Source organism: Pseudoalteromonas sp. NEC-BIFX-2020_015, from assembly GCF_012952265.1.
Classification (GTDB): domain Bacteria; phylum Pseudomonadota; class Gammaproteobacteria; order Enterobacterales; family Alteromonadaceae; genus Pseudoalteromonas; species Pseudoalteromonas neustonica.
In genome coordinates, this window is the sequence record NZ_JABCJL010000014.1 from 1 (window position 1) to 57279 (window position 57279).

The 57279-nt window shown below is 40.5% G+C and carries 57 protein-coding genes, 4 tRNA genes, 1 rRNA gene, 1 pseudogene and 1 riboswitch (1 of these 64 only partly in view); of the genes and pseudogenes, 41 read left to right on the forward strand and 22 right to left on the reverse strand.

Going from position 1 to position 57279, the window contains the following annotated elements; translation table 11 throughout:
- Window positions 1-103, forward strand: a 5S ribosomal RNA gene (gene rrf, locus HH219_RS11750); the annotation flags it as partial.
- A gap of 325 nt (window positions 104-428) precedes the next feature.
- Here the strand turns inward: rrf and galE are convergent.
- Window positions 429-1442 (reverse strand): UDP-glucose 4-epimerase GalE, encoded by a 1014-nt coding sequence (gene galE, locus HH219_RS11755; protein WP_169327565.1) that lies wholly within the window; start codon window positions 1440-1442, stop codon window positions 429-431.
- A gap of 245 nt (window positions 1443-1687) precedes the next feature.
- Here galE and HH219_RS11760 point away from each other — a divergent pair, with 245 nt between their 5' ends.
- Complete coding sequence (locus HH219_RS11760) at window positions 1688-2185, forward strand: DUF3016 domain-containing protein (protein WP_169327566.1); 498 nt, start codon at window positions 1688-1690, stop codon at window positions 2183-2185.
- Window positions 2186-2231: 46 nt separating this feature from the next.
- On the opposite strand, the gene HH219_RS11765 is transcribed toward HH219_RS11760, so the two are convergent.
- Window positions 2232-2522: a prephenate dehydrogenase gene (locus tag HH219_RS11765; RefSeq protein WP_169327567.1), complete on the reverse strand. Its 291-nt coding sequence runs from the start codon at window positions 2520-2522 to the stop codon at window positions 2232-2234.
- A 72-nt stretch (window positions 2523-2594) separates the two neighbouring features.
- Between HH219_RS11765 and HH219_RS11770 the strand changes: the two genes are divergently transcribed.
- Window positions 2595-2804 (forward strand): hypothetical protein, encoded by a 210-nt coding sequence (locus HH219_RS11770; protein WP_169327568.1) that lies wholly within the window; start codon window positions 2595-2597, stop codon window positions 2802-2804.
- 9 nt (window positions 2805-2813) lie between these two features.
- On the opposite strand, the gene epmB is transcribed toward HH219_RS11770, so the two are convergent.
- Entirely contained in the window at window positions 2814-3827 is a 1014-nt protein-coding gene (epmB, locus tag HH219_RS11775) for an EF-P beta-lysylation protein EpmB (RefSeq protein ID WP_169327569.1), read from the reverse strand.
- A 42-nt stretch (window positions 3828-3869) separates the two neighbouring features.
- Between epmB and efp the strand changes: the two genes are divergently transcribed.
- Window positions 3870-4436, forward strand: coding sequence for an elongation factor P (gene efp, locus HH219_RS11780; RefSeq protein WP_054202975.1), 567 nt, complete (start codon window positions 3870-3872; stop codon window positions 4434-4436).
- A 61-nt stretch (window positions 4437-4497) separates the two neighbouring features.
- Window positions 4498-5472, forward strand: coding sequence for an elongation factor P--(R)-beta-lysine ligase (gene epmA, locus HH219_RS11785; RefSeq protein ID WP_169327570.1), 975 nt, complete (start codon window positions 4498-4500; stop codon window positions 5470-5472).
- Between the two features lie 371 nt (window positions 5473-5843).
- Here the strand turns inward: epmA and HH219_RS11790 are convergent, their stop codons facing one another.
- The gene (locus HH219_RS11790; protein ID WP_169327615.1) at window positions 5844-7952 is read right to left on the reverse strand and encodes a TonB-dependent receptor; all 2109 of its coding nucleotides are present in this window, start codon (window positions 7950-7952) and stop codon (window positions 5844-5846) included.
- 124 nt (window positions 7953-8076) lie between these two features.
- On the opposite strand from HH219_RS11790, the gene HH219_RS11795 reads away from it, so the two are divergent.
- The 8 genes from HH219_RS11795 to HH219_RS11830 all read left to right on the forward strand — a co-directional run bounded on the left by HH219_RS11795 (window position 8077) and on the right by HH219_RS11830 (window position 15683).
- Entirely contained in the window at window positions 8077-8472 is a 396-nt protein-coding gene (locus tag HH219_RS11795) for an acyl-CoA thioesterase (protein ID WP_054202978.1), read from the forward strand.
- A 125-nt stretch (window positions 8473-8597) separates the two neighbouring features.
- Window positions 8598-8999 carry an META domain-containing protein gene (locus HH219_RS11800; protein WP_064435819.1) on the forward strand — a complete coding sequence of 134 codons (402 nt, stop codon included), beginning with the start codon at window positions 8598-8600 and terminating at the stop codon, window positions 8997-8999.
- A 56-nt stretch (window positions 9000-9055) separates the two neighbouring features.
- Window positions 9056-9166: riboswitch (TPP riboswitch) on the forward strand.
- A gap of 152 nt (window positions 9167-9318) precedes the next feature.
- Entirely contained in the window at window positions 9319-11271 is a 1953-nt protein-coding gene (gene thiC, locus HH219_RS11805; protein WP_054202979.1) for a phosphomethylpyrimidine synthase ThiC, read from the forward strand.
- A 79-nt stretch (window positions 11272-11350) separates the two neighbouring features.
- Window positions 11351-12352 carry an FAD-dependent oxidoreductase gene (locus HH219_RS11810; RefSeq protein WP_169327571.1) on the forward strand — a complete coding sequence of 334 codons (1002 nt, stop codon included), beginning with the start codon at window positions 11351-11353 and terminating at the stop codon, window positions 12350-12352.
- A gap of 13 nt (window positions 12353-12365) precedes the next feature.
- Window positions 12366-12563, forward strand: coding sequence for a sulfur carrier protein ThiS (gene thiS / locus HH219_RS11815; RefSeq protein WP_054203180.1), 198 nt, complete (start codon window positions 12366-12368; stop codon window positions 12561-12563).
- Between the two features lies 1 nt (window position 12564).
- Window positions 12565-13368, forward strand: coding sequence for a thiazole synthase (locus HH219_RS11820; protein WP_054455861.1), 804 nt, complete (start codon window positions 12565-12567; stop codon window positions 13366-13368).
- Window positions 13369-13381: 13 nt separating this feature from the next.
- On the forward strand, window positions 13382-14917 hold the full coding sequence (thiE, locus tag HH219_RS11825; RefSeq protein ID WP_169327572.1) for a thiamine phosphate synthase: 1536 nt from the start codon (window positions 13382-13384) through the stop codon (window positions 14915-14917).
- The gene (locus HH219_RS11830; RefSeq protein ID WP_169327573.1) at window positions 14910-15683 is read left to right on the forward strand and encodes a HesA/MoeB/ThiF family protein; all 774 of its coding nucleotides are present in this window, start codon (window positions 14910-14912) and stop codon (window positions 15681-15683) included. The genes thiE and HH219_RS11830 overlap by 8 nt, the downstream gene beginning before the upstream one ends.
- Before the next feature lie 72 nt (window positions 15684-15755).
- Here HH219_RS11830 and asd read toward each other — a convergent pair whose 3' ends face one another.
- Window positions 15756-16622: an archaetidylserine decarboxylase gene (gene asd, locus HH219_RS11835; protein ID WP_349251619.1), complete on the reverse strand. Its 867-nt coding sequence runs from the start codon at window positions 16620-16622 to the stop codon at window positions 15756-15758.
- Window positions 16623-16639: 17 nt separating this feature from the next.
- Entirely contained in the window at window positions 16640-17698 is a 1059-nt protein-coding gene (gene rsgA, locus HH219_RS11840) for a small ribosomal subunit biogenesis GTPase RsgA (protein ID WP_054202984.1), read from the reverse strand.
- 121 nt (window positions 17699-17819) lie between these two features.
- Between rsgA and orn the strand changes: the two genes are divergently transcribed.
- The 5 genes from orn (at window position 17820) to HH219_RS11865 (ending at window position 18976) form a co-directional block, all read left to right on the forward strand.
- A complete protein-coding gene (gene orn / locus HH219_RS11845) occupies window positions 17820-18365 on the forward strand; it encodes an oligoribonuclease (RefSeq protein ID WP_169327574.1) in 546 nt (181 codons plus the stop codon).
- Between the two features lie 180 nt (window positions 18366-18545).
- Window positions 18546-18621: transfer RNA gene (locus HH219_RS11850), tRNA-Gly, on the forward strand.
- A 39-nt stretch (window positions 18622-18660) separates the two neighbouring features.
- Window positions 18661-18736, forward strand: a tRNA-Gly gene (locus HH219_RS11855).
- A 39-nt stretch (window positions 18737-18775) separates the two neighbouring features.
- Window positions 18776-18851: transfer RNA gene (locus HH219_RS11860), tRNA-Gly, on the forward strand.
- 49 nt (window positions 18852-18900) lie between these two features.
- Window positions 18901-18976, forward strand: a tRNA-Gly gene (locus tag HH219_RS11865).
- A 136-nt stretch (window positions 18977-19112) separates the two neighbouring features.
- Here the strand turns inward: HH219_RS11865 and HH219_RS11870 are convergent.
- From HH219_RS11870 to HH219_RS11880, 3 genes are all read right to left on the reverse strand, one after another.
- On the reverse strand, window positions 19113-19538 hold the full coding sequence (locus HH219_RS11870) for a secondary thiamine-phosphate synthase enzyme YjbQ (protein WP_054202986.1): 426 nt from the start codon (window positions 19536-19538) through the stop codon (window positions 19113-19115).
- Entirely contained in the window at window positions 19535-20002 is a 468-nt protein-coding gene (locus HH219_RS11875; RefSeq protein ID WP_054202987.1) for a chemotaxis protein CheX, read from the reverse strand. Before HH219_RS11875 ends, HH219_RS11870 begins: the two co-directional genes overlap by 4 nt.
- 80 nt (window positions 20003-20082) lie before the next feature.
- Window positions 20083-20517 carry a transcriptional repressor gene (locus HH219_RS11880; protein WP_054203182.1) on the reverse strand — a complete coding sequence of 145 codons (435 nt, stop codon included), beginning with the start codon at window positions 20515-20517 and terminating at the stop codon, window positions 20083-20085.
- A 94-nt stretch (window positions 20518-20611) separates the two neighbouring features.
- On the opposite strand from HH219_RS11880, the gene HH219_RS11885 reads away from it, so the two are divergent.
- The 8 genes from HH219_RS11885 (at window position 20612) to HH219_RS11920 (ending at window position 26168) form a co-directional block, all read left to right on the forward strand.
- Window positions 20612-21232 (forward strand): MarC family protein, encoded by a 621-nt coding sequence (locus HH219_RS11885; protein ID WP_054202988.1) that lies wholly within the window; start codon window positions 20612-20614, stop codon window positions 21230-21232.
- 117 nt (window positions 21233-21349) lie between these two features.
- Complete coding sequence (gene dusA / locus HH219_RS11890; RefSeq protein WP_082355727.1) at window positions 21350-22309, forward strand: tRNA dihydrouridine(20/20a) synthase DusA; 960 nt, start codon at window positions 21350-21352, stop codon at window positions 22307-22309.
- Between the two features lie 252 nt (window positions 22310-22561).
- Entirely contained in the window at window positions 22562-23236 is a 675-nt protein-coding gene (locus HH219_RS11895; RefSeq protein ID WP_054455869.1) for a PspA/IM30 family protein, read from the forward strand.
- 10 nt (window positions 23237-23246) lie between these two features.
- Window positions 23247-23453 carry a PspC domain-containing protein gene (locus HH219_RS11900; protein WP_169327575.1) on the forward strand — a complete coding sequence of 69 codons (207 nt, stop codon included), beginning with the start codon at window positions 23247-23249 and terminating at the stop codon, window positions 23451-23453.
- A 9-nt stretch (window positions 23454-23462) separates the two neighbouring features.
- Entirely contained in the window at window positions 23463-23786 is a 324-nt protein-coding gene (locus HH219_RS11905) for a hypothetical protein (protein ID WP_054203001.1), read from the forward strand.
- Between the two features lie 88 nt (window positions 23787-23874).
- On the forward strand, window positions 23875-24393 hold the full coding sequence (locus HH219_RS11910; protein ID WP_169327576.1) for a copper chaperone PCu(A)C: 519 nt from the start codon (window positions 23875-23877) through the stop codon (window positions 24391-24393).
- 8 nt (window positions 24394-24401) lie between these two features.
- Window positions 24402-25388 (forward strand): DUF2333 family protein, encoded by a 987-nt coding sequence (locus HH219_RS11915; protein ID WP_054203003.1) that lies wholly within the window; start codon window positions 24402-24404, stop codon window positions 25386-25388.
- A 3-nt stretch (window positions 25389-25391) separates the two neighbouring features.
- Entirely contained in the window at window positions 25392-26168 is a 777-nt protein-coding gene (locus tag HH219_RS11920) for a TIGR04219 family outer membrane beta-barrel protein (protein WP_054203004.1), read from the forward strand.
- A 31-nt stretch (window positions 26169-26199) separates the two neighbouring features.
- Here the strand turns inward: HH219_RS11920 and HH219_RS11925 are convergent, their stop codons facing one another.
- Window positions 26200-27087 (reverse strand): TIGR03899 family protein, encoded by an 888-nt coding sequence (locus HH219_RS11925; RefSeq protein WP_054203005.1) that lies wholly within the window; start codon window positions 27085-27087, stop codon window positions 26200-26202.
- Window positions 27056-27586, reverse strand: a complete 531-nt coding sequence (locus tag HH219_RS11930; RefSeq protein WP_054455874.1) for an SRPBCC family protein — start codon at window positions 27584-27586, stop codon at window positions 27056-27058. The genes HH219_RS11925 and HH219_RS11930 overlap by 32 nt, the downstream gene beginning before the upstream one ends.
- 238 nt (window positions 27587-27824) lie before the next feature.
- On the opposite strand from HH219_RS11930, the gene HH219_RS11935 reads away from it, so the two are divergent.
- The gene (locus HH219_RS11935) at window positions 27825-30020 is read left to right on the forward strand and encodes an EAL domain-containing protein (protein ID WP_169327577.1); all 2196 of its coding nucleotides are present in this window, start codon (window positions 27825-27827) and stop codon (window positions 30018-30020) included.
- Window positions 30021-30485: 465 nt separating this feature from the next.
- The gene (locus HH219_RS11940) at window positions 30486-32660 is read left to right on the forward strand and encodes a YgiQ family radical SAM protein (RefSeq protein WP_054203008.1); all 2175 of its coding nucleotides are present in this window, start codon (window positions 30486-30488) and stop codon (window positions 32658-32660) included.
- 95 nt (window positions 32661-32755) lie between these two features.
- On the opposite strand, the gene HH219_RS11945 is transcribed toward HH219_RS11940, so the two are convergent.
- The 3 genes from HH219_RS11945 to coaBC all read right to left on the reverse strand — a co-directional run bounded on the left by HH219_RS11945 (window position 32756) and on the right by coaBC (window position 37574).
- Window positions 32756-35530, reverse strand: a complete 2775-nt coding sequence (locus HH219_RS11945; protein WP_169327578.1) for a prolyl oligopeptidase family serine peptidase — start codon at window positions 35528-35530, stop codon at window positions 32756-32758.
- A 148-nt stretch (window positions 35531-35678) separates the two neighbouring features.
- A complete protein-coding gene (slmA, locus tag HH219_RS11950; protein WP_054203010.1) occupies window positions 35679-36266 on the reverse strand; it encodes a nucleoid occlusion factor SlmA in 588 nt (195 codons plus the stop codon).
- A gap of 114 nt (window positions 36267-36380) precedes the next feature.
- Window positions 36381-37574, reverse strand: coding sequence for a bifunctional phosphopantothenoylcysteine decarboxylase/phosphopantothenate--cysteine ligase CoaBC (gene coaBC / locus HH219_RS11955; RefSeq protein WP_054203184.1), 1194 nt, complete (start codon window positions 37572-37574; stop codon window positions 36381-36383).
- 179 nt (window positions 37575-37753) lie between these two features.
- Between coaBC and radC the strand changes: the two genes are divergently transcribed.
- From radC to rpmG, 3 genes are all read left to right on the forward strand, one after another.
- The gene (radC, locus tag HH219_RS11960; protein WP_054203011.1) at window positions 37754-38428 is read left to right on the forward strand and encodes a DNA repair protein RadC; all 675 of its coding nucleotides are present in this window, start codon (window positions 37754-37756) and stop codon (window positions 38426-38428) included.
- A gap of 275 nt (window positions 38429-38703) precedes the next feature.
- On the forward strand, window positions 38704-38940 hold the full coding sequence (rpmB, locus tag HH219_RS11965; protein WP_054203012.1) for a 50S ribosomal protein L28: 237 nt from the start codon (window positions 38704-38706) through the stop codon (window positions 38938-38940).
- An 11-nt stretch (window positions 38941-38951) separates the two neighbouring features.
- The gene (gene rpmG, locus HH219_RS11970) at window positions 38952-39107 is read left to right on the forward strand and encodes a 50S ribosomal protein L33 (RefSeq protein ID WP_004335545.1); all 156 of its coding nucleotides are present in this window, start codon (window positions 38952-38954) and stop codon (window positions 39105-39107) included.
- 375 nt (window positions 39108-39482) lie between these two features.
- On the opposite strand, the gene HH219_RS11975 is transcribed toward rpmG, so the two are convergent.
- Window positions 39483-40409: a manganese-dependent inorganic pyrophosphatase gene (locus HH219_RS11975; RefSeq protein WP_054203014.1), complete on the reverse strand. Its 927-nt coding sequence runs from the start codon at window positions 40407-40409 to the stop codon at window positions 39483-39485.
- A gap of 347 nt (window positions 40410-40756) precedes the next feature.
- Here HH219_RS11975 and HH219_RS11980 point away from each other — a divergent pair, with 347 nt between their 5' ends.
- Together HH219_RS11980 and mutM are read left to right on the forward strand one after the other, a co-directional pair.
- Window positions 40757-41275: a hypothetical protein gene (locus HH219_RS11980; RefSeq protein WP_169327579.1), complete on the forward strand. Its 519-nt coding sequence runs from the start codon at window positions 40757-40759 to the stop codon at window positions 41273-41275.
- A 1-nt stretch (window position 41276) separates the two neighbouring features.
- Window positions 41277-42086 (forward strand): bifunctional DNA-formamidopyrimidine glycosylase/DNA-(apurinic or apyrimidinic site) lyase, encoded by an 810-nt coding sequence (mutM, locus tag HH219_RS11985; protein ID WP_169327580.1) that lies wholly within the window; start codon window positions 41277-41279, stop codon window positions 42084-42086.
- A gap of 51 nt (window positions 42087-42137) precedes the next feature.
- Here mutM and HH219_RS11990 read toward each other — a convergent pair whose 3' ends face one another.
- From HH219_RS11990 to HH219_RS12000, 3 genes are read right to left on the reverse strand one after another with little or no spacing between them, the layout of a single operon-like run.
- Window positions 42138-42638 (reverse strand): DUF3299 domain-containing protein, encoded by a 501-nt coding sequence (locus HH219_RS11990; protein WP_054203017.1) that lies wholly within the window; start codon window positions 42636-42638, stop codon window positions 42138-42140.
- Window positions 42639-42648: 10 nt separating this feature from the next.
- Window positions 42649-43917 (reverse strand): ABC transporter permease, encoded by a 1269-nt coding sequence (locus HH219_RS11995; protein WP_064435820.1) that lies wholly within the window; start codon window positions 43915-43917, stop codon window positions 42649-42651.
- Entirely contained in the window at window positions 43917-44603 is a 687-nt protein-coding gene (locus HH219_RS12000; RefSeq protein WP_054455885.1) for an ABC transporter ATP-binding protein, read from the reverse strand. The genes HH219_RS11995 and HH219_RS12000 overlap by 1 nt, the downstream gene beginning before the upstream one ends.
- 186 nt (window positions 44604-44789) lie before the next feature.
- Between HH219_RS12000 and HH219_RS12005 the strand changes: the two genes are divergently transcribed.
- The 7 genes from HH219_RS12005 to HH219_RS12035 all read left to right on the forward strand — a co-directional run bounded on the left by HH219_RS12005 (window position 44790) and on the right by HH219_RS12035 (window position 52032).
- On the forward strand, window positions 44790-45896 hold the full coding sequence (locus HH219_RS12005) for a phosphoribosylaminoimidazolesuccinocarboxamide synthase (protein WP_054203020.1): 1107 nt from the start codon (window positions 44790-44792) through the stop codon (window positions 45894-45896).
- A gap of 158 nt (window positions 45897-46054) precedes the next feature.
- The gene (locus tag HH219_RS12010; protein ID WP_054455887.1) at window positions 46055-46714 is read left to right on the forward strand and encodes a methylamine utilization protein; all 660 of its coding nucleotides are present in this window, start codon (window positions 46055-46057) and stop codon (window positions 46712-46714) included.
- Window positions 46707-49025, forward strand: a complete 2319-nt coding sequence (locus tag HH219_RS12015) for an EAL domain-containing protein (protein ID WP_169327581.1) — start codon at window positions 46707-46709, stop codon at window positions 49023-49025. Before HH219_RS12010 ends, HH219_RS12015 begins: the two co-directional genes overlap by 8 nt.
- Window positions 49018-49845: a DUF3034 family protein gene (locus HH219_RS12020; protein ID WP_099458990.1), complete on the forward strand. Its 828-nt coding sequence runs from the start codon at window positions 49018-49020 to the stop codon at window positions 49843-49845. The genes HH219_RS12015 and HH219_RS12020 overlap by 8 nt, the downstream gene beginning before the upstream one ends.
- On the forward strand, window positions 49845-50264 hold the full coding sequence (locus tag HH219_RS12025) for a group 1 truncated hemoglobin (protein ID WP_169327582.1): 420 nt from the start codon (window positions 49845-49847) through the stop codon (window positions 50262-50264). The genes HH219_RS12020 and HH219_RS12025 overlap by 1 nt, the downstream gene beginning before the upstream one ends.
- Window positions 50265-50323: 59 nt before the next feature.
- Window positions 50324-51106, forward strand: coding sequence for a glycosyltransferase family 2 protein (locus tag HH219_RS12030; protein WP_064435821.1), 783 nt, complete (start codon window positions 50324-50326; stop codon window positions 51104-51106).
- 83 nt (window positions 51107-51189) lie between these two features.
- A complete protein-coding gene (locus HH219_RS12035) occupies window positions 51190-52032 on the forward strand; it encodes a sulfurtransferase (protein ID WP_169327583.1) in 843 nt (280 codons plus the stop codon).
- Here the strand turns inward: HH219_RS12035 and HH219_RS12040 are convergent.
- The 3 genes and pseudogenes from HH219_RS12040 to HH219_RS12050 all read right to left on the reverse strand — a co-directional run bounded on the left by HH219_RS12040 (window position 52029) and on the right by HH219_RS12050 (window position 56574).
- The gene (locus tag HH219_RS12040; RefSeq protein WP_249118513.1) at window positions 52029-53549 is read right to left on the reverse strand and encodes a sulfotransferase; all 1521 of its coding nucleotides are present in this window, start codon (window positions 53547-53549) and stop codon (window positions 52029-52031) included. The genes HH219_RS12035 and HH219_RS12040 overlap by 4 nt on opposite strands.
- 64 nt (window positions 53550-53613) lie before the next feature.
- Window positions 53614-56047: pseudogene (locus HH219_RS12045) on the reverse strand (TonB-dependent receptor).
- 170 nt (window positions 56048-56217) lie between these two features.
- A complete protein-coding gene (locus HH219_RS12050; RefSeq protein ID WP_169327585.1) occupies window positions 56218-56574 on the reverse strand; it encodes a DUF5522 domain-containing protein in 357 nt (118 codons plus the stop codon).
- Between the two features lie 56 nt (window positions 56575-56630).
- Between HH219_RS12050 and HH219_RS12055 the strand changes: the two genes are divergently transcribed.
- Window positions 56631-56957, forward strand: a complete 327-nt coding sequence (locus HH219_RS12055) for a hypothetical protein (protein WP_169327586.1) — start codon at window positions 56631-56633, stop codon at window positions 56955-56957.
- Window positions 56958-57052: 95 nt separating this feature from the next.
- On the opposite strand, the gene HH219_RS12060 is transcribed toward HH219_RS12055, so the two are convergent.
- Window positions 57053-57279: the 3' portion of a class 1 fructose-bisphosphatase gene (locus HH219_RS12060; protein WP_054203031.1), read on the reverse strand. It continues 742 nt past the right edge of the window; 227 of the gene's 969 nt are visible here — the last part of the coding sequence; its start codon lies off the right edge, out of view — the gene reads right to left on this strand; its stop codon occupies window positions 57053-57055.

The following is a 57279-nucleotide window of genomic DNA, read 5'->3' on the forward strand; positions in this document are numbered from 1 at the left end:
AGCGTTTTGGACCCACCTGATCCCATGCCGAACTCAGTAGTGAAACGAAACAGCGCCGATGATAGTGTAGCATTTGTTATGTGAAAGTAGGTCATCGCCAGGCTCCAAATAAAGAAAGCCCGACTCAATGAGTCGGGCTTTTTTACGTCTGCAGGAAAGTGAAACAGCGAGCAAGGTGCAAGGTGGCGAGTGTCGCTCAGGCGCTCATCTGAAAGCAGTACACCCCCATATATCGGTTGTCGCGATAAATCACGACCTACATAGTACTGGTACCAATCTGCATAAATATTTGAACAATTTAACGAATTAAATCACGCTATAACGTCGTTAAAAATTTTTAACTAGATATAAAAATTTTTGCCTAGTTATAGCGCAATTTTCTTGTCATTAAATAGACCCCATATCTATCCAGATTGGTATAAGAAAGCTTATTTATATCCGTTGGGGTTATTGTTTTGCCAGCGCCACGCGTCTTGCATCATTACCTCTAGTCCACGTTCTGCTTGCCAATTAAGCTCAGTGAGTGCTTTTTCAGGTGCAGCATAACAAGATGCTATATCACCAGGGCGGCGTGGAGACACTTGATAGGGAACTTCTTTTCCACAGGCTTTACTGAACGCATTGAGCATTTGTAGTACAGAGTAACCATTACCTGTCCCAAGGTTGTATACATGTGCACCAGTATCTTGATTAATTTTATTCAATGCTTTTAAATGGCCAAGAGCTAAGTCAACAACATGAATATAATCGCGTACACCAGTACCATCAACGGTGTCATAATCATCACCAAATACGCCCAACTGTTTTAATTTACCAACAGCAACTTGTGAAATATAAGGGAGTAGATTATTTGGGATACCATTAGGGTCTTCGCCAATCAGACCAGATTCATGTGCGCCAACGGGGTTGAAGTAACGCAGTATAGCAAAGGCGAAGCGTTCATCTGATTTTGCTATATCTTGCAGCATCATTTCCACCATGAGTTTTGATGTACCGTATGGATTTGTTGTGCCACCTACTGGGAAATCTTCACGAATAGGTAAGCTCGCTGGATCACCATATACTGTTGCGGATGAGCTAAAGACGAGTTTAAAAACACCAGCATCTCGCATAGCATCTACAAGGGTAAGTGTACCTTGCACATTATTTTGATAATACTCGATAGGCTTTACTACAGATTCACCTACAGCTTTCAGTCCTGCAAAGTGAATAACACTCTTAATAGTATGCTTTGAAAACACATTAGCTAAAAACGCCTTATCGAGAATGTCACCTTGATAAAAAGTGATCTCTTTACCTGTTATGTTTTTTACTCTTGTAAGCGATTCTTTTGACGAGTTGCTTAAATTATCAATAACGACGACGTTATTACCCTGCTGTAGAAGCTCTAATACTGTGTGCGAGCCAATATACCCAGCACCACCTGTTACTAAAATTGTCATGTAATCTCCATATAGGGCAAGCTTTTAAGTGACGTAATTCCATCATATATAGTGATGAATTGCATGCGCTATCGTTAAATTTAGTCCGTTTATTTGATATGTATATCTTTTTGGTGAATAGAGGTATATTTGATTACACAATTGATGTAAATGATAACAACTTAATGTGCATATATTAAGCTATAGTTAAGTCGTTACTGCTAGTATCTTACTTATATTTGGTTAGTTACCTATTGGAGAAAATTATGAATATGGTCAAAAAAATTGCACTTACTTTCTTAGTCGCACTACCTGTGTTTGCCCAAGCAGGTGAGGCCGTAGTTAAGTGGCAAGATTTTAATGATTATCGTGATGTTCGTCCATCAAATGAAGTGAGAGGGTCTTTTCATAAACGCGTAGCATCGAGTTTTGAAAAGCATTTTACTAAGCTAGCCGAAAATTTACCTGAAGGCTATAAGTTTAATGTAGAAGTAACGGAGCTAGATTTAGCCGGAGATGTTCGTTTTGGTGGTATGAATGAGTTACGTATTATAAAACCTATCTACTTTCCACGTATTGAGTTTACATACTCTGTGACAGATAAAAATGGAAAGATTTTGACTGAAAGTGACAAAGTATCGTTAAAAGATATGGGTTTTATGGATAAAATTAAAACGGGTCGTGATGATGCATTTTATTACGATAAGCGTTTGCTAACAGATTGGTTTAAAAAAGAATTAATTCCAGCAGTTGTGCCTCAATAAGTAAATTTAAAAGGCACGAATATTCAAGTATTAGTGCCTTTAGTTATTATTTAAACGTTGTTAATAATTGCAATATTTGTTGTAATTTAATCACGGTTGTTTTTAATTTTTCTTCACTAAAGCCATCGCTACTTAAGCTTTCGACATCAGCTGCAACATCAAGTACGTATGGTTTGAAGCGCTTAGCTTCAAAATCAAAGCCTGCATCGGCTGGGAAGAGAGCCTTAAATTTACCGTGGCCTTGTTGTTGAAGCTCATCTAATCTTTTATCGGCATCAAGTGATTGACGATAAACAACTTTTAAGTTTTCATTTAGTTGCTCAATAATTGAATCCATTTTTTTCCTAAAGCTTTAAACTGCGATGCCGATATATTACGTGGATTGCATATAAAAGTCAGGTATTGAACTATGAATATATCAGGTGGAAGTTTACCAGCCATGAGTGGCACAGCACAAAGCGGCGAAGTATACAGCGCTGCTTTAGCTAAAAAGCAGCAACAAGCTGATGGCGCCGCGGCATTAGCCTTAATTGAAGGTGCAGCAAGCTCTAGCGCAGCACAAACGCCTGCTAAGTCGGTAACAGCATCGCTGGGTAATAACGTAAACGTATACGTATAGACTCTACGTTTATATAAGCTTGAGATCGATAGGGGTTTTACTTTGTTGCCCACCGATCTCGCGCACCAGTTTGGGCACTAAAAATCCGGGTAATGCAAGTAGCATTTCGCCCATAATCTTGCGCGCCTGCTCTTCTTTGATATCAAAGTGGCTCGCACCTTCAACTTTGTCTAACAGGTATAAGTAGTAAGGTAGTACATCGGCATCAAATAATGCTTCGCTTAAATCAATCTGAGCCTGAGCACTATCATTTACATCTTTTAAAATCACAGCTTGATTAAGTAATGTAACACCTGATTTTTTTAACTTTTGCATAGCTGTTTTAAATTCACTATCGATCTCGTTTGCATGATTAATATGATTGATAAATATAATCTTTAGCGGTGAGTCAGCCAAGCGCTGGCATAGTTCATCAGTAACCCGAGATGGGATCACAACAGGTAAACGGCTGTGAATTCGCATCCGCTTAATTTGTGGTAATTGTTCAAGTTCATCCATAAACCAACAAATTGCATCGTCTTTGGCCATTAATGGATCGCCACCACTTAAAATCACCTCGTTAATATTTGCGTCCGATTTAATGTAATCGAGTGCTTCAATTAAACTGCGTTTGTTTAGTTGGTTCTCTTGATACGGAAAGTGGCGACGAAAACAGTAACGGCAATTTACAGCGCAGCCTGTTTTAAACATCACTAAAACACGAGAACGATACTTGTGTAATAGCCCAGGTTGTTTGTTATCTTGTTCTTCTAAGGGATCTTTATTGAAGCCTGTTTTTGCAATGAATTCTTGGTGGCGTGGCATGACTTGTAATAAAAGAGGGTCATTTACATCACCATGGCGCATTTTTTTTATAAAAGGGACAGGCACACGAACAGGGAATAAACTGCGAGCTTTTATGTCGTTTTCATGGACTTGGCTTGATAAGCCAAGCATTTCTAATAGTACTTTTGGGCAAGTAACGACATTTGCTAATTCTTTTTGCCAGTTTTTATGCAAATTTGCTTCATTTCTTTGTATCATTGGCACGTAAATTACTCGAAAAATTATTAGATAGAGGAAACGATGGCGAATTATAGCACCAACGAGTTCAAGGGCGGCCTAAAAATTATGATGGACGGCGAGCCTTGCAGTATCTTAGAAAATGAAATGGTAAAACCTGGTAAAGGACAAGCGTTTAACCGTGTTCGTATTCGTAAGCTTATTTCAGGTAAAGTACTTGAAAAAACCTTTAAATCGGGTGAGTCAGTTGAAGGTGCTGATGTAATGGATACCGATCTTGCGTATCTTTACACTGATGGTGAGTTTTGGCATTTCATGAACAACGAAACATTTGAGCAAATTGCTGCAGATGAAAAAGCACTTGGCGATACTGTTAAGTGGTTAGTTGAAAATGACGTATGTACTATTACGTTATGGAATGGCAGCCCAATTGCTGTTGCTGCGCCTAATTTTGTAGAGCTTGAGATCACAGAAACAGATCCTGGCCTTAAGGGTGATACGGCGGGTACTGGTGGTAAACCAGCGACCTTAAGCACTGGCGCAGTCGTACGTGTTCCTTTATTCGTGCAAATTGGTGAAGTTATTAAAGTAGACACTCGTAACGGTGAATACGTAAGCCGTGTTAAGTAAGCTTTAAAAATACGACTTAACTAAATCCTGGCTTTAAGCTGGGATTTTTTTTGGAGAAAATATGTCAATCGATCTTTGGCAGCCAAGCGCACAAGTAAATACTTTGGCGCAACGAGCTACAATCTTACGAGCTATTCGTGAGTTTTTTTATCAGCGTCAGGTGATGGAGGTTGAGACACCTAGTTTAAGTAGTGCAAGTGTTACTGACGTGCATTTAGCGAGTTTCAAAACGCAATTTATTGGTCCAGGATACGCGCAAGGTTTACCTTTGTATTTACAAACATCCCCAGAATTTGCCATGAAGCGTTTATTGGCTGCGGGCAGCGGCGCGATTTATCAAATCTGTAAAGCATTTCGTAATGAAGAAGCTGGCAATCATCATAACCCAGAATTTACTATGCTTGAGTGGTACCGACCGGGGTTTGATGAATTTGCTTTAATGGACGAAATGGATGAGCTGATACAGTTAATTTTAAATGTGCAGCCTGCAAAACGTTTAACCTATCAACAGGTTTTTGAGCAAGCGCTAGGGATCGACCCGCTAACAGCTACAATTGCACAACTGCAAAACATTGCCTGCGAGCAGGGCTTTGCCGATATAGCTAAGCATGAAACGCATCGCGATACATTATTGCAGTTATTGTTTTGTATGAAAGTAGAGCCGACTATAGGCCAAGATAAACCGTGTTTTGTGTATCACTTTCCCGCATCACAAGCTGCGCTGGCGAGTATTTGTGAGCATGATACAAGAGTTGCTGGGCGGTTTGAGCTTTATTATCAGAACATGGAGCTGGCAAACGGCTTTAATGAGCTTACAAACGCACAGGAGCAAGCAAAGCGCTTTAATGATGACAATGTGTACCGTAATGCAAATAACTTAACTGCGGTGCCTATAGACACGCGTTTAATTGCCGCGCTTGAGCATGGCTTGCCACAATGTGCCGGTGTCGCATTAGGAATTGATAGATTAGTGATGCTAGCGACAGATAAAAATTGCATCAAAGAAGTTATCGCGTTTGATGTTGAAAGAGCGTGACTAGTAAGGTAGCTAGGTACTAGAAAATTCTAGAGCCTAGCTACCTAGGACGTGTTGACCTTTCGTGATTAATTTTGCAGCAGTATGTTTGGTATTTAGGCAAGGCAGCGCCTATGCAGTGTGGTTGTTCCCCATAAATAGGCGATAACGCAGTATAAATGCTAAACATGCGCTGCCCAAAGGGTTCTTCCTAGGGGCGATTGACTCTTTGTTACCTACACGGATGTAGGTAAGGGGCGTGAGCAGGACGCGGAAGCTTTGCTCGGTTTTTACTTAGCCCGCTAGGTTACAAACCTCGCGCCGCGATTAAATCGCCCCTAGATTGAACAAATTTCAATCCACAAAGGTCAACACGCCCTAGAGCTTATTATCTATAATTCGTAAATAAAGGTAACACCAGCGACCATAGGCTCGCCTTGCTGTGTATATGTATGAGTAACCCAGCCATCACGAGGATCGTTACCAAATTCAAAACCGCGGGTAGGTGCTTCTTCATCAAATACATTACGGGCCCATGCGCGGATTGACCATTGGTCGGCCTCATATCCAGCAGTAAAATTAACTAGATTAACATTGGACGCTTGTGAATTGTGGCTATCAGAAAAGTAATAGTCGTCTTTACCTTCAATTCCTACCGTAGCAAATAACTCATTAGTAAAGTTATAACGAGCGGTAAATGCGTACTGGTATTTAGGTGCTTGAGCTTGCTCACGACCGTCTTGATCTAATGGAGGTGAATAGAGGCTTGTTCTAGCTACATAATCATTGATCTTAGTATCTAAATAACCAACACTACCAGTAAAAAATAAATCATCGGTTAGCTGGTAGCTGCCTTCAATTTCTAGACCGTAGTTCTCACCAGATCCTGCATTATCAAAATAGCTAGTAAAGTTTTGACCCTCTACCAACCAAGACTTTAATTGCATGTCTTCACGGTACATATAAAATGCCGCTAAGCGCAGTACAAATTTGTCATCCAATGAGCTGCCTTTAACGCCGAACTCGGCATTCCATAAGTACTCAGGATCAAAAGTTGTGTGTTGTTGAAAAAAGTCTGCGCCGAGGCCGAACTCTTGTGCTTTGGCGAGCGCTTCAGAGTTAATGCCGCCAGCTTTGTAGCCGCGAGTAATACTTGTGTAGATCATTGTTCGATCAATTACTTGATATTCAAGGGCTACTTTACCACCGACCATTACATCATCACTACTCACAATAAACCCATTACTGTCACTGTAATCACTACTGTGCTCTTCAACACGTAGACCAGTAATCAATGTTGTTTTAGCATTTATTGGAGTGGCTAATTGACCATAAACAGCAACATTACTAACTTCATAAGTAGAATTAAATAAAGCTAAATCAGAATTCTCTATACGTTGACGATCAAGCCCTACATTACGGTTTTGATAATAGATTCCGGTAATCCAGTCTTGGGCTTTTCCATTAAATTGCAGCTCTGCCGTTTTATCTTTGCGATCACGATAGTATGCATCTTTGTAGCTATAACTTTGTTCATGTAATCCTGCACCACATAATTTTGGCTTACTGGTATCATTACACACCCAGTCTTCATCAAAGCTATATAGTAGTTCACTGTCTATACCTGATAAGTTTAAGCTCACATCAAATAGATCAAAACCGGTATATATATTGGCAAGCCCTACAGCAATACTTTCTTGGTTATCTTGTCCTGGGCTATCCGCTACACTATTACGGCTATTATCAAGCGTAAACGCGTCATAGCCATTGTTGATATCAATATAGTGAACGCTTAATTCAGTACGTAAATGATCGCTTAATTGGCTGTGTAACTTAAAGCGGCTGATCATTTCATCTTGTTGTTGTGTTGGCTTACCTAAATACTCATTATCCATAAAGCCATCAGATTCACGTTGGTAAATACTGGCGCGTACCGCAGTGCTGTCAGTAATACCAATGCCGGCAGCAATACCTGCTTCGTAGCTATTATAGTTACCAGCACCTAGTTGAACCTTTACGCTAGGATCAAATGTAGGATCAGCTGATTCCATTTGGATCATCCCACCCAAACCATCAGCACCAAAGCGTGTACCTTGTGGACCGCGATAAATTTCAATTTGGTTTACATCAAAAAGTAATGAGCTGCCACCAAGACCTGAATAGTTAATGCCATCAATCACTAAACCAACCGATGGGTTAATTGGATCAACGAATTGTGAGCGCAGACCAACCCCACGAATTTGGATAAAGCGTCCGCGAGATGCACCAGATGAAAAGTTAACATTAGCGGCACTGGCCAACATTTCATCTAAAAAGTTAGCGCCTCGGTCATTAATTTCTTGCTGGCTAAATAAACTGGCGCTGGCACTGAGGGTTTGAATGCTTTCTTTTTGAAAGTCCCCAGTAACAAGTATTTTTTCAAGATCAGTATCTTCAGCAAAAGCTGGGGCGCTTAATAAAGGTAGTAGCGCAGCGGTAATTAAAGACAGACGTAGTTTCATTCGGTTGCTTAACTCCATTTCAGGGACTTGTATGATAACAACTATTCTCATTAAAGTCGTTATTCAACTTTTGGGTGTCTATATGTTATAAACGCGCACAGTATACATAATTAGGATTACGAATATGACATTTAAAGTAGACTTTAAAGTGCGCGACTATGAATGTGATTTACAGGGTATAGTAAACAACAGTGTTTATTTTAATTATTTAGAGCATGCTCGCCATGAATTTTTATACGCCAACGGCATTGATTTCGCGCAGCTTGCCCGAGATAAAATTAATTTAGTGGTTATGCGTAGTGAGATAGACTATAAACAGTCTTTAGTGCCTGGCGATGAGTTTTATGTTGCTGTAGAGCCGGAGCGTATTAGCAGATTAAAATTCGGATTTAGGCAAACCGTGATACGTAAAAGTGATGATAAAGTCATGCTTAAAGCATTAGTAATAGGAACTAGTGTCAACGAGCAAGGGCGACCATTTTTACCAGAGCAAGTTAATCAGCTATTTAAAAGTGAATAATTCATTAGTGCGAATGTTTTTTACTATCTTAGAACAATTTTTTACATTTAAAACATGCATTATTAACGGTAAAAACTGTTAATTATTGTTACTATGTGTTGATTGAATTTTAGGTTAAGAATCACATGAAATTAGCAGCAATACCGATGCTTGTTATCGGTTTTTGTATTGGCTGCTCATCGACAGGGACAGTCACAAGTGAGCAATTGAAATACACTAAGTGGCAACTATCACATGTTGATGGTTTAGCGATCCCGACATCTTACACTGCATCATTAAGTTTTATTGAAGCGTTGCAAGTCAATGGTTTTGCGGGTTGCAATAAATTTTTTGGCGAAGGCTTGCTGGATGATAATCATTTAACGGTTAATAAGTTAGGCATGACCCGAAAATCATGTGGTGATGAGTTAGATGCGTTTGAGCAGCAATTTTTAAATGCGTTGAAGCAGGGTGTGCCGTTACAAATCCAAAATCAACAATTAGTTTTAAATGGCGAACAGACATTTGCGTTTATTCCTGCAAGTTAACCCCTTGCAGGCTAATTACATCTGACGTACACTCGTCAGCGAACAATATATAGAATTTTTACTTGTCGGAGTGCCTTGAGTTTTAGCTCAAAGGCTGAGATCGCGAAAGCGGGATCCGTGAACCTGATCAGGCTAACACCTGCGTAGGGAACAAGCTGCCATAAACGGGTGCTTGTGCGCCTGTTTGGCGTATAAGTACTCTGGCTGCCAAGGTTGGTAGTGCTTTTTTGTAACACCAATCTACGATCCATGTAGCATTTGCTACTCTCTATTGCATTGCAATATCTGACGAGACAACCCTTTAGCAATGAGGTAAGTCATGTCAAATACATCAAATAAACCGTCTCGCCGCGAAACCCGTGCGGCTGCATCAGATTATATTTATAACCTGACTGGGCAACCATTTCCAAGTTCACACAAAGTGTATGTACAAGGTACCCAAGAGAATGTACGCGTTGGTATGCGAGAAATTACGTTAAGCGACACTTTCATTGGTGGCACTGATGAAAACCCAGTTTACGAGTCAAATGCACCACTGCGTGTTTATGATACATCGGGCCCATACACAGACCCAGATTTCACTCTTGATGTGCGAAAAGGCCTTGATAAATACCGTGAGCAGTGGATTGAAAGCCGTGATGATACCGAGGTGCTGGAATCAGTTACATCACAATTCTCACAGCAACGTATGGCTGACGAAGGTCTTGACCACATTCGTTTTGAACACTTACCTAAAATTCGTCGCGCTAAAGCGGGTAAAAACGTCACGCAAATGCATTATGCTCGCCAAGGTATTATTACCCCTGAAATGGAATATGTCGCAGTACGCGAAAATATGGGTCGTGCGCAAATTCAAAAAGAGTTATTAGCGCAGCAGCATAAAGGTGAATCGTTTGGCGCGAGCATTCCTGAGTTTATTACTCCTGAATTTGTGCGTGATGAAATTGCTCGCGGACGTGCAATTTTACCAAACAATATTAACCACCCTGAAACCGAGCCGATGATAGTAGGGCGTAACTTTTTAGTGAAAGTAAACGCAAATATAGGTAATTCATCAGTAAGTTCATCTATCGAAGAAGAAGTTGAAAAAATGGTGTGGTCAACCCGTTGGGGCGCTGACACCGTAATGGATTTATCAACAGGGCGTTATATTCACGAAACCCGCGAGTGGGTAGTACGTAACTCGCCTGTGCCAATTGGTACCGTACCAATTTATCAAGCACTTGAAAAAGTAAATGGTGTAGCAGAAGACCTAACATGGGAAATCTTCCGCGACACCCTAATTGAACAAGCTGAGCAGGGCGTAGATTACTTTACTATTCACGCTGGTGTTTTACTACGCTATGTACCTATGACGGCAAAGCGTGTTACCGGTATTGTATCGCGTGGTGGTTCAATTATGGCTAAGTGGTGTTTAGCGCACCATAAAGAAAACTTTCTTTATACGCATTTTGAAGATATCTGCGAGATTTTAAAGCAATACGATGTGTGTTTCTCATTAGGTGATGGCCTGCGTCCGGGGTCAATTGCTGATGCCAACGATGATGCACAATTTAGTGAATTGCGCACACTTGGTGAGCTGACAAAAATAGCATGGAAGCACGACGTACAAGTCTTTATTGAAGGCCCAGGCCATGTGCCAATGCACATGATCAAAGAAAACATGGAAGAGCAACTTAAGCATTGTGATGAAGCGCCATTTTATACGCTTGGCCCGCTTACAACTGACATTGCACCAGGTTATGACCATATTACCTCCGGTATTGGTGCGGCACAAATTGCATGGTATGGCTGTGCAATGTTGTGTTACGTAACACCCAAAGAGCATTTAGGTCTGCCAAATAAAGAAGACGTAAAAGAAGGGCTGATCACTTATAAAATAGCGGCCCATGCTGCAGATTTAGCAAAAGGTCACCCGGGAGCACAAGAGCGTGATAATGCATTGTCAAAAGCGCGTTTTGAGTTCCGCTGGCATGACCAATTTAATATTGGTTTAGACCCAGTTCGCGCCCGCGAATACCATGATGAAACGCTACCGCAAGAGTCAGGAAAAGTAGCGCATTTTTGCTCTATGTGTGGGCCAAAATTCTGTTCAATGAAAATCACCCAAGAAGTGCGCGAATATGCCAAAGACCTAGAAGCCAGAGGTATCGATCCAAACAATGTTGGTGAGAGTATTGAAATAAAAATGGTTGATGTGGAAGCTGAGATGAAAGCTAAATCTGACGAGTTTAAACAAACTGGCTCAGAGATTTACCATAAAGCGGTTTAAAAGCTAGTTGTAAGCGATAAGCTTTAAGTTGTAAGCAGAGCACCGCTTATGGCTTACAGCTTATAGCTGAGAGGTTATTATGTCTTACAAAATTGCGGTAATAGGTTTTGGTTTAACTGGGCGTTTGGCGGCGCTTGAATTGAGTATGCTGCATAAGGTAACTGTATTTGAAGCGGGTGATGAGCAAGCGCTTGATAGTGCAGGCCGTGTTGCGGCGGCGATGCTTGCACCACTTGCAGAATCTGTTTTATGTGAACAAGATTTAGCATTAATGGGGCTTGATTCGATAGCCCGTTGGCCTGCTATTTTAGCGCAGTTAGATGATGAGGTGTTTTTTCAACAGCAGGGCACATTAGTGGTTGCTCATCAGCAAGATAAAGGCGATTTACAAAGCTTTGCTCAGCGCCTAAAACCTTTGCTGGGGCATCAGGCTCACTCACTAACCAGTACACATATTAATGAACTCGAACCTGAGTTATCTGGGCGTTTTAACCAAGGGCTTTATTTACCTTGCGAAGGGCAAATTGATAACCAAGCATTTTATCAGGCAAGTTATAAAACACTACAAGCACGAGGCGTGAGTTTTGAATTTGGTAAAACAATTGATATAAATTCAGAAAGTATACAAGGCGCGTTTGATTATATTATTGATTGTCGAGGGCTTGGGGCAAAAAGCGTCAGTTGTAAATTACGTGGAGTCCGTGGTGAAGTTGCGCGTTTATATGCGCCTGAGGTTAAACTTACTCGGCCCATACGACTAATGCATCCACGTTATCCCATTTATATTGCACCTAAACCTAAGCATGAATATGTTATTGGCGCGACCGAAATTGAATCACAAGATAATGGTCCAGCCACAGTGCGTTCAACGCTTGAGTTACTTTCTGCTGCATACACCGTTCACAGTGGTTTTGCTGAAGCGAGACTGTTAAATATTCAAACTGGTTTACGCCCAGCATTTAACGATAACCGCCCACAAGTAAGCAAGCAAGGTAAGGTGATCAGCATTAATGGCCTGTATCGCCATGGTTATTTATTAGCGCCAAGTCTAGTGGCTGATGCCGTAGCTAAAATCGAATAAGATGAATAAAACTATGAATATAATGATAAATGGACAGCCATTTGTATTAAGTGATAAGCACACGTTACTCGATGCGCTTAGCCAATTTGGCGCGAAAGAGCCATTTGCAGTGGCATTAAATGGGGTTTTTATCGCGCGTAGCTTATGTGCAGATACACAATTGAATGAAGGTGATAGCCTTGAGTTACTCTCGCCAATTCAAGGGGGATAGTATGAAAGATTGTATCGACGACAGTTTTAATATTTATGGCGAACAGATTAATAGTCGATTATTGATTGGCTCTGCACTGTATCCCTCACCGGCGATTATGGCTGAGTCGATTGAGGCGTCTGGTTCGCAGATTGTCACTGTGTCTTTGCGCCGTCAGCAAAGTGCTGCTGCGGGGGATGATTTTTGGCAATTAATAAAAGACACTGGCTTAAAAATATTACCTAACACCGCAGGTTGCCATAGTGTTAAAGAAGCGGTTACATTGGCGCAAATGTGCCGAGAAGTGTTTGCCACCGATTGGATTAAATTAGAGTTAATCGGCGACGAATACAACCTGCAACCCGATCCCTTTGCACTGCTTGAAGCGACTAAAATCCTTTTAGCTGAAGGATTCAAAGTGCTACCGTATTGCACGGATGATTTAGTGCTATGCCAGCGCTTAGCGCAGGCCGGGTGTGAAGTGTTAATGCCATGGGGTGCGCCAATAGGCACAGGTAAAGGGCTGTTAAATCAATATAATTTAAAAACTATTCGAGAACGATTGCCAGAGCTGACTTTAATAGTTGATGCGGGCCTTGGTCTCCCCTCACATGCCTGCCAAGCACTCGAAATGGGGTATGATGCGGTATTATTAAATTCAGCCATTGCGGGGGCGGGTTGTCCTGTCACTATGAGTTGTGCATTTAAAGCTGCGGTTGAAGCTGGACGTTTTGGTTATTTGGCTAAAGCAATGCCTGAAAAAGAGGTTGCGGCTCCTTCAACACCAACAATGGGTATGCCATTTTGGCATCAAGATAAAATTTAGGATAAATGTGTTTATGAAACAGGTTGTTTGGACAATTGCAGGCTCAGATTCAGGTGGCGGTGCAGGTATTCAGGCTGATATTAAAGCGATGCAAAGCTTTGGTGTGCATGGCTGTACAGCAATTACCGCACTCACTGCACAAAATAGTTTAGGCGTTGAAGCACTAAATCCTATTTCTACAGAGGTTATTGAATCGCAGTTACTTGCGCTTGAGCATGATATGAAAGCCGCAGTAATTAAAATCGGCATGTTAGCAAATGTACAGCAAATTCAACTTGTCAGTGAACATATTAAGCATTATCAAAGTACTTGGCCTGTGCCGCCTTTAGTAGTGTATGACCCCGTTGCGATTGCCAGCAGTGGTGATTTACTTACCGAAGAAGACACCGTTAGTGCAATTAAAGAATGTTTATTGCCGCTGGTAGATGTGATCACCCCGAATACGCACGAAACGCAGCTGTTAACGGGTGTGTATTTAATTGGACCAAGCGCCGTAAGAGAAGCCGCAGCAAAGTTACAAAGCTGGGGCGCAAAAGCCGTGGTGATCAAGGGCGGTCATTGGGATTACCCGAGCGGTTATTGTATTGATTATTGTATCGATGGCAGCACCGATGGGGGGAGTGAGTATTGGCTCGGCAATGAAAAAATTCAAACACCACATAGCCATGGGACTGGCTGTAGTATGGCCTCTGTTATTGCGGCGTGTTTAGCAAAACAATACCCCTTAAAAGATGCCTTTATTTTAGCAAAAGCGTATATCAACCAAGGCTTAAAAGCCGCAGTACGTTATGGTGAAGGGATTGGCCCTGTGGCACAAACGTGTTTCCCTGAAAACCTTGATGATTACCCACAAGTGATTGAAGCCGGGAGTTGGCTTGCTGACGAATTAGACTTTGATGCGCCAAATGAATTTACTATGGCTGCTGGTTTTCCTGCTTGTGAGAGCAAACAGCTTGGTTTATATGCCGTTGTTGATACTGTTGATTGGTTAGAGAAATGCTTGGCGCAAGGTATTAAAACCGTCCAGCTAAGAATGAAACAAGGTACAGAGCGTGAGCTTGATGATGCCGTGGCTGCTGCGGTGATGCTGGGTAAAAAATACGATGGTCATGTATATATAAACGATCACTGGCAGTTAGCAATTAAGCATGGCGCGTACGGTGTACATTTAGGTCAAGAAGATTTGCTTGAGGCTAATTTAGTCGCCATTAAAGAAGCTGGGCTACGTTTGGGACTTTCGACGCATGGGTTTTATGAAATGCTTCGTGCTCATAATTATCGTCCTAGTTATATGGCGTTTGGGGCAATATACCCAACCACCACTAAAGATATGACAGGGCAAATACAAGGTCTTGAAAAACTAAAACACTTTGTGCCGTTAATGAGCGATTACCCAACAGTGGCGATCGGTGGCATTGATTTAGCACGCGCGAGTGAGGTTGCAGCAACTGGCGTGGGCAGTGTGGCTGTTGTTAGAGCCATTACAGAGGCAAGTGATTATCAACAGGCGATAGCAGAATTACAAATGGCGATTAACAGCGATGGCTGAGGTAATCGAGGGCGCTTTATCTGACAAAGAACAGTTGCGTTACAGTCGCCATTTAATGCTTAAAGAAGTTGGCCTTGAAGGGCAGTTAAAGCTCAAGGCAGCTCACGTTGTGGTGATTGGCGCTGGTGGTTTAGGCAGTCCTGCCTTGTTGTATTTAGCTGCTGCTGGCGTTGGCAAGCTTACTTTATTGGATGATGATAACGTTGAGCTTTCAAATTTACAGCGCCAAGTGCTTTATAAAGTAAATCACCTTGGGCAACAGAAAGTCAGTGCGGCGGGTAAAGTACTGAGTAGCTTAAATAATCAAATTACGATTAACACCTTAAACATTCAGCTTAGTGCTGAAAATGCCGAGCAGATTTTTACAGACGCAACCCTAGTGCTTGATTGCAGTGATAACTTTAATACTCGTTATGTGGTTAATCGTTTTTGTTTAAAGCTCGCTATCCCTTTGGTTTCTGGTGCAGCAATCGCAACCGATGGACAGCTAATGTGTTTTGATTTTCGTGATCAACACAGCCCATGTTACGGTTGTGTGTTTCCACGAACCGCTGATGAACAGACGCTTAACTGCAGTAATGCTGGTGTGTTAAGTCCGTTATTAGGTGTGATTGGTTCAATGCAGGCATTATTAGCGGTTAATGTAATTTTAGGTCATCATCAGGGAAGTAAATTTGTTCGCTTTGATGGCTTAGGTTTAGTGCAGCAGCAGTTTAAATTAAGTAAAGCGCCGCAGTGTACGGAGTGTGGCTGTGAAGAGGCTTGAAATAATAGAACGCGGAATGACTGAATTAGTCTTCCGCGTTTTTATTTAAGATTAATAATTAACAATTAACAATTAACAATTAATCTCGGCAAATGGTGTGCCCATACGCGTTACCGTTTCCGGCTTTTGATCATCTAAAATACCTGCTTTATTAGCACCCCAGGCTAAAATAACGGTTGAGCCTAATTTAAAGCGGCCCATTTCATCGCCTTTTTTCAAGATAATGCTGTTGTCACCTGAGGTTGGGTAATTCCAGCTAAAGACATCTTTACCTGCTGGTGGGGTAACTGTACCAGCCCAAATGGTTTCGATGCTGGCAACAATTGTTGCGCCCACTAGTACCATAGCAAGAGGGCCAATTTCAGTATCAAAAATCGCCACTACACGCTCATTACGTGCAAATAAGTTAGGTACATTTTGCGCGGTCAGTGGGTTTACTGAGAATAAATCACCCGGAACGTAAATCATTTTGCTCAAGGTGCCATCAATCGGCATATGAATACGATGATAGTCTTTCGGAGCAAGGTAAATCGTTGCGAACTCGCCACCTAAAAATGGTGCTGTATCCTGCTCAGAGCCACCTAGTAGCGCTTGTAAGCTGTAATCATGTCCTTTAGCTTGAATAAGCTGACCGTCTACGATAGCGCCTAGCTGGCTAATTGCACCATCAACGGGATGAGTAATGATGCTATCATCGGTTGTTAATGGGCGCACACCTTCTTTTAATGGGCGAGTAAAAAACTCATTAAAGGTTTTATAGTGAGCCGGATCGCTATACTGCGCTTCGTTCATATCTATTTTATATTGTTTAATAAACAATTTGATCAAAGTAGTGGTTAATGCACCAGCTTTAGCCGCGGCTAACTTACCTACCATACGAGATACAAAATGTTTTGGCATTGCGTACTGCATTGCGATTTTGAATTTATCTAAACTCACAAGTTTCTTCCTAAAAATTAAATACGAGGAGCACGCGCTCCGGCGCGGCCATCGGCCATAGTTTCTAAAATTCTGTGGTAGCTATCAAAACGTAGCTGTGAAATATCACCTTCATCGATTGCTTGGCGAATTATACAGCCAGGATCATTCAAATGTTTACAATCTCTAAAGCGACAACCACCAATAAACTCACGAAACTCTTTAAAACACCAAGTAACGCGTTCTACATCTAAATGCCACAAGCCAAATTCACGAATACCAGGAGAATCAATTAAGTTACCGCCAGAAGGTAAGTGGTGAAGTCGTGACACAGTTGTTGTGTGTTGACCAAGGCCGCTGTTCTCAGAGACTTCTTTGGTAAGTATTTCGGCATTAGGTAATACAGTGTTCACGAGCGTTGATTTACCGACACCACTTTGACCAACAAAAATGCTATTTTTATCGACCAGAGTATCTTTGAGTTCATCAATACCTTTGCCTGTAATATTACTAACCAGTAACACTTGGTAATCAAGTGCTCTATAAATATCCAAAATTTTATTAATATTGGCAAGCCCTTGCTCATCAATTAAGTCTATTTTATTGAGCACTAAAATAGGCTCTATGCCCATGTCTTCACAGGCAATAAGGTAGCGGTCGATAATACTGGGGGTAAATTCAGGTAATACTGCTGACACCATCAAAATTTGATCGATGTTGGCGGCAATGACTTTTACACCATCGTAAAAATCAGGGCGTGTAAGCTGCGAACGGCGTTCATGCATTGCTTCAATAACGCCGGCTAAATCACCTTCACTTACTTTAGCGCGACGAAATTGCACTTCATCGCCACAAACAATACCTTTAACAGTACGGCGAATATTGCAGCGCAATACGTCACCGTCATCGGTTTCAATATCGGCATGTTGACCAAAACGACTGATCACTACAGCATTTTCAGGCGCACCTAAATTATCGGTTTGCCACTTATCAGCCTTACTTTTGGCTGGTGCAGAATCTGCATTAGATAAGCGTTTTTCATGATTGGCCTTAATCCTACGGGATTGACCTTTACTTAATTTCTTCTGTTTTGCCACTTTTGGCCCATAACTTAGTTAAATGTCGTGCTTTTTGAAAAAAAAGCTTTAGGTCGACTGATGATACTAATATGATATATCTAAATGCGTTAGATCTAAAGGAAAGCACCGCAAGGTAATTATGTCTTTTCATAAATCAAATCTGATTTGGCTCGACCTCGAAATGACAGGTCTAGAACCAAGTACAGACAAAATACTCGAAATCGCCACCGTTGTCACCGACAGTGAGCTAAACATCTTGGCCGAAGGTCCAACTATTGCAATTCATCAAAGTGATGAGTTGCTCGATGGTATGGATGAATGGTGCACTAACCAGCACGGTCAATCAGGTCTAACAGCTCGTTGTAAGACGAGTAAATTCACAGAGCAAGATGCCGTTGAGCAAACATTGGCATTTTTAAAGTTGTGGGTTCCAGCAGGTGCCTCACCTATGTGCGGTAACTCGATAGGGCAAGATAGACGCTTTATGAATAAATACATGCGCGAACTGGAAGATTACTTTCATTACCGCAATTTAGACGTCAGTACAATTAAAGAGCTCGCACGACGCTGGAAACCTGAAGTTTTAGCGCAAGTGAACAAAAAAGGCTCACACCTTGCTCTTGATGATATTAAAGATTCCATTATGGAATTAAAAGTCTATCAAGAAAAATTCTTTAAATTGTAAAAAACACTTGCAAACACATGGAATTATTGTAGAATCCCGCCCCGCTTAAGACGATAACCCCAGCGGGGTTAGTGTGTTTAAGTTGCTTGAAATAAACATGTAGTACGGCACTAGCTCAGTTGCCTGAACGTTCACTGCGACTAGTCGCGTGACAACGGACGAATTACTGACTATTTAAATGCGGCACTAGCTCAGTTGGTAGAGCGCGACCTTGCCAAGGTCGAGGTCACGAGTTCGAGCCTCGTGTGCCGCTCCAATTTCTAACCAAAGAAATTGGAGTGATTTAAAAATTAATGCGGTACTAGCTCAGTTGGTAGAGCGCGACCTTGCCAAGGTCGAGGTCACGAGTTCGAGCCTCGTGTACCGCTCCAATTTCTAACCAAAGAAATTGGAGCGATTTAAAAATTAATGCGGTACTAGCTCAGTTGGTAGAGCGCGACCTTGCCAAGGTCGAGGTCACGAGTTCGAGCCTCGTGTACCGCTCCAATTTCTAACCATAAGAAGTTGAATTATTTTTAAACATACAATTTATAAAGCGGTACTAGCTCAGTTGGTAGAGCGCGACCTTGCCAAGGTCGAGGTCACGAGTTCGAGCCTCGTGTACCGCTCCAATGTTTATTAAACAAATCAAAATCTTCTATTAAGTAAATTATCTTAAACCTTACAGAACTGTATGCTTTTCTTGATGGCTGATGGCTGATGGCTGATGGCTGATGGCTGATGGCTGATGGCTGATGGCTGATGGCTTTAAACTTGCCCTTGCAGTGTCGCTATAAGTCTTCTTGTGCCGCCATGGTCGCGATGCTCACCTAAATAAATGCCTTGCCATGTCCCCAATTGTAAACATCCTTGATTAATAGGAATTGTAAGCTCACACCCTAAGGTACTACTTTTGATATGTGCTGGCATATCGTCATCACCTTCATAATCATGACGATAATAAGGTTGGCACTGGGGTACAAACTTATTGAAATGACTCTCCATATCCATACGTACGGTAGGATCAGCATTTTCATTAATCGTTAAGCTGGCAGAAGTGTGTTGAATAAAAAGGTGGAGTAAGCCAATTTTATAATGGGAGATTTCAGGGAGTTGAGTGAGTATTTCATTATCAATAATATGAAAGCCTCGAGAGCGAGGCTTCAAAACCAGTTGTTTTTGTAACCAACTCATATTTTATCGAAACTGACTTCAATATTTGCATTACCTGCATCAGAGGTGAATGGGATGAGTATTTTTGCACCATCACTTTTATGCGTAATAGTATGGCCTTTACCAGATACAACTATAGGTGTGGCCATGTCAAAGTCATAACCTTTTTCACCCAGTAGGTTTTTTGCACCACCGGTAACCATGTTGGTTATTTCACCAACCATGTCAGTTACTTCTTCGTCAATTGAGTCAGGGCGCTCACCTAGCATACGTTCCATAATAGTCAGCGCTAAGCTTTCATCAAAGGTAATAGAAAATGAACCTTTAGTTTGCGGGCCTACCATACCTATTAAACCTGAAACATCACCACAGGCAACTTCATCTTTTTTAATTCTAGGCTTACCCGGTTTTAATTCGGTTTGAGCCATTGTACCTAGTACATTTAACAGAGACGTTAAAAAAGGATTGATGAACTCTACATTCATTGTTACTTATCCCTTGAGTTGGCAGTTTATACTGCTGTTATAAATTAAAGTGTAGCGGCTAATTTGAGCTCTGCACTTAATTATTCCTTACATGAACCACAAATACCATGGGCTTCTATTGTTTGCCCTGATACAGTAAATTCGCTTTCGGCGGCAAGACTGTTAAGTTCGTGTGAAATCACAGTTGAGTGTAACTCTTTGACAAAACCGCACTTATCACATATTAAAAGTTGTACAGGATGAATGTGGTCAAAATGATGACACAGCATAAATGCGTTAGTACTTTCAATTTTGTGGATAAAGCCTAGTTCTGCTAAAAAGTCTAATGCACGATATATCGTCGCAGGTTTAGCCCCTGACTCAGTGATTTTAAGTTGTTCTAATAAATCATAAGCCCCAACGCCGCCTTGGGCGCTAGCCAGTAGGCGAAATACTTTTTCACGGATCGGTGTAAATCGGGCGCCACGATTGTCGCATACTTGTTTTGCTTTACTAACGAGTGACTCTATATTCATCATTCTCTTATCCTTACGCTACCGTGATATACTAACATACTGTGTTGTACTTGCAGCGTTTTTATTAGACAGTTTTATTCTAGGAAGTCTAGCAATGAATGAATTATTAGCGATATTTATCTTCTTTTTTGCGGTTATCGATCCAATTGGCACTGTTCCTGTTTTTATTGCTACTACGCGTGGCGACTGTGAGCAGTTTAAGCGTAAAGTAGCTTACAAGGCTGTTGCGGTTTCTGCAGTAGTGTTGTTGTTTTTTGTTCTGGCGGGAGAGCTGCTTTTAAATGCAATCAAAATTCCACTGTCTGCTTTTCAGATTGCAGGTGGTATTGTCCTACTTTTGTTTGCACTATCTATGATTTTTGGTGAAAGTAAGCCTGAAACCGAAATCAAAAGTGTGAGAGATAGTACGGCAACGGCTATATTTCCTTTGGCAATTCCGTCAATTGCTAGCCCTGGGGCAATGCTCGGGGCTGTGCTTATGACACGTAATAATGAGTATACATGGGTCGAACAATCAATTACTTCAGCTGTCATGCTTGCAGTACTTGCGGTGGTGTTAGTTTTATTATTGCTAGCGACTCATGTTCATAAGTTAATAGGTGATAGCGGCGCGAGCATTATTAGTCGGATCATGGGATTGATTCTTACATCAGTTGCCGTTACGAATATATTAGATGGCATTGCTCATTACTTCGGGTTGCAGGTGTTTTCATAAGTTTGTGATCGATGTTTTTTGATTTGAATGCTTAAGATTGATGGAAGCTCTGCATTTATGTAAAATGTGGGGCTTTTATTTAGCTCTAACTGTTATTAATTACCTGAGGATTTTACTTTGAATAGACGCTTTTCTGTGGCCCCGATGCTTGATTGGACTGATCGTCATTGCCGTACTTTTCATCGTAAAATGACAAAGCACACAGTGTTGTATACTGAAATGATAACTACTGGTGCTATTTTATTTGGCCGTGGTGATTATCTGCATTTCAATGAGCATGAAGGACCGGTTGCTTTACAGTTGGGCGGGTCAGATCCTAAAGCACTTGCTCAGTGTGCAAAATTAGCCGCAGAGCGTGGCTATGACGAGATTAATCTTAATGTGGGTTGTCCGTCAGATCGTGTTCAAAATGGTCGTTTTGGTGCATGTTTAATGGGTGAACCGCAACTTGTTGCTGATTGCGTAGCTGCAATGAAAGAGCAGGCTAATATCCCTGTTACAGTTAAAACCCGTATAGGTATTGATGAGCAAGATTCGTATGAATTCTTATGTGCTTTAATTGAGGCCAGTCATAATGTTGGTTGTGATGATTTTATTATTCACGCACGAAAAGCGTGGTTAAAAGGCTTAAGCCCTAAAGAAAACCGTGAAGTACCGCCACTTGATTACCCACGTGTTTATCAGCTAAAAAAAGACTACCCGCAATTACATTTAAGTTTAAATGGTGGTGTTAAAACGATTGCTGACAGTCAAGCACACCTTGCTCATGTTGATGGTATTATGATTGGCAGAGAAGCATATAGTAACCCATTTATACTCAGCGAAGTTGATGAAAAGATTTACGGTGACGGTAATTTCACTCAATCACGCCATGATGTAGTGCGTTCAATGTATGATTATATTGAATCTGAGATGCAGCAAGGGGCCAACTTTTGGCATATTGCGCGCCATATGCTGGGTATTTTTCAGGGCCAGCCTGGTGCCCGTGGCTTTCGACGTCATTTATCGGAAAATGGCCACGGAAAACAAGCTGATTTATCAGTGATGGATAAGGCGTTAAGTTTTGTGCCGCAGTAAATCACTAATTTAATACCGTAATTAGTAGATTATAAAAGCCACTTTTTAGTGGCTTTTTTTGATCCTAAATTATGGTTAAAAAGCAACTATTTTAGTTTTTTTAACCATTTTACATTCAGCTTAAAGTCATTTTAAATTGTTCTTTTTTGATTTAAGCTTTTGATATTATTTGGTTTTTATTTTATTTAAATAACATGGCACAAGTCTTGGAATCATTAAGTGGTAATCACCCATAATCAACAGGAGAAAGTCATGGGCTTAGTTAATCGTGTAAGTGATCTGATTCAATCAAATATAGTAGCTGCGCTAGATAAAGCAGAAGATCCGCAAAAGCTCTTAAACTTGCTTATTCAAGAAATGCAGCAAGCGCTTGGTGAGTGCCGAGCAACTGCTGCGGCAATTTTGTGTGAAGAAAAAGTATTGAGACGTCAGCAGACAGAAAAACAAAACAGTATTACACAATGGCAGGAAAAAGCGGAAATCGCGGTAAGTAAAGGCCGTGATGATTTGGCGGCTGCGGCTCTCAAAGAAAAGCAGCGAGTAGCGTCTGATTTAGCGGCAATTGAGCCTGAGTTAGTTAAACTGACCGACTCGCTAGAAAAATTGCAAGATGACGCTCAGCGTTTGCAAGAAAAGCTTGGCGCGGCTAAAGCAAAGCAAAGAAGCTTGCTGCAAGTACATAACGTGGTGAATGCCAGAGTGCGTGTAAATCATCAATTAAACAGTGAAAAAGTAGCGCATGCACTTTCACGCTTTGATGTTATTGAGCGTCGTGTTGATGCGATTGAAGCGCAGGTTGAGGCTTATGAAATCACTGATTCGGCTAATCAAAATACAACAGCCGATCAAATTGATGCTTTAGTTAAAAATGATGCACTAGAGCAAGAGCTTGCAGCGTTAAAAATTAAAGTTAAAAAGTCAGCTTAGGAGTGTTGTTATGAATACTTATAATAGTCAAAAACGTTGGTATAAAGACCCATTAAATAAAAAAATATCAGGAGTATGTAGTGGGTTAGCACAACGATTAGATCTACCTGTGTGGGTTACTCGATTGGTTACTATCTTAATGCTTATTCAGTTTCCATTAGTCATAGGTGCAGGTTATTTAATTGCCCATTGTTGCTTAGAAAGTAAAGTATATTAGGAGAGTGCCATGAAGATTGTTGCAGTTTGTCTATTAATTTTGTTACTTATGACATCAAGTCCATTTGAGATTATGCAGTTTGATTCATGGCAATTACCGCTATGGTTCACCGATCTCAGCTGGATAGGTATTGAGCTCGTAGGCGCACTTTTAGCCGTGCTAGCAGTTATTGTATGTATCGCATTGGTTGGTGTGGGGCTGTTAGGTGCTGGTATTGCAGTCTCTTTAGGATTGCTCATTGCGTTATTATTTGGTTCATTAATGATTGCTTGGCCGTTACTACTCATTGCATTTTTATGTTGGCTTGTTTCTGATAATAAAAAGGTGGCCTAACAACCATCTAAATACTAATTTTACTGACTATTTTTTCACAATTATGCTAAATTTAGTCAATAAAATGATTATCGTAACAAGGATTGAAATGACTCTTAAGCCATTACTTACAGCACTCTCTAGTGCTCTTTTAGGGATTAGCCTATACACCTCACCTGTTATTGCACATGCAGAACACCATCACGATACTGACAGTCATATTGTTGTAAATAACGCACAAGTAAGGGTTTTTCTACCTGCGAGTAAATCGAGTGTCGGTTATTTGAACTTGGTTAATCAGGGCGATAACGCAGTAACACTCACCAAGGCGAGTATTGAAAATTTAGGCCGCGTAGAAGTTCATGAGCACCAACACGTTAATGGTATGATGAAAATGAATAAAGTAGATTCATTAAAAATTAAAGCTCATTCACAAATCGACTTTAAACCGGGCGGTTATCATTTAATGGTATTTGAACCAAAAGAGCCATTAAAAGTAGGGCAAGAACTTAAACTCACGCTATATTTTAGCGACGGTAACCGTGTTTTTACTCAGGCAAAAGTGGTTTCGTTAGAGAGCCAAGCAGAACAAGCTGAGCAGTCTAAACAACACCATATGCATCATTAGGAGGTTAAATGTCACAACACAAAGGGAAAATTATCAGTGCGCTGATACTCGTGTTTATTTTATTTTATGCGACGGCAGTTTATTGGAGCGTTGAACCAGCCCGTATTGACATAATTACACACGCAAAGCAGCAAGCACAACAACGTGGTGAAAAGTTTGTTACAGGTTATACAACCACAACGTCATTAATTGAAGTTACAAGTACATTATTAAATAAGTCAGGTGGGTATTTATCGAATGATATGATGCCGCCGAGTGTGCTTATGGATAATATGCCAGCGTGGGAGTATGGTGCATTAGAAATGAGCCGCGATTTAGCGCTCTCAATGCGTAAAGATTTTAGTCGTTCGCAGTCACAATCAACAGAGCATGAAGCATTAAAAAAAGCGCAACCACAATTTAATATTAGCTCTGAAGCGTGGGCATGGCCAAGCGCAGAAAGCGAATACCAAAAAGGGATCGACTTTTTATTGGTCTACCGTTCACAAATTGCAGATCAAAATGCGCGTGAAAGCCAGTTTTATTCTCGCGCTGATAACTTAAGAGGCTGGTTAAAAGAAGCTGAAAAACGTTTAGGTAGTTTAAGCCAACGTTTAAGTGCAAGTGTTGGGCAAGAGCGTTTAAATACAGATTTAGCCGGAGATAAAGAGGCACATCAAGCAACGTATGCTCCGTTACAAAGTCAGGTTAAAACATCGTGGTGGGAAATTGATGATGTTTTTTATGAGTCACGAGGCGCAACTTGGGCTTTATTACATTTTTTGCAAGCGGTAGAATACGACTTTGCTGATGTACTTGAGAAAAAAAATGCACGTGTTAGCTTGCAGCAAATTATTCGCGAGCTTGAGGCAACCCAAGAAACTGTTTGGAGTCCGGTTATTCTAAATGGTAATGGTTTTGGTTTTGTTGCAAACCATTCATTAGTGATGGCAAATTACATATCTAGAGCCAACGCGGCTCTTATCGAACTTAGCGAACTTTTAGCGCAAGGATAAAACATGAAAAAGTACTGTTTAGCTGCCGCCCTTTCGATGGCTTTCTTAGCACCTGTTGCCCACGCAGATACCATATTGGGTTTATACGTTGGTGTTGATGGCTGGCAATCTGATAATTCAGGTAGTTTTGCTGACAAAGGTAATACAGCACAAAACTTTAATTTTGAAGATGAAACTTTTGTTAGTTACTACGCAGCGCTTGAGCATCCAGTGCCATTAGTACCAAATATTAAATTAAAGTATACAGAGCTAGAGCTAAATGGTTCTACTACGCTCGATACAGCATTTGAATTTAATGGTACAACATATAGAAATAATACAGTCGCAAGTACGATGAGTGACTTATCGCACATCGACTATATTCTTTACTACGAAATTTTTGATAATGACTTAGTATCTATCGATTTAGGTATAAATGCGAAGCAGTTTGATGGTGAAATTACAGTAAGCGGTACTGATAGTTCGAATGCAAATGATGTACAAGTCACTGAAAAAATAGATTTCTCAGGTTTTGTACCATTGGTTTACGGTCGTGCTGAAGTAGGCTTACCGTTAACGGGGCTTAGTGTTTTCTTCGAGGGTAGCTTATTAGCAATCGATGACAGTAAAGTGCAAGATTACCAAGCTGGTATTGCATGGGCGCTACTTGATAACTTAGCGGTTGATATGGATATTAAAGCGGGCTATCGCTCAATGGTCATTGAGCTTGATGATATTGATAACGTATATACTAATATCGACGCATCAGGTCCATTTGCAGGTATTCAAATTCATTTTTAATCTCATTAGGGATTAAAATTGTAACGTGGCATTATTTTTTCGAATGCCACGTTACATCAAACTCCTCATCAAGCGCAGTATTTAACAAATTTTTGTAGCCCTTATTAATAGGCATATTTATTAATTTTCTTAACTCATCTCCGGTTTGTGTAAACTTGTAATAGCTAAGAACGAGATCGTTGCTTTTAGATTTAAGGATTACTCGTTGTGTTAAAAACGCTAAGTTCATTTCATGCCCTGCTTTGAGTGCCGGGGATTCAATCTCTTTTCGATAAACTAGGCCGATATCCATTAAAGTCAGAATGTCAGGAAAACTAATACCCGCTCTACCAAGGTTGAGTGATACTTTGTTACCTTTACGAAGTAAATCAAATAACGACGGCTTTTTATAAAAACCAAGTAGAATTAAATGGCTATTATCTTTTTCATTAAAACCGCAGATCGCAGTACATTTTTGTAACGCATCGGCTTCTCGTTGTGTCATTTGCTTTAGCGTTTGTAGGCTTTTAATTGAAAAAGTGCCCGGAGATACCGTTTCACCGGCTAAAATTTTGGCCCATAGTTTTTGCATTGATTCGTTCGATGTATCTTCACAGAGTGCGATAAAGCGCTCAACCCAGTCGCTGTCCGGCTGCCCTTTACAGGTTACATCAGGGCAAAAGCTCATTGCCATAGCCATAATTGCTTCGATATTTTGCTGTTGATTTACCAGTAATAGTTGTTGACGATGTTGGGCGCGAGTGAGTATTGGATCTTCACTATTTACGTGATAAGCCAAAGGGGGACGTCCCTGCGGTCCGTAGCTATCCTCACTTTTTTGTGAAACGCGAACCGTGCTTGCCTTACGTATTGGGCAACCAAGCTTTGACTCAATTATATGAGCTAAGTTAATTTTCGCCTGTGCTGCTTGTATTGTCATTCTTGACCTCAATGTCTTGTATCGTCTGTAGTTGCACGACAGTTTTTAAATTGTTGAGCCCAAGTTCAACGGTATTAGTAAGAATATACTGACTTATTAACGCTAAGTATCCACCTAATATAGGTGTTGTTACTTCGCCAAGTAAAGTGCAAGAGATTAAATTATCATTGGCCTTGCGTGTAAAATTAATAGTCCCCGTGGCAATATGCTCTTCATTAAATAAAATATTTAAATGAATTGTTGATGGTGTAATGTTGGTGATTGTCATTTCACCGAACCCCCAGTTACTCTGCCAAAATTGATGGGCACCCACACCTGAACTAGGGTTTGAAACATCAAAAATAATGCTCGGGTCCACGGCTTCCCAAGGAGACCATAGTTGCCACTTTGAAAAGTCATTTATATATGGTTCAATAATCACCTGTTCAGCTTGAATTATTATGCTTTTATTTACTTGATACTGTTGTGGCAGTACTAGCCCTAATACCAATAACAGCATACAAATAACAAAAATAAATTGGGTAATTTTTTTTATGACTTTAATAATTATTCCTTAAATATATTTAAGCTATACGAGTATCAAGCTGCTGAACTTCGACTATAATATGTAAAATGCTATTTACCAATATTAATCAATAATTATGAGCTACAGGCTAAGTAATGATACGCTGTGAGTCAACATTGGTTCGATCTTAACCCTTTAACTGTACACCGTATTTGAAACTGAAGGATTTAAAATGACGTCAGAGCACAGTGATTTTTTGTTTTTTAATCATCAAGATGAACCTCTAAATGAGGTTGTGCCTACAGAGTTTTGGGATATTTTAATTGTAGATGACGACCCAGAAATACATTCAGTGACGAAGCTGGCTCTTTCTGGGGTTGAATTTTGGGGAAAGGGTTTGCGCTTTCATCATGCATATTCAGCAGTGGAAGGTATAGAAGTATTAAGCAAAGCGCCTAATGTATCAGTGTTACTTCTTGACGTTGTTATGGAGTCTGATGATGCGGGTTTAAAAATGGTTAAAGAGGTGCGTGAAACACTAAAAAACCATAACGTGCGCATTATATTACGTACAGGGCAGCCTGGATATGCACCTGAAGAACAGGTGATTCGTGAATATGATATTAACGATTATAAAACAAAAACTGAGCTAACTCGCAGCAAGTTAGTGACATCTTTAATCACTGCAATCCGCTCTTATGAACAGGTATGTCAGCTAGAAGCCCAAAGCAAAGCCCTAAATAATATTTTATGTGCTTCTAAAGCTATTTTAGGCTTTACTGATATTAAAGCATTTACCATGGCGGTAATTAAACAGCTTAGTGTCATTCTTGATTGTGAGGCAACAGGGGTTGTATGTGGCACGCTTGATGATAGTAATCGTATTAGCGTGCTCGGGGGCAGTACTCAGTTTAGTGCTTTTTTTAGTCAAGGTATTGAGCAGCTTGATAATGGGCGCATTATTTTACAAGTGCAAAACTGTTTTGAATATGAAGAACACCAACATACAAAGCACGATACGACCTTATTACTGAAAAGTAAAAGCCGCCAAGCTGCAATTTATCTTGAGTATGTTAGCCAGCCGAGTAATGCCCAGCTGCAATTTGCTGAAATATTTCTTACTAACGTCAGTGTCGGTTTAGATAACGTGCGACTGTTTAATAACCTCAGAGATGCGGCGTTTAAAGACGTATTAACAGGGCTATCTAATCGTACCTACTTTACTGAGCAAATAGAAAAATATCACCGCTTAACTAACAATGATCATGTGTTTGTGCTGATTGATGTAGCGCATTTTTCTGATATAAATAATGGTTTGGGGCAGGAAGTTGGAAACAACTTACTTGTTGCGATTGTTGAACGTTTGAAACAAGAGTACCCAGCAGCTAAATTATTATCGCGGATTGGAGCTGATGTATTTGGCTTTTTAATCGAGCAGCAGGGGTTTGACCAAACTGAGCTCTATGATAATTTAAATTTACCTTTTGCAGCCGCAGAACATATTTTACCTGTCACGTTCAAAATTGGCATTTGCGAGCAAAAAGATTTTCAAGCAATCGGTATTGAAACCTTAAAGCTTGCTTATATAGCACTTAACCAAGCAAAAAAAGGTAAGTATAACACTGCGGTGTGCTATACATCTGATATGGAAGAGCAAATGGCATGGCGTTTAGGTATTATTCGCCAACTTCGCCAAGATTTTGAGCATAATAAATTAGAGGTGTGGTATCAGCCACAGTTCACACTCAATGATTTAGCACTTATTGGTTGTGAAGCCCTGTTACGTTGGCCTTCAGGTCAGGGGAATTATATCTCTCCTGCTATCTTCATACCTTTCGCCGAAGACGCCGGTTTAATTGTTGGCATAGGCCAATGGGTATTAGAGCAAGCATGTATGCAACAAAAGCGCTTAGAAGCAACAGGGGTAGAAATCTGTATTGCTGTTAATGTCTCTGTCCCGCAGTTTAAAGTAAAAGGTTTTGCCCAGCAGGTAAAGAATACATTATTAAAGTATCATGTGAAGCCTAAAAATATAGAGCTAGAAGTGACCGAAAGTGTCGTCATGGATGAAATGAATGCCGTGATAGAAACATTGCAAGAATTGAAAGAGTTTGGCATTCAAGTTGCTATAGATGACTTTGGTACTGGTTTTTCCTCATTAAGTTATTTACAAAAGCTGCCAATAGATCGGTTGAAAATCGATCGGACATTTATAAAAGATCTCCCGGAGAAAGATTCAGGAGCCATTGCAGCATTAGTAGTCGCTCTTGGTGCGCAGCTTGGGTTGAAAACAATTGCAGAAGGCGTTGAAACACAGGGGCAGGCTGATTTACTCACGGAGCTTGGTTGTGATGAAGTACAAGGTTTTATGTATGCTAAGCCGATGCCTGAAGCGCAACTTATTCAGTACTTTGAGAGCAAAAGTTAGGGGTTGTTGACCTTTGTGGATTGAAATTTGTTCAATCTAGGGGCGATTTAATCGCGGCGTGAGGTTTGGAATCGAGTGGGCTCGATAACTGCTCCTGCGTTATTCTACTGGCTCACATCCATGTGAGAATAAGTCAAAATCGAGCAAAGTTTCTGCGCCTTGCTTACGCCCCTTACTTACATCCATGGAAGTAACAAAGAGTTAATCGCCCTAGGCAGAACTCTTCGGGCAGCGCGTGTTGGCATTTATGCTGCGATATCGCCTATTTATGGGGGGCAACTACATTACATCGGCTCCGCCTTGCTTGAAAACTAAACACACCGCTTGAAATTCAACCTCAAAAGATAAACAGACCCAAATAGTATTGTTGTATTAGTTGGGACTGTGAAGTAAATCGTTAATATCGTTTGGTAATTAATTCGGGTATACTTTGCGACCTTTTTTAAAGCAATTGGTCATTAATTCATGAGCGCACTTAAAGCCAAACGAGCCTTATTCTCATACCCAAAATATTGGGCCGAGTGTTATGGCACAGCACCATTTTTACCAACTACACGCAAAGAGATGGATGCACTTGGCTGGGATAGCTGCGATATAATCATAATTAGTGGCGATGCTTACGTTGATCATCCTAGTTTTGGTATGGCAGTGATTGGTCGAGTACTTGAAGCACAAGGCTTTCGAGTGGGTATTATTGCCCAGCCTGATTGGCAGTCAAAAGATGCCTTTATGGAGCTTGGCAGACCGAATCTATTTTTTGGTGTGACAGCCGGTAACATGGATTCGATGATCAACCGTTACACAGCTGAAAAGCGTATGCGCCATGATGATGCTTATACGCCAGGTAATATTGGTGGTAAGCGCCCAGATCGCGCAGTTATGATCTATTCTCAAAAATGCCGCGAAGCCTATAAAGGCATTCCTATCGTTATTGGTGGTATCGAAGCCAGCCTTCGTCGTATTGCTCATTATGATTATTGGCAAGAAAAAGTACGACGTAGTATTTTGTTTGATGCCAAAGCTGACATTCTTATTTATGGTAATGCTGAACGTCCTTTAGTTGAAGTTGCGCACCGCATAGCGGCAGGCGAAACAATGGATACGATTCAAGATATTCGTGGTACTGCAGTTATACGTAAAGAGCCGCTTCCAGGTTGGCGTGGTAGTGATTCAACGGCAATTGATAAAATAGGCAAGATTGATCCGATCCCTAATCCGTACGGCGCAGATGATGTTGGCTGTGGTAAAAGTGAATTTAAACAAGCAGGCATCGATTTAAAAGCGGAAGCTGCTAAGCCAATTACCATTCAACCAGCGCGCCCTAAGCCGTGGGAAAAAACCTATGTTAAGTTACCAGCATTCGAACAAGTAAGCGTTAACAAGCCGTTATATGCCCATGCATCGCGTATTTTACACCAAGAAACTAACCCTGGTTGTGCCCGGGCATTGTTTCAGCGCCACGGTGAGCGTTCTATTTGGGTTAATCCGCCAGCGTATCCATTAGAAACTCATGAAATGGATGCCGTGTTTGGTTTACCTTATCAACGTATTCCTCATCCACGCTATGGAAGTGAAAAAATCCCTGCTTATGACATGATCAAAACATCGGTCAATATCATGAGGGGTTGTTTTGGTGGTTGTTCATTTTGCTCTATTACAGAGCATGAAGGGCGGATCATTCAAAGTCGCTCGCAAGAGTCGATCATTGAAGAAATCGAACAAATTCGTGACAAAGTACCTGGCTTTACTGGGGTTATTTCTGATTTAGGTGGCCCTACTGCAAACATGTACAAACTGCGTTGTAAGAGTAAAAAAGCAGAGAGTACCTGTCGTCGTTTATCGTGCGTGTACCCTGATATTTGTAAGCATATGGATACTGACCACACGCCTACAATCGATTTATATAAAAAAGCCCGTGAAGTAAAAGGGGTGAAAAAAATCCTTATTGCCTCCGGTGTACGTTACGATTTAGCTGTACAAGATCCACGTTATGTAAAAGAGTTAGTAACGCATCATGTTGGTGGTTACTTAAAAATAGCGCCAGAGCATACTGAAGACGGGCCATTATCTAAAATGATGAAGCCGGGTATGGGCGCATATGATCAGTTTAAAGAGTTATTTGATAAGTACTCTAAAGAAGCGGGTAAAAAGCAGTATTTGATCCCGTACTTTATTTCCGCACACCCAGGAACTAAAGATGAAGACATGGTCAATATGGCACTGTGGCTTAAATCAAATGATTTTAAACTTGATCAAGTGCAAAATTTTTACCCATCACCGATGGCAAACGCAACCACTATTTATCACACTGAGATGAACTCGCTACGTAATATTAAAAATAATACTGAGCAAGTACCCGTGCCAAAAGGTGCGCGCCAACGTCGCTTACATAAAGCGATACTGCGCTACCACGATCCTGCTGGTTGGCCAATGATCCGCGAAGCTTTGCGTAACATGGGTAAAGCTAAGTTGATAGGTAAAGGGCCTAACTGCTTAGTGCCAGAAGAAACGCGTGACGAAAAGTCACTTAAAGCAAGCAAAGGCGGGCGTCCTGCACTGAGCCGTCATACCGGGTTTAGTCAGTTTAAAAAAGCCAATACTAAACCCAAAGTGGGTGGAAACCGCCAGCGGGCTAGATAGCTTTACAGCACACGTCAAAACGCCCAGCATTTGCTGGGCGTTTTAGTTTTGAACGAGTAAATAGTCGCTACTTATTCTTCAGTTTATTCTTCAGCTTACTCTTCAATAAACGATTCGCCTTCGGTCATCCACTTAGCGGCTGGTTTACCTTTTAAGTAATGATCAAAATACTGCATCATACGAATTGAGAAATCCACTTGGTTAGGGAATTTTTTTAAGTGATGTGGTTCACCTTCATATTGTAAAAATGTAGCATCTTTACCTGCACGACGAAGCGCTAAGTAATACTGCACACCTTCATGCCATGGTACAGCATCATCTTTATCGCCAAACATGATTAAAATAGGTGTATTTACTTTATCTGCAAAAAATACCGGTGAATTTTCAATATAAAGTTCAGGGGCTTCAAATAGATTTTTACCGATACGGCTTTGGCCTGTTTCATACTGAAACTGACGAGCAAGGCCTGACTTTAATCGAATGCCACTGTAAGCGCTGGTCATGTTCGATACAGGTGCGCCCGATACAACCGCTTTGAACATGTCGGTTTGGGTGATCATAAAGGCACTTTGGTAGCCTGCCCACGAATGACCTTGCAGGCCAATTTTATCAGGGTCGGCAATACCTAAATCAATCAGTTTTTGGGTCGCGTTGATCATCGTTTGTGTTGATGATTTGCCAGGATGGCCTATTTCAAAGCGAATATCAGGTAAAAATACTGCATAACCATTTGAGGTAAACATAGGAAAGTTGGGGCGATGGTTTAATTCCATTTTTGGAAAATCAAACATACGCTGACTCATATAACGATAAAAGTACACAACAACAGGCACTTTATCGCCTTTCTTGTAGCCTGCAGGTTTGATCAACACACCTTGCAAGTCTTCCCCATCAAAGCCTTTGTAATTTATTAGTTCTGGTTTTTGGCCCCATGCAAAGTTATCCACTTGTGGGTTTAAGTGAGTGACGCGCTGTGGTTTTTTGAAACTAAAATTTGTTTGATGAATATCAGGAAACTGATGATAGGTTTGCTCAGTAAACAAATATTTATCAGCATTTTTAGCTTTTTTAATTACATCAAAGCGCTTATTGCCTGTTAAAACTTTAGTAATTGAATTATCAGTTAAGTTAAGTTTGGCAATCTCGGTTTGCTTGTTCTGAAGGTCTGTGGCATTCACTAGAAGAGTGTCGTTTTTAGCAAAGCCTACTTGCTCTTTATCAAGCTTAATAATGCGATATTGCGTATTACTCTCTTTACCTTGCGTAAGTTGGGTTGCTTTGAGGGTGTTGACATCAAACGCCCATACGTCATATTTACTGTACACAAGTACTTGGCTGCTATCTTCTAACCAGCCAGCAAATCCGTAGCCTGGTTGGGCTGATGGGTAATCATGTTTATCATCAGCAAAAACAGCTTTTATTGCTTTTGTTAAGGTGCTTACCTTATTGTTACCTAAGTCTTTAAGTTGCACTTGACTGTTATTAAAGTAGGCAGCAAACTCGCCGCTTGGCGATAAGCTAGGTCTAAACGGGTAATCTTTTATGATTGCTTTTTGTTCGCCGGTATTCACATCTACAGCATAGTAATCTGCAAAAAAACCGCCATACATAATACGTTCGAGGTAAGGTAAATTAGATGAACCAAGTAGCGCATTACGACTGTTAGTATTTAGTGCCACATTGGGCATATCTACGTCGCTTAGTTGAGTGACCCGCTTACCATTAAGATGATAAACCGCTTGGTAATGCTTATTTTTATTGGTTTCGTTCCACTGTTGCTCTTCGCGAGGTTTTATTTCGGCGTCATTGTTATGCCACACATTAAGACCTTTTTGCGCACGTATCGTGTCGTAATCAAAAAGTGAGGCTTGATCCGTGTATTTTTTGTCTTTAACTTTAGCTGCTAACTTAGGGTGATTTTCAAAGTATAAGCGCTCACCGTCTTCAGACCAGCTCAGTTTTGCTGTTTTGCCGATAGTCCAATTTTTTTTAGGTGAGGTTATATCTGTAAGCTGTTCGTTTTGCCATAATTTTAATTGATGGTCGCGACGGCGCATATCGTCATTCACATAATTGCCCAGTGTGAACGCGGCGATGTTTTTAGTTGGATGCCAGGCAATTTTATTTGCAACAACACCTGGTTCATCAATTAATACACTTGTTTCAAACGTATTATTTAATGAAATTAACGCCACCTGATTATCGCTACCATCTGGGTAGCTTTGGCTGACTATAAGCTCGCTGCCAGATGCATTAATAGCGTAACTAAACACACTATTTATTGTATGGGTTGTAGCATCTGTTAAATTTACAACAATGAGATCAAATACTTTATCTTTCTTATCTGGTTTGATTTCACTGGTTTTATCGGTATTTTTAGCATCATCAATATCTTTACTATCATCGTCTTTATCTGCTTTTTGGTCTAAACGGTATGCTAACCACTTTCCATCATCAGAGAGCTGATAGTCTTTTACGTTATCAAAAGTTTGTTGTTCACCAGTGGCAGTACTTACCAATACCAGATTATTTTTTAATGTACTTTTCTTTTTGGTGGTTTCTTTTGCTAGCAAAGTCGGAACTTGAGTGAATGCCACCCAGTTGGCGACTTTATTTATCTGAGGTTTAGTGCCGCGCTCAACTTCGGCGAGTAGTTTATTGTTGTTTAACGTATAAACTTGGCCTGTTGCATTGCCGCGATAGGGTGTTGCACTAAAGCTGAGCACTTTACCGTCTTCTGATAACTGTGTTGTTTTAGCTGCTTTAAAATTGAATACATCTTTAAATTGTAGCGCGTCTTTTGCGTGGGCAGGTACGCTATTTAGGCTTGCAACTAGGGCAATGCTTAGTAGGGAAAGTTGGGCTTTCATTATTGATTCTCTTTTTGTTTGATCATCCCCATCATAGCGGTTTTGTTAAACAATTCGAGTAGATACGATAAGTGGCTTAAAAAGAGGGTTGAACCTAACAAAACCTTGCGAAGAGATTCGCAAGGTTGATCATTTTAGGAGCTAGGAGCTAAAGCCAGATCTTTTGCAGCTCAAGCCATTGTTTTTCAAATTGTGCACTGGGTTTAGCTTTAAAATCACTACGCACAAATTGGTTCATTTTACCTTCAATATAGGCAAGCAAAAAGTTTGCGATTGTTAGCTCGTCACTTTGAAACGTTTTGCCTTCACGCAATTTACGTTCACGTAGAACCTGTTTAAGCTGAGTTTCAAGTTTTTCAAATAAGCTCTGCACGCGTTCACGCAAACGTTCCTGCTCACCTTGAAGTGCATCACCCGTTAAAATACGTGTGATACCTGGATTCTTTTCTGCAAAAGCCAATAGTAATAATAAAATATTATAAACGCGGCTTTGCGTTTCTTTTTCGTTTTCAAGAATAAGGTTTATACGCGACAGTAAAGTGTCTTCAATAAATTCAATTAAGCCTTCAAACATCCGTGCTTTACTCGGGAAATGACGATATAGCGCTGCTTCAGATACGCCCACTTCAGCAGCTAATTTGGCTGTGGTGATGCGTTGTCCTGGGCTTGTTTCTAACATTTGTGCGAGTGCTTGTAGTATTTGCTCTTTGCGATTACTTCTTTTTGTCGCAGGCATGAACATTCCTTTCTTTATAGTAATTTACTTAGCTTTAATGACTACTCGCCAGTTATTTTTTGAACAAGCGATTAAGGCCATGTTAATGTTTTATGCAGCTTCTTTCCAGCCTTTTTACAACCGTTTAGCAACCTCGGTCATTACGCTCAGTGCTAATGCACTTTTTGTCTCGATAGCTAACTCTTTTTGCTCAGTTAGCCAAAATAAAGTCAGTGCATTATGATCTGAATTAAAGCCAAGGCCTGCTTGTGACACATCATTTGCACAAATCATATCGAGGTTTTTATTACTGAGTTTACCTTTAGCATAATTCGCTACATCTTGAGTTTCGGCTGCAAAACCAACAGTGTAAGGACGGCCTTCTGTAAGGTTTGCAATAGCAGCAATAACATCAGGGTTTTTAACTAAGGTGAGAATGAGTTCGTCACCTTGCTTTTTCATTTTTTGATCTGCAACAGCACTAGCGCGATAGTCAGCTACAGCAGCGCAGCCTATAAACACATCAGAAAGAGGGGCTAAGAGTAAAGACTCATTCAATAGCTGCTGTGCACTTTGTATTTGAATCACGTTAGCACCGGCGGGTGGCGTTATTGTGACAGGCCCTGAAATTAAATTTACGTGTGCGCCTAACGATAGTGCAGCTTGAGCAAGTGCATACCCCATCTTTCCTGAGCTGTGGTTTGAAATAAAGCGTACAGGGTCAAGTGGTTCGCGAGTTGGGCCAGCTGTAATTGTAATCGTTTTACCTGCTAACAGCTGCGGGTGTGCAGGTTGTGTGCATAGCGTTACAAGTTCATGTGGTTCAAGCATACGGCCAGCACCTACGTCCCCACAAGCTTGCTCACCTTTACCAGGTCCCCAAATAGCCACGTTACGCTGCGCTAATGTAGCTAGATTAGCTTGAGTAGCGGGGTGGGCGTACATTTGTTGATTCATCGCTGGGGCAACCGCAACCTTGGCAGGTGTTGCCAGTAACAAGGTTGTGAGTAAGTCATCCGCAATGCCAGCGGCCATTTTTGCAATTATATTGCTGGTGGCTGGTGCGACTAAGATCAAATCAGCCCATTTAGCAAACTCAATATGGCCCATTGCAGCTTCTGCAGATGGGTCTAATAATGAATCAGAAACAATCTCACCACTAACGGCTTGCATGGTAAGTGGCGTGATAAAGTGTTTGGCTGATTCAGTCATCACCACTTTTATTTCACAACCGTGATCTTTTAAGCGCCTTACTAATTCTGCGCACTTATAAGCGGCAATTCCACCACTGATCCCCAATACAATTTTTTTATTTGCTAACTTTGCCATTAAATCTGCCATAAACGTTGCCATAAGCTGATAAAGCTCTTTTCAATATGCGCTAACGATAGCAAATCTTTGGCGAATGGACGAAGTTTTTAATTTTGAATTTTATTAAGCGTTTTAGAGGCGAAACTTTATTTTTGCATTACAGTTAAATGACTACATTAGATTTTAGGGACGAAATAATGCAGCTCACTTCTTTACCGAGTAATCAGCGACCACGAGAAAAGCTATTAGCTAAGGGGGCAAAGTCGCTCAGTGATGCCGAGTTACTTGCGATATTTTTGCGAACAGGGTTACCGGGCATGAATGTCGTTGAGTTAGCACAGCACCTTATGACGCAAAACCAAACATTACATAATTTATTTAACGCATCGATTGATGATTTTTGTGCACAAAAAGGATTAGGCACAGCTAAGTTTGTGCAGTTACAAGCTGTATTAGAATTAAGTCGTCGTTACATGATGGAGCAATGCCAGCGAAAAGCAGTATTTAACTCGCCACAATCTGTGTATGACTATTTAACACTCGAGCTGCGAGGATTGCAGCAAGAAGTATTTATGGTGTTGTACTTGGATAGTCAAAATCGCTTAATAAAAGAAGAAACGCTTTTTTATGGGACAATTAATTCAGCATCTGTTTATCCACGGGAAGTGTTAAAAGCAGCCTTAAAAAATAATGCTGCAGCACTTATTTTGGCACACAATCACCCATCAGGTATCGCTGAACCAAGCCAAGCTGATAAGCTTATTACGAATAAATTGCAGCAAGCACTGCAATTAGTCGATATAAATATCTTAGACCACATCATTGTTGGTGGTGATAATTGTGTTTCTTTTGCACAAAGAGGGTTGATTTAAGCGGTTTCGGATTACTAGCGTGTTAAAAATGAGCAGTTTAGTGCTGTTTTGCAAATTAGTTTAATTTAAATGCAGTTTTTACTTTCCCTAAGGGCATTCGATCTTTATAATTAGCCGCTATCAAATTTACACATGAGCTGGTTGGATAAGATCAATTACTTGATCTTTGCCTGTATAAGCTGTATAAAGAGCGCCCTTCGATTTATCCCTGGGGCACAAAATACATGGCCTAAGGGAAAATTAAGCTCGAGCGAAGTTATTGGAGATATATAGACATGTCTAAAGTATGTCAAGTTACAGGTAAGCGTCCAGCGGTTGGTAATCACCGTTCACACGCGAGAAACGCGACTAGACGTCGTTTCCTACCTAACCTACAAACACACCGTTTTTGGGTTGAAAGTGAAAAACGTTTTGTAACATTACGCACTACTACTAAAGGTATGCGTATTATCGATAAAAAAGGCATCGACACGGTTCTAACAGAAATCCGTGGTCGCGGCGTAAAAGTTTAAGGACCTGAGTCATGCGTGATAAGATCCGTTTAGTTTCTACAGCTGGTACTGGTTTTTTCTACACTACCGACAAGAACAAGCGTAACATGCCGGAAAAAATGGAAATCAAAAAGTTTGATCCAAAAATCCGTAAACATGTTCTTTTCAAAGAAGCTAAAATCAAGTAATTTTAGTTTTTTATGAATATTAAAAACCCAGCTTAGGCTGGGTTTTTTGTTTTAGACTAGCCGTCAGTTAAGAGCAGCTAGGAGCACTAAGCTGTAAGTTTTAAGCTGAACGGCGTTAAAATTGGCTACGTAGGTTGTGGTTGAGCAGCGCGAAACCCAACGAAAAAATACCCTCTCTGTCTGCATCAAAAAACTGCATTATGGAAGTTTTTACTCCTTCGGTTTATTTGTATAAATGGCTTACAGCCAACAAAAAACCGTTGCTATTTACATAACAACGGTTTTTAGAATTTACAGCTTACAGCTTACAGCTTACAGCTTACAGCTTACAGCTTACAGCTTACAGCTTACAGCTTACAGCTTACAGCTTACAGCTTACAGCTTAGCAAACTCATCTTGTAATGGTGGCACTACTTGTTTTTTACGACTCAGTACGCCGTCTAACCATACTTTACCGTCTTTAGGTGTTTCACCGTAAGCACGTTCTACTATGCCCGCATCATCAGATACGATTAGCATTTGTGAACCTTCTTTCATGATGTCAGTAAGCAGTAAAAATACCGAGTGGCGTCCGCCTTCTTCTTTCAGCTTGGCAATATCAGCTTCTAGGTCTGCTTTAATATCATCAAATACAGCAAGGTCAATAACTTCTAGTTGGCCAATACCCACTAGTTGGCCGTTCATATTAAAGTCTTTAAAGTCACGCATTACTAAATCACGTGCAGGAGTGTTTTCAACCGCTGATTTAACACGGAACATATCCATGCCTAGTTCTTTAAAGTCTTCAATACCGGCGATTTCAGCAAGTGCTTCAACACATTTAATATCAGCAGTGGTGCAGGTTGGCGATTTAAAAATAACCGTGTCACTTAAAATGGCACATAACATGATGCCTGCAATGTCTTTTGGAATGTCAACATTGTAAAAGTCATACATCATTTTAATGATGGTGTTCGAACAACCAACTGGGCGGATCCAACATTCAAGTGGGGTTGAGCTAGTTAGGTCACCTAGTTTATGGTGATCAACAACACCAACTACGCGGGCTAGATCAATATCATCAGGTGCTTGCGTTTTTTCAGTATGATCAACGATGTAAACGTCTTCACCAGCATAGCTTAATTTTAGCTCTGGTGCTTCAAAGCCAAATTTATCAAGGATAAATTGTGTTTCAGGTGAAATATCACCAAGACGAGTTGGAATTGCAGGCTCATCGATTTGGTTTTTTAAATAAGCAAGTGCAATTGCACCACAAATAGAATCAGAATCTGGGATTTTATGACCCACTACATACATTGACATTGACGGAGCTCCTTAAAATTTGTCGATATTCTAACAAAGTAATTGTGCTTTGACACATCCCCATTGGTGAATTTTTATAATATACCCAAACAACCTCATTGTTCACAATTTAGCATGTTGCAGGGAGCTAATATCAAGCGCTAGTTAGCACCAAACACATTCGTTTTTAAGAAGGATTGACTATTATTTGCAATCAATATTTTGCTAAAGCGCTTTTAGTACTTGGGTTAACTGAAGCAAGTATTTTGAAGTTACTTGTTTATGGTAAGCAGAGAAAATTCGACTGCCCTTTTTTAATCTTTTTGGTTACACTTTAACGACTTGAATTTACATAGAAGAGTGCCCTAATGCAGCTCAGCCGCAAAGCGTGGAATAATGTTCTTATATTTTCTATGTTATTGATGATCTTTTTTTTTAATGGCCTTCATAAAAAGCTTAATAGTGTTCCTGTTGAATCAGGGATACAAACACTCTTGCCTGCGCAAAGCTTTATTTTAGCGCTGGAGTTTCCTGATCAAAAAATAGAGCGTATCGGGACTGCGTGGCGCAGTCAGGCTTTATTTAAAAATGCGCCAGAGAGTCAATGGCAATCAACTCAGAGCAATATTGTACAATTGATTAATAAATGGCAAGGAAGTGAGTTACCGCTTGCGCCTGGCTCTACGTCATTAAAGAGTAATGTTCCGCTCAGTGTTGCTACGATATGGCTTGCTGGTGAGCAGTTACCTTGGTTGTATCAATTATACAAAGCGCCGCAGGGGTATTATTTATTAGATAAAAGTACACAACGTGTAATGTTACTAGATAGCGTGACAGCGCGGGGGTTGTTCGTGAGCTTTAATTTTCCAATTAGTGAGTCTAAATAGTATGCCTGAATTACCAGAGGTTGAGGTTAGTCGGATGGGGATCACTCCTCATATTTTGCAGCAAACAGTCACTAAAGTGAATATTCACAATCCGAATATGCGCTGGCCTGTACCTGATGATGTTTATCAGATTACTAACTTACCTGTGATCGCGGTTGAGCGCAGGGCAAAGTACTTACTGCTGATATGTGAACTCGGCAGCGTGATTTTGCATTTAGGCATGTCGGGTAACTTACGGGTTGTAGATAAAAATGAGCCACTGAAAAAGCATGATCATATTGAATTTATCTTTGGTAATGACAAGGCGCTGCGATTAAATGATCCGCGCCGATTTGGTTGTTGTTTGTGGCAAGCACCAGACACGGTTCATAAACTACTGTCTAAACTTGGTCCTGAACCGTTAACTGATGAGTTCACTGCAAAACGAGTCTATGAATACTCTCGCAATAAAAAAGTGCCCGTTAAGCAGTTCATTATGGATAATGCTGTGGTCGTTGGGGTTGGTAATATTTATGCAAACGAATCATTGTTTAAAGCGGGTATCCACCCCAAACGTGAAGCGGGTAAAGTATCGTTAGCACGTTATCAGCAATTGATCCCAATTATTAAAGAGACTCTCGCAGCTGCAATTACCCAAGGCGGTACGACATTAAAAGACTTTGCTCAAAGTGATGGTAAGCCGGGTTATTTTGCACAACAATTACTTGTCTATGGCCGCAAAGGTGAGCCATGCATGAAATGCGAAAAAGAGCTTACTGAGATTCGATTAGGGCAACGTAGCACCGTTTATTGCAGCAACTGCCAAAAATAAGGTGTAAAAAAACCGATGTTTAGGCATCGGTTTTAATTGTGTATTTACAGTTTATAGCTCAAATGGTGCAACGCCTACGGCTTTAATTTTATAGCCTACTTGGGCAATATCACCACTCCATCCTTCTGTGCTAATAATACCCGTAACCACAATTGCATCGTACAAGCTTTCGATTGGCACGCCGCCTTTAATCGTTACATGGACAATTTGATTTGGTGGCGGTGGTGGCACGTGGATACAGGCACCAAAATAGGGTACTAATAAAAATTCGGTGATCATTTCGCTGTCGCCCTCTAGTGGCACAACAAAGCCCGGTAAGCTAACCGATTGACCATTAAGCTCTTTTACAACAGGGGCATCAAGATCTGGTTGGATCCAGTTTTGTTCACTTCCTTCATGACTTGCTTGATCTTGAGTGTCTATTTGTACATGGCCTTTAGGGATCAAATCTTCCCAAAAAATCTCTTTTGGTGCGTTAGCGTGACCATTGAAACTGTAGCAAAAACTAAAAATAACTAAGCACAGTAGCGTGAACTTTCGAAAATACTGCATGGTGTTCCTCTTAAATTTTAATGCTCATGCCATCTGACAATGAGTAAAAATAGGCGCGGGTTGCTGGGATCAAACCAACGATAAAGCCGGCCGCCATAATAGCGCCTATCAACATGAGTTCATAGCTAGAAAGCATGGCTATAGTGATTGTAATACCTGCATGCGCTTGTAAGTAACCAGCAGCAAGAGACATTAATATATAAAATAAGCCGCACCCGAGTAGGCACCCTAAAAATGTTGTTAATAACGATTCCATGCTGATCAGCGTAAATAAATGCCAAGGACGCGCACCTACAGAGCGTAGAATTGCTAATTCACGGCGACGCTGATTGAGACTCGCTAATAGGGTTGTTAGCATGCCAAGTAAACTCACAAGTACCACTACCATCGAAAATAGTAATAAGATTTTTTCTATAATTGTGAGCATTTCCCATAACTCACGTAAAGTAACGCCGGGCATAATTGCCAGTAATGCCTCGGCTTTAAATTGGTTTATGTTACGCCTTACTTGCAAAGTATATAGCGGGGAATCAAAGCCAATTAAAAAAGCGGTAATTTGTTTTGGTTCACCAATCAGATCACTATGCTGCTCATGCTCATGCTCATGCTCATGCTCATGCTCATGCTCAGCGTGGCCGCCAGTGCCACCATGAATTAACTCAATGGCAGCTAATGGGATGTGTAATGTTTTATCAACCGGCGTGCCAGTGGCGTTTAAAATTCCAACCACTGTAAATGGGTTATCATCATGGTGATGAAAACTGGTATTACCCATACCGTGGGAGATAATAATGCTGTCGCCCAGTTTGTACCCTAATTTTTGCGCAACTTGTGCGCCAAGAACAACTTCGTTTAGATGATTAAAAGCGTGGCCGTCGCGAAAGCTCAGTGGTTGCTTTTTAGCAAACTTATAATGTTTAAAATAGTCGGCAGATGTACCAAGCACTGCTTGGCCTTTATGGCTATCACCCAGTGACATTGGAATCGTCCATTTCACGCCGCGTTGGTGTTTAATGTATTCATAGCTTGACCAGCTAACGCTATTATTTGCGTGACCAATACGAAATACAGACGAAAGTAACAGTTGTATATCACCTGTACGGGCACCAACGATTAAGTCAGTCCCCGAAATGGTATTACTAAAACTGGTTTTTGCGTCTACCCGTACACGTTCAATGCTTAGTAACAGCATTACACTAATTGCGATAGTGAATAAGGTTAAAAATGCACTGGCGCGGCGATTGTATAAACTACGAAGAGCAAGCTTTATTAAAATCATTAAATTTGCTCCTGCAATGCGACTAAATCAATACTACGATTAAACAGTGGCTGTAAGCTTTCATCGTGACTAACAAATACTAAGGTGCTGTTAACGGCTTGAGCTTGCGCAAAAAGCAGCGCAATAAATGATTGGCGATTATTGGTATCTAAAGCTGAGGTTGGCTCGTCGGCAATAATGAGTTCAGGAGCGCCAATAAATGCACGGGCAGCGGCAACACGCTGTTGTTGACCAATACTTAAATTAGCAACATTTTGCTGGTGGAATTGGTTATCTAGCCCTAATGCATTTAAAAGCCTTGCAGCTTCAAGTGGGAGGGAAGGACTACAGGTTAATGCCTTTTGATGGCGCTGTTTTGAAAATTGGCACCCAAGAGTGACATTATCAATAGGTGACAAATAAGGCAGCAAGTTAAAATTTTGAAAAATATAGCCAATATGATCGGCCCTAAATGCATCACGTTTACTATTACTGAGCTTATTAAGCTCACAACCAAAAATACTCAGCTTACCAGTTGTTGGTCGGTTTATACCCGCTAACAACGATAATAGCGTTGATTTACCGCAACCACTGGGGCCATGTAAAAAAATATGTTCGCCTTTGGCTATTTGAAGGCGTGGGATGGCCAAGGTGGGCTTGCTTTGCTGTGGTTGCCATTGAAAGCTTAATTCTTCTATATCAATCATTATTATTCAATTACTGCTGAATTTTGATGTTATCTTATAACGTAGAGAATGAAATTCAAACTAAACTGCGTTAAATCGCATTGCGCTTTAATTGTGATTTTAGGCGGTCTCGATTATCATTAGCTCCTTATAACCCCAATACCATACACGTGCTCTTTAAGAGCATGCCATATACTCGGAGATAGCATGACTAGCTATAAAGTTTTAGACGTAAACGATGATTTACCAGTGCGTACCAAAGGTCCTGTCCACAGTGGTAAAGTTCGTTCAGTTTATTGGTTAACAGACGAAGATAGCGCGCGTTTGATCAGTGAAAAAGGCTACCAAGTGCCAAAAGGTACTGAGCTGGCTATTATGATTATTTCTGATCGTATCTCTGCATTCGATTGTATTTGGCAAGGTGAAAATGGTTTAAATGGTGTGCCTGGTAAAGGCATTGCTTTGAACAGTGTTGCCTCTCATTGGTTTAAATTATTTGATAAGGCTGGTCTGGCAGGAAATCATATTGTTGATATTCCGCACCCATATATTTGGATAGTACGCAAAGCGAGCACTGTAAAAGTGGAAGCCATTGCTCGTCAATATATTACTGGCAGCATGTGGCGCGATTACAGTAAAGGTGTGCGTAACTTTTGTGGTTTAGAGTTACCAGAAGGGCTTGTTGCAAATCAAAAGCTTGATGAGGTATTAATTACACCTTCAACAAAAGGTATTATTACTGGTGTTACCGACATACCTGAAGTCGATGACGTGAACATCACACGTGAAAATATTATTAACAACCTTGGTGTGTTTAACTTTAAATCGCCAGAAGATGTAGCCAAATATGAAAAGCTATTAGTTGAAGGCTTTAGCTTAATCAGTGACGAATTAGCAAAACTGGACCAAATTTTTGTCGATACAAAATTTGAGTTTGGTTATGTTGAAGATTTAAATGGCACAAATAAGCTTATATATATTGATGAAGTGGGCACGCCAGATTCGTCACGTATTTGGGATGAAGCAGCGTACCGTGATGGTAAAATTGTAGAAAACTCGAAAGAAGGTTTCCGTCAATTATTAATCAACAATGTTCCAGATAGCGATGTGCTACTTAATAAAGACCGCATGCCGGAGCGCGAACAACTAGCGAAAGATTATGTGTTACCAGAATCAGTTATGTTAGCTGTATCTGACACGTATGTTGGTATTGCGAGTAAAATTGTAGGTCACGATATAACTATTCCTGCCGATCCTCGCGCTGAAGTCATTGCGATACTGGATGAGCAATACGGACTGGTTTCCCATTCTTAGTCATTAGTTTTCAAGTTAACAGAATCAAAAGCCCAAAATTTAGCTATAATTTATAGTGATTGGGCTTTTATTCTTGCATTTAGGGCCTGTCTTTAATTAACTTAGGTTAAAACGAACTCAAGGTATATATTAGTGATGATAAAACAAGGAATCGCCAAATGACATGGCAACTAGTAATCACTAAATACATATTAGGTGTTGCCGGGCTTTTATTTGCGAATAACGTATTTGCAGCTAACCTAACACTTAATTTTGTTGATCAGTATGGCGCTCCTCTGAGCAATACAGTGGTTGAGCATGTAAATGCAAACAGCGTTACGACACAAGATAATTTATCTATTCTTGAAATGGATCAAGTGGATAAGCAATTTTCACCGGTTTTATTAATTGCCCAACAAGGTCAACAAGTTAATTTTCCTAATAGCGATAATATTCGCCATCATGTTTATTCATTTTCACCAACAAAGCCCTTTCAATTAAAGCTTTATTCAGGACAACCTGAAAAGCCAATTACATTTGATAATGAAGGTATTGTTGTTTTAGGCTGTAATATCCATGATTCAATGGTTGGGTATATCTATGTGTCAAAAAATAAGCATGTTTACCAAAGTGACGAACAAGGTCGTATCGAACTTAAAAATGTGACATTACCTGTTCAATTAAGCGCATGGAATCCTTTACAAAAAGCGACGCTTGAAGAGAAAAAAATTATTTCATTAGCGATAAACACACCGAATAATATACAACTTAGCTTGCAAACAGCAGATCCTGCACCGCGCAACACGTTTGGTAATAAGTTTAAGGGTCGCAATGACTAATAGCTTAAAAAATCGCATCATTATTTTATGTGTTGGCTTGGTGCTGCTAACAACAATGGTTAGCCTATTTAGTTTTTGGTGGTCAACCAGCGAATTTAATGAAAAAAAGGTCACACAGGATATTAATGTCGCTGAAAATGTTTATAAGCAATACTTAAGCGCTAAACAAAGCTTATTGCTCACCGCAGCAAAAGTATTGACCTCTGATTTTGGCTTTAAACAAGCGGTAGCCACTCGCGATGCTGATACTATTAGTAGTGTATTATATAACCACAGCCAGCGTATTAATGCAGATTTAATGCTGCTACTTGATTTATCGGGTAAGTTAATTTCATCAAATACCCCGCAGCAGAATTTTAGCAATGATTTAGTACAGTTAATGAGTGAGTTATTAAATAACTCAGAGCAGTCTAATTTTGTTGTATTAAATAATGAGCTTTACCAAGTAATTTTACTACCCGTTAAGGCGCCGCGCACCGTAGCATATAGCTTGGTGGGTTTTAAAATTGATGAAAGTGTTGTGCTGGAGCTTAAAAACTTAACCGGTTTAGATGTTAGTTTTATTGCCAAAGGAGATGATTTAGTACGAAGCTCCTTATTAGAGCGACCAGTTACATTTATACCAACAGAGTACTTCCATAAAAAAACCACCTCACGTATTTTTGGCGAGCAGCTTGTATATCGCAATCGCGATCTTTCTCTACCGTCACTTAACCAGCATTCAGTGAATGTGATGCTCAGTGCTGATCTAACACAAAGCTACAGTGAATTTGAGCGACTATTTTTTACATTAATGTTTCTGGCCGCAATTACGATAGTAATAGGTATTTTCACCAGTAGCCTACTTGCAAAAAATTTGACTATGCCGTTATCGCAGTTAGCCAGTTTAGCGCGTCAATTTGCGCGCGGTAATTATAGCGTTGATGCGATGAGTAAAAAGCAAAGTAGTGAAATTTCAACACTCATTGATGCATTTAAAAACATGGGTAACGATATTCAAGAGCGTGAGCAGCAAATTAGTTTTGCAGCTAAACATGATACCCTTACAGGCTTTTATAATCGTTCAGCAATGCTAGAAGTACTCAATGAGCAGTTAAATAAAGAGCGAGAATATACACTGGTGGCTATCGATATCCGCGGCTTGCGTCATATCAACGATAAGTTAGGCCCCCGCATTGGTGATGATTGCTTAAAAGCAGTTGCAGGTCGTATAGCTGAGTTTTCTGATGAGTTTGGTGGCTTGCATGCACGTATTGGTGGTGATGAGTTTTTAACTGTATTTCCAAGTGATGGTAGCCAGAACTTTAAAAATGACATTGTAGGTTTAATGGCGCAGTTACAGGCTTGCTACACCATTCAGAAATTAAAAATTAACCTGCGTTTTAGTACCGGAGTTGTGCAATATCCTGCTCAAGGCCTAAAAGCGGATGACTTAATTCGTCGCGTATTAATCGCTGTTGATAACGGTGAAAATGCCCATGAGAGTATTCATTATTATCAAGCGGGTGAAGATGAGGAGCATCTAGAGCGCTTAGTAATGATTGATGAGCTTAAGCAGGCTATCGCAGATGACGACGGCCAATTATTTATGACTTACCAGCCTAAATTAAATATTGCTTCACAAAAAATTGATAAAGTTGAATCTTTGATCCGTTGGCAGCAAAAAGATGGCCGTTGGATTTCGCCGGAGCTATTTATTGATTTAGCTGAGCAGTCAGGTTTGATAGTCGAGCTGACCGAGTGGGTTATAAAAACGGTGATTAAGCAGGTTGAACAATGGCAGAAAAATGGCATTTATATGCAAGCTGCAATTAACGTTTCAGCGCAAGATATTGCATACCCTGGATTTCATTCTAATTTAGTGAGCACATTAAAAAATTATTCGGTCGCGCCTGCCTTGATCACAATAGAGCTGACTGAGCGCGATATGATCGAAAATGAAGAGAAAGGCATTCAAGCGCTTGAAAATCTTAAAGCAATAGGGGTGAAAATTTCACTCGATGATTATGGTGTAGGACAGACATCGCTGGGGCGCTTGAAAATGTTACCTATCGACGAGCTCAAACTGGATAAGTGCTTTATTTTAAAACTTGATGAATCAGAAAAAGATCAATTTATTGTAGAATCCACGATCACGCTTGGCCACCAGTTAGGGTTTTCAGTTGTTGCAGAAGGGGTGGAAACCGCAGGGTCACTTGAGTTGTTAAAAAGTATGAAATGCGATCATGTGCAAGGGTATTATTTGAGCCGACCTTTAAAAGCGGATGTTTTTGAACAATGGTTAAAAGAGTATAACAATGAGCATGCTTAAGTTTTTTTTGGGATTTATTGCTTGTTTATTACCATTTAGTAACTTTGCAGGGCAAGGGAAATTATTAGCAACGCCTGGCGTATCGCAAGTTGAAGGTAGCGCGGGTGGAGGTTTAGTCCCTTGGGCGCAATTAGCAGGTTATGCAACAGACGATGAGTTTGCAATCAATGGGTTTTGCAGTCGCGCAGACGTAAGTGATTATACCCTTGATGTTTGTGGTGCGCAGATCAATTTGTTTAATCGTGTTGAATTCAGTTATGCAGAGCAACACTTTGATGTGCCAGCATTAAACACAAAAATAGAGCAGTCAATCACCGGTGCTAAAATCCGTTTATACGGCGATATAGTGTATAGCCAATGGCCACAATTAAGTTTAGGCGTACAACATAAATCACTACGCGATGGCGCCGTAGCAACACTTGTCGGCGCAGAAAAAACAAGCGGTACAGACATTTACCTTGCAGCAAGTAAGCTTCATTTAGGCGCTTTGGCGGGCTACAACTGGTTTTGGAATATGACTACGCGCTACAGTGAAGCGAATCAGTTAGGGTTGCTTGGCTATGGTGGCGCTAATAGTCGTCAAAAATTATTATTTGAAGGCAGTACGGCTATCTTTCTAAGCCGTGATATTGCAGTAGGTATTGAATATCGCCAAAAATCAAACAATTTAGGTTTGGGTGAAGAAGATTGGCGTGATGTATTTGTCGCTTGGATGCCTAATAAGTATGTCAGCGTTACGGCTGCTTGGCTCGACTTGGGCAGTATAGCTGGCGCAGATGATCAAACGGGTTGGTATTTATCAGTAACAGGGTATTGGTAATGAAAAGCACACTAATAATAGTCGCGTTATTGCTGATGCTGGGGGGCTGTAAATCCACTGGTGGTCCAACGTTGTATCAGCAGCTAGATGGTAAAGCAGGAATTGAAAGGTTAATTGATAGCTTTATTAATCAGATTGCGCGCGATGAGAAAATAATTCACTATTTTGAAGATGCAAACATCACGCATTTTCGTGATGGGTTTATTAACCACTTGTGCGCTTTAGCTGACGGGCCTTGTGAGTACATCGGCGATGACATGGTCGCGATTCATACTGGTATGAATATTAATGAGACTGACTTCAATCATGTTGTTGAGTTACTTATTAATGCGATGAATGAACTGAATATCAATCATACAGTGCAAAATAAAGTGTTAGCAAAAATGGCTCCATTACGAGCTGAGATTATTGAAATTTAAACAGTGCTTTATCGATTGCTGTTAGTTTAGGTTATCAAAAGAGTTTTAAAGTGAAAAATATGTCGGAAAGTAAAAAGAATAGAGAAAATAAAGCGCCAATCAGTGTTTTCATCGTCACATTGAATGAAGCTGAACATATTGAAAATACACTTAAAAGTGTCAGCGAATGTGCTGAAGTTATTGTTATTGATTCAGGCAGTACTGATGGCACGGTTGAGATAGCTACAGAGCTAGGTGCAAAGGTAATTTACCATCCATGGGAGGGTTATGCGAAGCAAAAGCAAATAGCGATGGAACATTGTAGCTTTGATTGGGTTTTGAATTTAGATGGTGATGAAGAACTAACGCCTTCTGCATTACAGGTCTTATGTAATGCTATGGAGGAAGATAAATATACCGCAGTGCGTTTAAAACGTATTGATCGCTTTATTAATAAGTTTCCAACTGGTTGGGTTAAAAAGCCAAATAATGTCAGGTTCTACAAAAAAAGTGATGCATGTTTTAATGCCAAAAAATTGGTTCATGAAAGTGCCACTGTAGAAGGTAAAGAGCTTTATGCTAAAGAGTATTTTTTACATTATGGTTATAACGATATCGACACCTTAACAGCCAAAAATAATACTTACTCAAGCTTAAGAGCAAAAGAAAAAATTATACAAGGTAAGCGCTATTCTATTTTGAAATTATTGCTTGTTTTTCCTATTACATTTATTAAAGAGTATATATTCTGTCGATTTTTTCTGTTTGGTAATCGAGGGTTTATAAAATCAATGATGACCGCTCATTATGCTTTTTTGAAAGAAGCAAAGTTATATGAACAAAATAAAAAGCAAAAAAAATAAACCTATTTTTGGTTTGTTTGTATTTTTAGCATTATTACCCGCTGATATTGTCAGTAAATATTGTAGGCAGCAACATATAAAGTATGAAAAATTTAGTAACCGCCACGTGGTTAAATGAACATCTAACCGACCCTAAACTCGTTATTTTTGATGCAGGAATGATGCGTCCTGGTTTACCTGGGCAATATCAGCCTCACGCTAAGCTACCCAATGCTTTGCGCTTTGATTTTAAAAAGCAGTTAGCGGATTTATCCAGCGGCTTATCGCATACTATGTGTAGCCCTGAGCAGTTTACCGAGCAAATGCAATTGCTGGGTGTTGATAATGATTCACTTGTTGTTATTTATGAAGATGGCGGGCTATTTAGTGCCGCGCGTGGCTGGTGGATGTTTAAAGCAATGGGCTTTGACAACGTTAAGGTTCTCAGTGGCGGTTTAGCTAAGTGGCAATCACTCGGTTACCTCACTCAAGTTGAATACAGCCAAAATCACCACAAGGGTAATTTTAAAGCAAGAGCGCGTGTAGGGTACTTTATCGATACAGCAGCCGTGTTTAATGGTATTGATGACGATGATGTACTTTTGCTTGATGCACGAAGCTATAAGCGTTTCACTGGCGAAATGGCAGAGCCTCGCGAAGGTATGCGCAGTGGGCATATTCCTAATAGTTGTTCATTACCGTTTGCAGCATTACTCAATGACGGGGAAGCTAAGCCACTGACACAAATAAAAGCGGCGTTTGAGACGGTAATAGATGGTCAAAGTATCTTACAGTTTAGTTGTGGGTCGGGCGTAACAGCGTGCATATTGGCATTGTTTGCTGATGAATGTGGCTACGAAAACTTACATGTATACGACGGTTCATGGAGTGAGTGGGGCGGCCGTGATGAGTTGCCTATCGAAACCGGCTCTAGCCCAGCACGTTAAAGTGCAAACCCGTAGTGTTGCCAGTAATTAATGGCTTTGTTATTGAGAGGCTGGTGTACTTGTACTTTACTTGCCGTTGCTGACGGGCTCTGTTGTTTGTAAAAATCTAAACATTGTTCTTGCCACGTTAAATCACAAAATGCATAAACCCGCTGTGTGCTTGCAATCGGATTAGTTACGAGTTCTTCGTACTTTATAGTGATTACATTATCAGGGTATTTATTTGTAAAGTGCTCAATCAAATCACCGCAGTCTTCATAAAAGTTCTTTATATTATTTAAGTTATAGCTGTAGTGATGAAAGGGACTTGCTGGATTATAAAGTTGGCGAAAATTAGCAATACAGCTGTCTTTTTCCCCGCGTTGCATACAAATAATTTTAGCACTAGGAAAGGCTGCTAAAATTAAATCAATATAATAAAAATTGAATGGCTGTTTATCGCAGCTACGTAGCTGTGGATCCACTAGTTGCGTAATACGCTGTTGATATTGAGCCAATTGTGTTGTTAGTTCGCTATTTTTATACACGGCATTGATTACGCTACTATTTAACAGCTGAGTATTATTGCCTTGGCAATGCTGGGCAATGTCATTGAGTTCACCCACCCCTTGTACGTGTGCTGACTGGTTTATTATTTTCTCCATCAAAGTAGTGCCGGAGCGCGGCATACCCACAATAAACAATGGTGCAAAATTGTTGTGATTTATTTGCGGCCTATGATCGTCACTTAAAGCGATAAGCTGCCTACAAAATTCACGATGGGCTTGTGCGTTATATTTAACATTTTGATAGATAAGTTTTTTACTTGTATTAAAGTGAGTAAAGGCCTGCTTATAATCAGTGCAATGTTCATAATTAAGTGCAATTGCGTGGTGCAAAAATTGCTGCTGTATCGGGGTTTTAGCGTACTCGGTTAAACCTAAAAGCAGTTGTAAATGCTGCTTAGCCTGTTGGTTATCGTTAAGTTCGGCCAGTGAATAGTGAGCCTGAAAATGCTGCGGGTGTTGTTTTATAAGTGAATGCAGTAGCTGTACTGCATCATTAAATTGCCCCATTATTTTATACGCTACAGCTAAGTTATAGCTCATCTGTGGATTTGTAGGAGCATGTTGATGAGCCTGCAGTTGCCATTCTAACGCGAGTTGATAGTGCCCTAAACGAGTTAGTACATTGGCAATTAAATCGCACTCAATAGCATTAAACTGTGTGTGCTTTACTGCTTTATTAATCGCTTGTTGCGCATCTAACAGCTTGCCACTGAGTACCGCTAATTTTGCCAAGTGAGCAAAGTATAATGGCATTGGATCAATGCTAATCGCTTTATTGAGTAGTTTATGTGCCTTGCTATTATCGTTTGCAGCAATGTTTATTTGCGCGAGTAAAAAATAGCTAAAGTGATCATTCGGTGTGTTGTTAATATTACTGACCAGTAATAAATGCGCGTCGTTAAGCTTGCCATGGTTAATAGCGTGCTCAATTTGTTGTTGTAGGTTTTTTTGAACGGATGTTAATTGCATAGTAATAAGCATAAAAGCCTTGGCGTAAAACACCAAGGCTTTTTTAGTTTACAAAGAGTTGTTATTACAGTTCAAAGTTATACGTAAACTTCATACCAATAGTACGAGGTGTGGTAGTGAAATGGCCATACACACGTTGTAATTCAGGCAGTTCTTTATTTAGCTCTTCATACTTAGCCATGCCAGCCCATGATTTATCACGGCGTACCGAGGTAAACGCGTACTTATCGAATAAGTTATCAACATAGAGAGTGGCTGACCACATATCACCGGTTAACTTGGCTGATAAGTTACTCAGTGCATAACCTGAAAGTGTTTCGCCATCAGCTTTTAAGCCGACTTTAGTGATCACATTACTTTGCGCGGTCATACCGTAGTTAATGCTTAGCAATTTATCATCGAGTACATCTTGCTCGTAACGTAGGCCAAATGAAAACTGGTGCTCAGGCGCGCCTGGTAAACGGTCGCCATCAGAGCCATCGTAATATGTTTGATACTGTGCGTATTCATCGTCCAGTACACCTAATAACTCAGGAGCATCTTCAGTTAACTGTGCCTTTGCATAAGCATAAGTGGCGTAGGCAGTCCAGTTATCAGCAATCATTGCGCGAGATGAAATTTCCACGCCCTTTGAGTTAGCTGTAGCTGCATTTGAGGTGATTAGCTCTTGACCATTTACGGTTGCAGTACCTACTTGTGCGTCTTTCCAGTCAACGTTAAATAGCGCCGCATTAAAGTGTAAGCGATTTTTAAACCAGCTTGATTTAAAACCTAGCTCATAGTTTACTGTGGTATCGGGTTCATAACCAATTTCATTTGGAAGAGCACAGACTATTTGCTGTTCAGGTAATATATCTGGGCAAGGTGCTAGACCGTTGCCACCGCCAATTCTAAAGCCTTCACTTACGGTAAAATAGGCAAGTACACCAGAATTAAATGTGTAATTAGCATTAAATTTAAATAAGTTACCGTTATCACTGGCGCTCGTATTCACCATTGTAAGTTGATCTAATGATGAAAAATCACCTGAGTACAACGGTGTTGCTGAGCCAGATGTTGTTGATACATCATACTCGTAAAAACGCGCGCCAAGTGTCACGTTAAATTGCTCGGTAAAGGCATACCCTACCTCACCAAATAAAGCTTGTTCAGTGATCTCAGAGTCACTGACTAAAATATACTCGAGGTCTTGTTGCAGATTAGGAATATCATCGCCCCAAAACTCAGTTAAACCGGGTGTGTATTCGCGATCGTCTGAGTGAGTTTCAAGTTTGTTGTAATAACCACCGACAATCCAGTTAAAAGCGCTATCAGAGTTAGACACTAAACGAATTTCTTGAGTGAAACTATCACGTTTTGACGTATCCAAAGTTTGCGCTACAAACGCAGGGAAATCAGCATAACCACTCCAAATATCGTAAAGCAAATCAGTTTGGTCACGTTGCCCAGATTGCTCATAGCTTGACCAGCCTGATGCCGACACAAGTTCAGCAAAGCCTAAATCAGCTTTGATCTCTAAACTTAATAAATCGTTTTCTTCTTCACCCGGCTCAAGAATACGCGCGGCATTTTCATATTGACCAATCATACCGTGTAATGGGTTGGTATCGCTTAGTGAATTATATTGCGATGTTGAATTGCCACCGTTTTCTTGCTTTTGATAAAAGTAGTTAAGCGTAGCCTCAACCGCTTCATTAGCTTGCCAACGCAGTGATACACGACCAGTAGTGATTTGCTCATCATTTACGTCACTAACACGGCGTAAGTTGGCGTTTACATCTTGCTGATTGGTAAAATCTGGATTTGGGTTTGATACACCGGGGTTTTGCACCACGTAGTTATAATCGATATAACCTGGGTTAGTGTAATGATTTACACTGGCGCGAATAGCCAACACATCCTCAATTAAAGGCGTATTGAATACCAAGCCAAACTCACCGCCCGTACCGTCACTTTCATTTAATGCAAATATATCACCGGTTACTTGGCCTTCTGTAATATCAAGCTCAGGCTGCTTTAATAAGTAACGAATAGCGCCACCTAATGTACCAGCACCATACAAAGTGCCTTGCGGGCCAATAAGTACTTCAACACTGATCAACATCAGTTAAACGTAAATCAATATTAAGTGGAATTTCGCCCACATAAGTAGCAACAGTACCGCCGTCAGAAATACGATCAGAGGTATTGGTATTTAAGCCGCGGACAATAATCGGTGAGCCTTCACGCCCGCCTTGATCAGAAATAGTTAAACCGGGCACCCAACGCGCTATATCTTCAAGATCACCAATGTTTTGATCTTTGATCACATCGCCATCAAGAGCGGTAATATTAAGGGGGGCTTCTTGCACTGAACCCGCACGACGCGTTGCAGTTACTTGAATAGTTTCGATTGCTTTATCTGCTTGAATTGCTGATTCAGCGGCTGATAGTGGTTGGCTATTAAATAAAATGGCAGAAACGGCAGAGGCAAGTAACGCAGGTCTAAAGGCAGTCATGTTCATTTTCCGAATAAGTTACAGTATATTTATGCTTAAAAAGTAGCCTAAACCACTTTGTAAGGCGCAATTAAGTAAATTCTTAGTGAATTTATATCCAATTGTAATGTATTTTTATTCTGTTAGTCATGCGTTATTTGCAATATTATTTAAATTATTTGAATAACTATTTACTGTTTTCGGTACGGGCAATTTTTACAGTTGTTTTTGCAGCAGTTGCCGCGCTTTAAAAAAAACCAACGACTGAATACCATATAGCCGTTTTGCATCTCATAATCGAGGCGTTCAATTAAATTAGCATTATTTTGAAAGGGCTTAGCAAAAGCGACTTGTTCTTTAAGGGGGCGCTGATACAGCGTGTTTAAAAATGTATTAATTTTTTCCAAAGTACACACTTGGCATAAACAGCTGGTGGTTGTGCTATCAAGCGGTAAAATAGCAGGCAGCTCATTGCACCAACAGGCATTGATATTATCAACATTGCAGGTGAGAGTAGCTTGGCATTGCGAACAGGCTAAAGTAGTCATTCAATATTCATTTAAGCTTTAATAATTATCATCTATAGAATAACAGATAAACACATATGAACAGAGCACAAGCCTTAGCAGAATTTACCACCTTTGGTAAACACAAAGACGAAGCCATCGGCATTATTGTTTCATCACTAGCAGATGATCAAAGCCCAGCCTACATATTAACGCTCGAAGCCGTACTCGATGTGCTCACTCGATGCCTTGCCGGCGAGATAGATTTAGACGATCTTGAGCTGTGGGCCAATGTTATTGAATCAAGAACCGACATAGACCACAGCGCTGTCGAAGGCGCAATTTATGCCTTAAGTAACAGCGAACAAATGGGTGAGATCGATAATAGTAAAATTGAGAGACTGGTTGAGTTGTTGAGAATTTAGCCGTCAGCCGTCAGCCGTCAGCCGTCAGTTTAGAGATAAAATATAAACCGTGCTTGACTTAACAAGCATGGTTTATATTTTTGAGCTTACAGCTATTACTTATGATATCCCAAGCAGGTTTCTACTTCGTTTTTAGAACCTAAAATAACGGCTACACGCTGGTGAATGGCGTCTGGTTGAATATCCATGATGCGCTCAGTGCCTGTTGATGCAATGCCGCCAGCTTGTTCGATAAGCATGGCCATTGGGTTTGCTTCATAAAGTAAGCGTAGTTTATTTGGTTTGTTTGGATCCTTAGTGTCGGTAGGATAAGTAAATAATC

What these genes read in the sequence shown, in the direction of transcription:
- galE (WP_169327565.1), bottom strand. Translation starts at nt 1,442, where the DNA reads ATGACAATTTTAGTAACAGGTGGTGCTGGGTATATTGGCTCGCACACA.
- HH219_RS11760 (WP_169327566.1), top strand. Translation starts at nt 1,688, where the DNA reads ATGAATATGGTCAAAAAAATTGCACTTACTTTCTTAGTCGCACTACCT.
- HH219_RS11765 (WP_169327567.1), bottom strand. Translation starts at nt 2,522, where the DNA reads ATGGATTCAATTATTGAGCAACTAAATGAAAACTTAAAAGTTGTTTAT.
- HH219_RS11770 (WP_169327568.1), top strand. Translation starts at nt 2,595, where the DNA reads ATGAATATATCAGGTGGAAGTTTACCAGCCATGAGTGGCACAGCACAA.
- epmB (WP_169327569.1), bottom strand. Translation starts at nt 3,827, where the DNA reads ATGATACAAAGAAATGAAGCAAATTTGCATAAAAACTGGCAAAAAGAA.
- efp (WP_054202975.1), top strand. Translation starts at nt 3,870, where the DNA reads ATGGCGAATTATAGCACCAACGAGTTCAAGGGCGGCCTAAAAATTATG.
- epmA (WP_169327570.1), top strand. Translation starts at nt 4,498, where the DNA reads ATGTCAATCGATCTTTGGCAGCCAAGCGCACAAGTAAATACTTTGGCG.
- HH219_RS11790 (WP_169327615.1), bottom strand. Translation starts at nt 7,952, where the DNA reads ATGAAACTACGTCTGTCTTTAATTACCGCTGCGCTACTACCTTTATTA.
- HH219_RS11795 (WP_054202978.1), top strand. Translation starts at nt 8,077, where the DNA reads ATGACATTTAAAGTAGACTTTAAAGTGCGCGACTATGAATGTGATTTA.
- HH219_RS11800 (WP_064435819.1), top strand. Translation starts at nt 8,598, where the DNA reads ATGAAATTAGCAGCAATACCGATGCTTGTTATCGGTTTTTGTATTGGC.
- thiC (WP_054202979.1), top strand. Translation starts at nt 9,319, where the DNA reads ATGTCAAATACATCAAATAAACCGTCTCGCCGCGAAACCCGTGCGGCT.
- HH219_RS11810 (WP_169327571.1), top strand. Translation starts at nt 11,351, where the DNA reads ATGTCTTACAAAATTGCGGTAATAGGTTTTGGTTTAACTGGGCGTTTG.
- thiS (WP_054203180.1), top strand. Translation starts at nt 12,366, where the DNA reads ATGAATATAATGATAAATGGACAGCCATTTGTATTAAGTGATAAGCAC.
- HH219_RS11820 (WP_054455861.1), top strand. Translation starts at nt 12,565, where the DNA reads ATGAAAGATTGTATCGACGACAGTTTTAATATTTATGGCGAACAGATT.
- thiE (WP_169327572.1), top strand. Translation starts at nt 13,382, where the DNA reads ATGAAACAGGTTGTTTGGACAATTGCAGGCTCAGATTCAGGTGGCGGT.
- HH219_RS11830 (WP_169327573.1), top strand. Translation starts at nt 14,910, where the DNA reads ATGGCTGAGGTAATCGAGGGCGCTTTATCTGACAAAGAACAGTTGCGT.
- orn (WP_169327574.1), top strand. Translation starts at nt 17,820, where the DNA reads ATGTCTTTTCATAAATCAAATCTGATTTGGCTCGACCTCGAAATGACA.
- HH219_RS11870 (WP_054202986.1), bottom strand. Translation starts at nt 19,538, where the DNA reads ATGAGTTGGTTACAAAAACAACTGGTTTTGAAGCCTCGCTCTCGAGGC.
- HH219_RS11875 (WP_054202987.1), bottom strand. Translation starts at nt 20,002, where the DNA reads ATGAATGTAGAGTTCATCAATCCTTTTTTAACGTCTCTGTTAAATGTA.
- HH219_RS11880 (WP_054203182.1), bottom strand. Translation starts at nt 20,517, where the DNA reads ATGAATATAGAGTCACTCGTTAGTAAAGCAAAACAAGTATGCGACAAT.
- HH219_RS11885 (WP_054202988.1), top strand. Translation starts at nt 20,612, where the DNA reads ATGAATGAATTATTAGCGATATTTATCTTCTTTTTTGCGGTTATCGAT.
- HH219_RS11895 (WP_054455869.1), top strand. Translation starts at nt 22,562, where the DNA reads ATGGGCTTAGTTAATCGTGTAAGTGATCTGATTCAATCAAATATAGTA.
- HH219_RS11900 (WP_169327575.1), top strand. Translation starts at nt 23,247, where the DNA reads ATGAATACTTATAATAGTCAAAAACGTTGGTATAAAGACCCATTAAAT.
- HH219_RS11905 (WP_054203001.1), top strand. Translation starts at nt 23,463, where the DNA reads ATGAAGATTGTTGCAGTTTGTCTATTAATTTTGTTACTTATGACATCA.
- HH219_RS11910 (WP_169327576.1), top strand. Translation starts at nt 23,875, where the DNA reads ATGACTCTTAAGCCATTACTTACAGCACTCTCTAGTGCTCTTTTAGGG.
- HH219_RS11915 (WP_054203003.1), top strand. Translation starts at nt 24,402, where the DNA reads ATGTCACAACACAAAGGGAAAATTATCAGTGCGCTGATACTCGTGTTT.
- HH219_RS11920 (WP_054203004.1), top strand. Translation starts at nt 25,392, where the DNA reads ATGAAAAAGTACTGTTTAGCTGCCGCCCTTTCGATGGCTTTCTTAGCA.
- HH219_RS11925 (WP_054203005.1), bottom strand. Translation starts at nt 27,087, where the DNA reads ATGACAATACAAGCAGCACAGGCGAAAATTAACTTAGCTCATATAATT.
- HH219_RS11930 (WP_054455874.1), bottom strand. Translation starts at nt 27,586, where the DNA reads ATGCTGTTATTGGTATTAGGGCTAGTACTGCCACAACAGTATCAAGTA.
- HH219_RS11935 (WP_169327577.1), top strand. Translation starts at nt 27,825, where the DNA reads ATGACGTCAGAGCACAGTGATTTTTTGTTTTTTAATCATCAAGATGAA.
- HH219_RS11940 (WP_054203008.1), top strand. Translation starts at nt 30,486, where the DNA reads ATGAGCGCACTTAAAGCCAAACGAGCCTTATTCTCATACCCAAAATAT.
- HH219_RS11945 (WP_169327578.1), bottom strand. Translation starts at nt 35,530, where the DNA reads ATGAAAGCCCAACTTTCCCTACTAAGCATTGCCCTAGTTGCAAGCCTA.
- slmA (WP_054203010.1), bottom strand. Translation starts at nt 36,266, where the DNA reads ATGCCTGCGACAAAAAGAAGTAATCGCAAAGAGCAAATACTACAAGCA.
- coaBC (WP_054203184.1), bottom strand. Translation starts at nt 37,574, where the DNA reads ATGGCAAAGTTAGCAAATAAAAAAATTGTATTGGGGATCAGTGGTGGA.
- radC (WP_054203011.1), top strand. Translation starts at nt 37,754, where the DNA reads ATGCAGCTCACTTCTTTACCGAGTAATCAGCGACCACGAGAAAAGCTA.
- rpmB (WP_054203012.1), top strand. Translation starts at nt 38,704, where the DNA reads ATGTCTAAAGTATGTCAAGTTACAGGTAAGCGTCCAGCGGTTGGTAAT.
- rpmG (WP_004335545.1), top strand. Translation starts at nt 38,952, where the DNA reads ATGCGTGATAAGATCCGTTTAGTTTCTACAGCTGGTACTGGTTTTTTC.
- HH219_RS11975 (WP_054203014.1), bottom strand. Translation starts at nt 40,409, where the DNA reads ATGTCAATGTATGTAGTGGGTCATAAAATCCCAGATTCTGATTCTATT.
- HH219_RS11980 (WP_169327579.1), top strand. Translation starts at nt 40,757, where the DNA reads ATGCAGCTCAGCCGCAAAGCGTGGAATAATGTTCTTATATTTTCTATG.
- mutM (WP_169327580.1), top strand. Translation starts at nt 41,277, where the DNA reads ATGCCTGAATTACCAGAGGTTGAGGTTAGTCGGATGGGGATCACTCCT.
- HH219_RS11990 (WP_054203017.1), bottom strand. Translation starts at nt 42,638, where the DNA reads ATGCAGTATTTTCGAAAGTTCACGCTACTGTGCTTAGTTATTTTTAGT.
- HH219_RS11995 (WP_064435820.1), bottom strand. Translation starts at nt 43,917, where the DNA reads ATGATTTTAATAAAGCTTGCTCTTCGTAGTTTATACAATCGCCGCGCC.
- HH219_RS12000 (WP_054455885.1), bottom strand. Translation starts at nt 44,603, where the DNA reads ATGATTGATATAGAAGAATTAAGCTTTCAATGGCAACCACAGCAAAGC.
- HH219_RS12005 (WP_054203020.1), top strand. Translation starts at nt 44,790, where the DNA reads ATGACTAGCTATAAAGTTTTAGACGTAAACGATGATTTACCAGTGCGT.
- HH219_RS12010 (WP_054455887.1), top strand. Translation starts at nt 46,055, where the DNA reads ATGACATGGCAACTAGTAATCACTAAATACATATTAGGTGTTGCCGGG.
- HH219_RS12015 (WP_169327581.1), top strand. Translation starts at nt 46,707, where the DNA reads ATGACTAATAGCTTAAAAAATCGCATCATTATTTTATGTGTTGGCTTG.
- HH219_RS12020 (WP_099458990.1), top strand. Translation starts at nt 49,018, where the DNA reads ATGCTTAAGTTTTTTTTGGGATTTATTGCTTGTTTATTACCATTTAGT.
- HH219_RS12025 (WP_169327582.1), top strand. Translation starts at nt 49,845, where the DNA reads ATGAAAAGCACACTAATAATAGTCGCGTTATTGCTGATGCTGGGGGGC.
- HH219_RS12030 (WP_064435821.1), top strand. Translation starts at nt 50,324, where the DNA reads ATGTCGGAAAGTAAAAAGAATAGAGAAAATAAAGCGCCAATCAGTGTT.
- HH219_RS12035 (WP_169327583.1), top strand. Translation starts at nt 51,190, where the DNA reads ATGAAAAATTTAGTAACCGCCACGTGGTTAAATGAACATCTAACCGAC.
- HH219_RS12040 (WP_249118513.1), bottom strand. Translation starts at nt 53,549, where the DNA reads ATGCAATTAACATCCGTTCAAAAAAACCTACAACAACAAATTGAGCAC.
- HH219_RS12050 (WP_169327585.1), bottom strand. Translation starts at nt 56,574, where the DNA reads ATGACTACTTTAGCCTGTTCGCAATGCCAAGCTACTCTCACCTGCAAT.
- HH219_RS12055 (WP_169327586.1), top strand. Translation starts at nt 56,631, where the DNA reads ATGAACAGAGCACAAGCCTTAGCAGAATTTACCACCTTTGGTAAACAC.